We start from the raw sequence: 56,101 nt of genomic DNA, 5'->3' as shown, positions 1-56,101 counted from the left end.
ATCAATGGCTTTCGGCGCAAATACTGAGAATGCACGCCCTACAAACAAAGTTTTGACCGGTAGCAATGCGGATGGGTGTAACCAGCCCTGATGCACTACCCCTCCCTCGACCGGGCGCATGATTTGCGCTCGGTTCACCATGCGCTGGTTGACCTCTTCGAGGATAAACGGCAAGGGTTGGTGAACACGCCGTGACCATTGGTGTACCAATGCGGCGTTTGATCGGGGAATTTTCCAGAACTGCGAGGACATTGTGCGGCTAGCCATTTCAGCAAAAAGTTGGTGTTTTCTATTCTATAGAAGTTGCTTGAGTATGGGCGGCGCGATGGTGCCCGGGCGCTGCGTGGCCTGCCAAAGCCCATTGCAAGATCAAACCCATGCACTGGGTCGCTTTGTGTGTGGTGGCTGCCAACCCATGATTGACCACCAGGAACCGCTGCGATGCAAACGCTGTGCGCTGGCGCTTGGCCCCCGGCCGCAAGCATTTGGCTGGACACATTGCAGACATTGCAAGCCGCTGATTGAATGCAAGGCCGAGGCACCCCTGGAATGCGTGGTGTGCAGCGATTACCTGGCACCATTTGATCAATGGATTGCGCGCCTGAAGTACGGTAACAACCATGGCATGGCGCGATTTCTGGGCCATTGGCTGGGAACCAGGGTGATGGAATTGGGCATGGAGTTGCCTGACTTACTGATTCCGGTGCCGGTGAGCCCGGACAAATTAAAGCAGCGCGGCTATAATCAAGCCGCTTTGATCGCTCGGCATTTGGGCAGGCATATTCATCGACCTGTCCACAACGGTTGGCTGATCAAAACCAAGGAACTTGGCGCACAAGCGGCCTTGAGCCGGGAAGACCGGCTTCAAAACCTGGAGGGCGCGTTCAGGGCAACGCGTTTGATTCCCAAAGGGATCCGGATTGGCTTGATCGATGATGTAATCACCACCGGCGCCACCCTTCAAAGCTGCGCGGCCGCCCTTCGCAAGGCTGGCGCTGAGTCAATTGTAACCATGGCAGTGTGCAGGACCCCAGAATGATTAATGTGGTATTGGTTGAACCTGAAATTCCGCCCAACACGGGCAATGTTATCCGCTTGTGTGCCAACACGGGCGTGCAACTGCATTTGGTTGAACCCTTGGGCTTTCCGCTTGAAGATGCGCGCATGCGCCGCGCCGGGCTGGATTACCATGAATATGCGAACATGTTGGTGCACCCAAGCTGGCAGGCCTTTTTAGACCGCTGCCAACCCGACCCGCAACGCAGCTTTGCGATGACCACCAAAGGAAAGAATTCGCCGTTTGATGTGCAATTTCAAGCTGGCGATTACCTGATGTTTGGCAGCGAGACCCGGGGGCTTTCAGAAGACGTGCGAAACTGGTTTTCTCGGGAAAACTGGCTTCGATTGCCAATGCGCCCGGAGAGCCGCTCGCTGAACCTGTCCAATTCGGTGGCGGTGATGGTGTATGAGGCTTGGCGACAGTTGGGGCTTGAAGGCGGAAGCTGAGCGTTTATTGCGTGCTCACAGGCTGGTTTGTTTGGCCCGATCGGCTTGGGTTCCGCGTTCTCGACCGCTCGTTAACTGCCCAATCGGCTTGGGTTCCGCGTTCTCGACCGCTCGTTAACTGCCCAATCGGCTTGGGTTCCGATCTCTCGCCTGAAAACCTGTATTTCCCTTGCTGAGCCTTTCGATGCCTGAGAACGACCCTCCTAAAAAGCGGGTCGGGCTCGTTCTCTGTCGCCCCATTCTGGGCGACACCGGCCCTGCTCGGCACGCAAGGGCAGGTTTTCTTGAAGGCGAGGCGATCGAAACACCGCCGCCGATTGGGCTGTTAAGCCAGTGGCGAGATGCGCTGTAGTAGAGATTCGCAAGCGCCGGTTCAAGCCAACTCGGCAGTGCGGCACGAGTAACCCATGCCGAGTTGAGCAAATGACCACAGCCCAATCACGCCGCATCTTCAGACCTCGCCTCGCGTGAGAGCAATCGCATCACGCCCTCCACTGGACTCAACCCGTCGAACAACACGGAATTCACCGCCGCAGTAATTGGCATGTCGACACCCAACTGCGCAGCAAGCTGCTTGACCACCGGCGCACATTTAACGCCCTCGGCAACCTGACCGAGTTCTTTGAGAATGGTGTCCAAGGACTTGCCTTGAGCCAATAGAAGACCAACCCGCCGATTGCGCGACAAATCGCCAGTGCAGGTCAAAATCAAGTCACCAAAACCCGACAAACCGTTCAAGGTTTCAGCTTGTGCGCCCAAGGCCACAGCCAAGCGCTTAATTTCAGCCATGCCCCGGGTAATCAAGGCTGCGCGGGCGTTCAACCCCAGTTGCATGCCATCGCAAATACCAGTGGCAACGGCCATGATGTTTTTGACCGCGCCGCCCACTTCAGCACCCACAAGATCGTCGAGCTCGTAGACCCGCAAGGCCGCATGGTGTGCGGCACGAACCATCGCTTGCCGCGTGGCCTCGTCGGCGCTGGCCGCAGTCAGTGCACACGGCAAGCCGCGCGCCACTTCGGCTGCAAAAGACGGACCAGTAAGCGCGCCGCCATAGGGTTTGCCCAACACTTCTTCGACCACTTGGTGTGGCATTAAACCGCTGCCCACTTCAAAGCCTTTGCACAACCACACCAGCGGGGGCCACTGTTCAATGGGGGCAATTTCCAACAACTGCATCAGAGTTTCACGCAAAGCGCCCATGGGCGTACCCAGCACCCAAAGTGCATCGGTTTGCCCAAGCACATGCCGGGCGGCGGCCGAAAAATCAGCCTGAACCTTGAGGGTTGGAGAAAGTTTGATGCCCGCAAGATAACGCGGGTTTTCTCGCTGGGTGGCGATGGATTGCAGCACATCGGTATCGCGCCCCCACAACACCACATTGTGCGCAAACGACATGTGGGCAGCCACTGCGGTGCCCCATGCCCCCGCACCGAACACGGTGATGTTCATGCGCGCCACCGATCAGGCTGTGGTGATAATGCCGGAACCGTTTTGCTTGGCAGCCTGCTCTTGAGCTGCGGCCAGGCGTTGCTGGTAAAACTGTTCGAAGTTGATGTCTGACAAATGCACGGGCGGGAAACCTGTGCGGGTAATTAAATCGGCCACGTTGGCACGCAGATAGGGATAGATCATGTTGGGGCACAGAATGCCCAACAGGGGGTCAAACTGATCTTCGGGTACATTTGAAATTTCAAAGATGCCAGCCTGTTTGCATTCAACCAAAAACGCCACTTTTTCGTCGATTTTGGCAGTCACTGTGACTGTTACTTCGGACTCAAAAATGTTTTCGGCCAGGCGCTGTGCGCCCACATCCACAGCCACTTCAATTTTGGGTGGATTCTTTTCCAGGAAAATTTGGGGGGCATTGGGCAATTCCAAAGAAGCGTCTTTGATGTACACGCGTTGCATTTGAAATACTGCTTCTGAATTCTGTTCGGCCATTTGCTGGCTCCTATGGATTGAATGGGTAAAGTAACGAGGCAAGTGCAGGCCGGTTAAACCGCCTGCCCCAACAAAGGCAACAGCTTGCCGACACGATCAAGGTCGAACAGGTCGTCGCAGCCACCCACATGTGTGCTGCCAATGTAAATTTGCGGCACAGTTCGGCGGCCTGTTTCAGCCATCATTTTTTCTTTTTGCGACGGATCCAGATCAACCCGGATTTTTTCAATATTCTGCACGCCACGCTCATTTAACAAACGTTCGGCACGCACGCAAAACGGACACACCGCGCTGGTGTACATACGGACTGAGGCTTGAATATTGCTCATGATTTGCTGACCTGCTTGGTTGCCTTGGGTGTTTTGGTTTTAGGCGCTGCCTCAGCAACGTCTTGCACCTTTTTAACCGGCAAGCCTGCTTCTTTCCAAGCGTTCAGGCCACCATCGAGCACAAAGACGTCGGTGTAACCGGCGGCCTTCAGTACTGTGGCGGCTGCACCAGAACGCGCACCGGTTTGGCACAACACGATCAACGGTGTTTCCTTGGTTTTGGCCAAAGTGCCCGCTTTTTCTTTCAGGTCTTTGATGGCGATTCGTTTTGAATTGGGCACAACACCCGAATTTTTAACGAAATCGTCGTCTCGAATGTCAACCAATACTGCTTTCTTTTGGTTGATCAACAGTGTGGCTTGGGGCACGGTAAGGCGAGTGCCGCCACCTTTGGTTAACAAAGGCCAAATCAACATGAGGCCAGAACCAAAGGCCAAGGCGATGAGCCAACTGTTTTGAATCAGAAATTCCTGCGACATAAATCCTGCAATGAGTGGGTCTTGATGAATTGGTCATTATATCCCCTTGAATCGAGGCTAAAATGGAGGTTTGCCTAATTAGACAGCAAACTTAAAGGCCACAAACATGTACATACTCGTATTGATGCGCCATGGCGAAAGCCAATGGAACCTGGAAAACCGTTTTACTGGCTGGGCCGATGTGGACCTGACCGAGAAAGGTCGCGAAGAAGCACGCAAGGCAGGCGACCTGCTGAAAGCCGAAGGCTACAGCTTTGACGTGGCCTATACCTCTGTGCTGAAACGCGCTATTCGCACCTTGTGGATTGCCCTGGATCAAATGGACCAAATGTGGTTGCCGGTGGTGCACGCATGGCGCCTGAACGAGCGCCATTATGGCGATTTGCAAGGCCTGAATAAATCAGAGACCGCCGCCAAGTTTGGCGAAGAACAGGTGTTGATTTGGCGCCGTGCTTATGCAATTGCACCCAACCCACTGAAAGTGGACGATCCCCGTTTTGCTGGCAAAGACCCACGTTACGCCAAGCTAAAGCCTGAGGAAATTCCATTGACCGAGTGCCTGAAAGACACGGTTGACCGTGTAATTCCCCTGTGGAAAGACGGCATTGCACCTGCCATCAAGGCTGGCCGGAAGGTATTGATTGCAGCCCACGGCAATTCATTGCGCGCGCTGATCAAGTACCTGGACAACCTGAGCGAAGAAGACATTTTGAAGGTAAATATTCCGACCGCTCGCCCCTTGGTGTATGAGCTGGATGAAAACCTGAAGCCGATTCGCAATTATTACTTGGGCGACCAAGCCGAAATTGAAGCAGCCATGGCTGCCGTAAAAAATCAGGGAAAGGCCAAGTAAGCACAGGTGCGAAACTATTCCAGGTTAATTTTTTGTACAGGCGGGGGAATTGGCGCTTTGGTGCTCATTCTCTCCCTGACGTCCGCCCAGCCCGCCTGGGCACAGAGCGGCCTTCGCGACCCGGCGGGCGCAAAGCAGGAACGCGACGAGGTACGGCGCAAACTGGATGCATTGAAAAAAGAGATCAATGAAACCAGCGGCGAAAAAAAGCAGGCTGCCAAGTCGCTTGACCTGCTTGAACAGCGACTTGAAAAAACCCAAACCCGTTTAAAAGCCCTTGACGAAGATCGGGATGCGCTGGAAACAGACATCAAGAAGCTTGGCCAGGAGGAATCGCAGCTTCAGAAAGACCTGGAAAGTACGCAAGCGCGCTTGGCCGAGGTGATGCGCAACCAGTACCGCAGGGTGGAAATTAACCCGACGCAAGCCTGGTTGGCTGGAAAGTCGGCCAGCGAGGCTGCACGGGAAAGTTATTGGTACGAACGCATTTCAGCCGCAGAGCGTGATTTGGCGACCCAACAGGCCGCCCAAGCCCGTGAACTGCAGGCGATTCGGCAGGGTCTTGAGAAAAAACAGGACCGGCTTGAAAACACGATTGCCGACCAAAACAAAAGCCAGCGGGAGCTGGTTGCACAGCGCGAGGAACGCAATCAGTTGATCGCGGACCTGAGCTCGAAGCTGAAAAACCAGGAGCTTGAACGCAAGCGCCTGCAACGGGACGAGGCTCGATTAAGCAACGTGATTACCGAGCTGGCCCGCGCCATTGAAGAGGCAAAACGCAAGCAAGCCTTGGCTGCGCAACAGCAAAAACAACAGGGGCAGTCAGGAAATACAGCCAAAACACCGAGTAAACCGGATTATTCTTCCCCGCCCCCCATGCCCAGTACGGGTGAGTTTGCAAAACTGAAAGGGCGACTGGTGTTACCTGTGCAAGGCACTGTGGCGGGGCAATTCGGCCAGACAAGGTCGAAAGACGGGCAAGGTCCGTCCTGGAAAGGAATTTTCATTGCCACCGAGGCCGGGCAAGCAGTTCGGGCGGTTTCGGCGGGCCGGGTCGTGTTCTCGGAATGGCTGCGCGGTTTTGGTGAAATTGTGATCATTGACCATGGCGACCAGTTTTTGAGCGTTTATGGCAACAATGGTAAATTAATGAAAAGATCAGGGGATTCCGTTAAAGCGGGTGACACCATTGCTGAAACTGGCAACAGCAGTGGTAATCTTGATACAGGTTTATATTTTGAACTAAGGCATCAGGGACAACCCTTCGATCCTGTTTCGTGGACCAAAGGTCGGTAGGCATTATGCGTCAAAAATTGCGTCAAATCAGTTTGGTATCAGTCGGTGTAGTGGCCGGCGTGTTGGTCAGCGTTGGAATCAGCGCAGTGGCCCAACGGCAGCAGCCCGAAGCGCTGCCCTTGAGTGAGCTACGCCAGTTCACCGAAGTTTTTGGCGCGATCAAAAGCTTTTACGTAGAGCCCGTGGGCGATGACAAGCTGTTCAACGGCGCGATCAGCGGCATGGTGGCCAACCTGGACCCGCATTCCAGCTACCTGGACGCTGAGGCTTTCAAGGAATTGCGTGTAGGCACGCAAGGTGAATTTGGCGGCTTGGGCATTGAAGTGGGCACCGAAGACGGCTTTGTGAAAGTGATTTCGCCAATTGAAGACACTCCCGCCGCAAAAGCGGGCGTGAAAGCCGGCGACTTGATCGTGAAGATTGACGACAAACCGACAAAAGGCATGAGCCTGTCCGACGCCGTTAACCTGATGCGCGGCAAACCCAAAACCGAAATTCGCCTGACCTTGCTGCGCAAAAATGCAGACAAACCGATCGAAGTGAAGATTATTCGCGACGTTATTCGGGTGCAAAGTGTGAAGTCGAAAATGCTGGACGATGGCATTGGGTACGTTCGCATTACCCAGTTTCAGGAACACACCGGCGAATACCTGGTGAAGGCAATTAACACCCTGCAAACCAAAACCCCCATGAAGGGCTTGGTACTCGATTTACGCAACGACCCGGGTGGCTTGCTTAACGCTGCAGTCGGCGTTAGTGCGGCCTTTCTTCCCCAAAATACCTTGGTTGTATCCACCGATGGCCGCACCGAAGATTCTCAGCGCAAGCTGGTGGCCGGGCCCGAGGACTACTTGCGTGGCCGGGAAAAAGATTATTTGAAAGAACTCAGCCCAATCGCCAAAACGGTGCCGATGATTGTGGTGGTGAATGGCGGCTCGGCCTCGGCTTCTGAAATTGTAGCGGGCGCCCTGCAAGACCACGGCCGTGCCAAAGTGCTGGGAACCCAGACTTTCGGCAAGGGCTCGGTACAAACCATTTTGCCGCTGAACAACAACACGGCCATCAAGTTGACCACTGCACGCTACTACACACCGAGCGGCCGCAGTATTCAAGCCAAGGGCATTGAACCCGATTACGTGGTCACTGAAACCCCCGAAGGCGACATTGTTGAACGCGTTCGCGAGGCCGACCTGACCCGCCACTTGAGCAACGAGAAGGGCGAGGAAACGCCAAGCTCGAAAGGCTCAGACACCAACAAAAACGCGGACATGAAGCCAATCGTTTTTGGCGACAAAGACGACTACCAGCTACAACAAGCCTTGAATTATCTAAAAGGCAAGCCTGTTGTGCAAAACCGCAAGGCTGCTCAAACCGCCAACGCAGGCAAGTAAGAAGCAGCCCGGCATGGAACTGCGCGACCTGAATGACGAGGAGTTACTTCGGTACTCCCGTCATATTCTTCTGGATGAAATCGGTATTGAAGGGCAATCACGCATTGCCGGTGCCAAGGTGCTGGTGGTGGGCGCAGGCGGACTGGGATGCCCCAGCGCCCTGTACCTGGCCAGTGCGGGCGTGGGTACCATTTACATTGCCGATGACGACGAGGTCGACCTGACCAACCTGCAACGGCAGGTGTTGCACACCACTGCCCGTGTTGGCATGGCCAAGGTTGAGTCCGCAAAAACCCACCTGAATGAACTCAACCCTTGCAGCACTATCGTGCCCATTGCCCACCGCCTTGAGGGCGAGGAGCTGGAGCAACTGGTTGCGAAGGTCGATGTGGTGCTGGACTGTTGCGACAACTTTAAAACCCGCCATGCAGTGAACCGCGCCTGCGTGAAGTTTGGCAAGCCCTTGGTATCGGGCGCTGCCATTCGGCTGGACGGTCAACTGGCCGTGTTCGAATTGAATAATCCTGAGGCGCCGTGCTACCACTGCCTGTTTCCGGAAGGTGACGATGTTTCTGAGGTTCGCTGCGCCACCATGGGTGTGTTTGCCCCCCTCACTGGCGTAATCGGCACCCTGCAAGCCAGCGAGGCACTGAAAATTCTGGCTGGTTTTGGTCAACCCATGTACAGCACCCTGCAAATTTACGATTCGCGCAGCTGCGAGTTCACCAAAATGAAAATTCGCAAAGACTCCAAGTGCGGGGTTTGCAGCCAGTAGAACGTTGGACCAGCTAAAATTTTGCGGTGCGAATTGCTTCAAACTGGCGTATCCGATGTTTGACTTTGCCAGTGAGCTGCCGGGGTTTGAAACCCAAGCCCGGAAAGGTGATCCAGCTGGTCTGAATACCGTGCCTTGCCGCTTGTTGCAGGTGTCCAAAGGTGTCATCGACCAGCATGGCCCGCTTGCCCTTTAATTTGCTTTTCAGGTTTGGCCAAAGTATGGCGGCGGGCTTGGGCCGCCAGGTTTGATGAACCACCATGTCTTCGATCGCGACAACGGCGTGTAGATGTTTGTACAAACCCATTTCCTTGCACAATGCAACGGCATAGGCGCGGGGTGCGTTGGTCAGCATGATGCGCAGGCCCGGCAGCTTGGCCAGGCGATGGGGAACGCTGCCGTGGCGAGAACTGAGTTTTTTCAAACCCTCGAAATGGTGTGTGCTGGCCAGAAAATGGTGGGGATTTGTCTTGTGATGGCGCATCATGCCCAACAGGGTTGCACCATAACGAAGCCAGTAACGGGTGCGTAACTCGCTGGCTTCTTGGTGGTCCAACTCCAGGTGCTCGGCCAGATAGCGTGTCATTTGCCGGTTGATCTCGGGCAGAATGTGGGTAGATGCATGATGAAGGGTGTTGTCCAGGTCGAGCAAATACACTTTGCCGGACAAACCTGCATGGGGACGACGAATATAACGAATGCGCAAAACGAATGAACCTGAAGTTAAGTTTTCATCCTGAATTTTGTCAGGACACCTTGTGCCATTCTGACACCGCCCTGCGGTGCGGTCTAGACAACAACTGCCCACCCGAGTTGCTGGTCAACCTGAGCCGGCTGTCTGCCTTGCTTGGGAGCATTCAGCGGTCCCTGAATATTGGTCATGGTGCGTTAAAGATCAACAGTGGTTTCAGGGCTGAAGCCCTGAACGAGAAGGTAGGTGGTGTGCCCAATTCGCAGCATTGCATGGGCCTGGCGGCCGATGTGATTTGCCCTGAATTTGGTAGCCCCTGCGATTTGGCCTTGGCAATTGCACAATTGCCATGTGAATTTGATCAACTGATTCTGGAATATGGCAAATGGGTGCATGTATCGGCTGCGCCTTTGGGCCAGGAACCCAGGCGGGAATGCTTGAGCATTTTCAGCAAAGACGAAGGTTATCTGGAAGGTATTGTGAAGCGATGAACAACTTAAGAAAAACAACATTCAAAATGACCTTGGCTGCATTGCTCAGCATGGGCTTTGCAAGCGGCACTTGGGCTGCCGATGCAAGTTGCAAAGGCATGGGAAAACAGGTGATTGACTCGGACCTGCGCTTTTCACTGACCCACAGCCAAATCCCCGGGGAACTGGCAATAAGCACCCACAAAATGCGTGTGGCTGGTACGCAATACAAACTGCAGTCGACTTCGCAGGCAAAAGGTTTTTTGGCCTTGCTTTATTCAGGTCAACTGACTCAAAAAAGTGAGGGGCTTGTTGATTCGCAATTGGGCTTGACCCCCTTTTACTATGCTGAACAACGCGGCAAAAAACCGGTTGCCGAAAGCATGCTGAACGCAGAAACCCAGCAGGTTGTGTTCAAGCGCAACGGGGAATCTGCACCCTACGAGAAAGGCCTTCAAGACCGAATCAGCATGATTTATCAAATTTCAGCGCGTTTGCGCTGCAATGCAGACCTGAATATCGGAGACACCCTGGAAATGCGTGTGATGAGCACGGGCCGGGTTGCCAAGGAAGTGTTTGTGCTGAAAAAACTGGAAGACCTGACATTGGACCTGGGCAAAGGTGAGCGCAGGGTCAGCACGCTGCAATTTGAGACCAAACCCGAAGAAGCAGGCGACGAAACTGTGCGCATTTGGTATGCCAAAGATTTGAAGTGGCAGCCCGCAAAAATCGAAATTCAGGACGCTGATGGCAAGGCTTTGACTCAAACCTTGATTTCAATAGGCTCTTAGCCGTTCGCAGGCACGCGTCGAAGCAAATTGGGGTCGGCGCCAAGAATCGGCAAGTTCACTTGATGGCGTTGACCACTGCGCCGCATGACTGCGAAGGTTGGCCCCACCTCTTCGAGAGTCCAGCCATTGGCAACTTCATCGCCCACACGCTTTGACTGTGCGGGCTGACCTTCAATTGACATGACAGCGGCACCTTTGCCTTCGCTGTTGGCAAAAATACCCAACAAATTCACAGAGGGTGGTGTCAAACCGCCCGCGGTCTCGACACCCATTAACCGTGCTTCCGGGGACTGGTCTATTTGATATTTCGCTGAGGCCTGTGCGGGCACAGCGGGTGCGACCACAGGCGCAGGCGCAAACAGTTTAATAAGCACCCACACCGCCAAGCCCACGGCACCTAGCCACAACACCATGCGCAAAGCCTGAACAAGCCTTGGCGATAAGCTGAATTGGGCAACCGGGGTTTTCAATGCAAGTTTCATGGGGCAAAGTGAAGTGACATGCTGAAAAGTATCATAACCTGCGAAAAGGCAGAAATTCAAAAAAAAACCGGACAACCCGCAAGGGTGCCCGGTTTTTAAGCCATGCTTCAAGGGTTGTCGGTGATATGAATCACCCACACCAGCAGTATGCTCATGCAAGAACACCTACGAAAGACCCTATTTACGTGACAAAGATAATGGTTTTACTGGTTACCCGAAAGCAAGGGGGTTGTTGTGCTGGTGGCAAGGGTGGGGCGGGCTGCTGTCAAATATTCATAAAATAGGTGTAACCTTCGACAAGGATAATTCTGGATCTTCTCTACGGTTGTATATGAAAAAACTAAATTCGCTTCAAGGCAAAAAATCAAACAAGGGTTTTACCCTGATTGAAATCATGGTTGTGGTCGTTATTCTGGGAATTCTGGCAACGCTGGTGGTTCCGAAGATCATGGGACGCCCTGACGAGGCCCGCGCTGTTGCGGCCAAGCAAGACATTGCGTCCGTTATGCAGGCGCTCAACCTGTACCGCCTGGATAACAGCCGATACCCCACCACGGAACAAGGCCTGCAAGCTTTGGTTACCGCCCCCACCACAGAACCAGTGCCACGCAACTACAAACAGGGCGGCTATTTGTCTCGTTTGCCGGTTGACCCATGGGGCAGCAGCTACCAGTTTTTGAGCCCGGGCATTAACGGTGAAGTGGATGTAATGAGCTTTGGCGCAGATGGCAAGGCCGGTGGCGAGGGCGTGAATGCCGACATTGGTTCCTGGAGCCTCTAAGCAGGGTTTTACCCTGCTTGAACTGCTGGTGGTGATCGTCGTTTTGTCGATCGCCGCTGGGCTTATTGTAGTGCGCGGTACCCCTGGCGACTCCAATTACCTGGAGTCAGACGCCAAGAAACTGGCACAGCTTCTTCGGATTGCGCAGCAAGAATCTCTTCTGAAATCCAAAGACATCCGTTTTGTTGCGGGCGATGAGGGCTATGCCTTCGAGGAATTCACGGGCAGCCGCTGGGTGCCTGTGACGACCGAACCCCTGTTGCGGCCGCGCCAGTGGGACAACGGCCCTTTTAAAGCAACCTTGATCAACGAGGGACTTGAAAACCGCTTTCTGACCCTGGAAAGCCAGACAGGCCTAAAACGCCAGGCCATTGTTCTTCAACGAAACGAGGTACAGGTGGTGCTAGAAAGCCAGGCCAGTGGCGTGTTCAAGGTGGGCAAACCCATCAGGGTGTTGAACCGGAACAACCAGAACCCATGAAGCAGCAACGCGGCTTTACCTTGATCGAAGCACTGGTGGCCATGACCATTATTGCCGTCGCCTTGATCGCATGCCTGAAAGCCGCTGGCAACTTGAACATTCAGCAAGATGAAATGATCAAGCGGCAGTATGCGCAATGGAGCGCGAAAAATGCGGCCAACTTCATTCGCGTGTCAGGCGTTTTTCCCAGCGCCCAAACCGCACAGCACACCTGCCCGCAGGGCAATTTCCGTTTTGTGTGTCGGGTCGACATTTCCAATACGCCCAATCCAAATTTTCGTCGGGTCGAAATTCAGGTTCTAGACGCATTTGAAGGCGACAAGGGCAACCAGTTGGCTCGTTTGGTGATTTTCTTGAGCAGTGCGCCATGAGCAAGCAAAAAGCCCAAGGCTTTACGCTACTCGAGGTACTGATTGCATTGGGAATCGTGTCGGTGATTTCGATTTTGTCCTGGCAGGGTTTGCAGGAAGTACTCCGCTCGGCCGGCCGGGTGACTGCTGTGGATGAACAGGTGCAAACCGTGACAGCCGTGTTTTCCCAATTGGAAAAAGACCTTGCTGCCCTTGAATTGACACTGGAGGGCCCCACGCCCGAGGGCGATTTGATTGAGGTGACAGGCAACGGCTTGCTCATTCAGTTTACCCAACGCAACACCAGCGAACCTGCCTATCGTGAACGTGTGGAATGGGTACTCGACGGCGCCACGCTGTTGAGAATTGCCCGCCGCCCGTCCAACCCAGACCAAGCATCAGTTAGCGAACCCATTGCCACCCGGGGCATGCAAGTGCGCTTGTTACGGGAACCGGGTGGCTGGAGCAGCCCAGTGGTGTTTGGCAACCATGTGGTGCAGGAACGCACCGACCTTGAATTGCAGGGCCCTGCATTGCAGTTGAACACCGGCACGCCAACAGCCCAACCCCCTGCAGGGGATGATGGTGAGAACCCCGGAACGCCTGGCACGACGACAGGACAGGCTTTACAAAGCTTGGTACGGGCCGTTGAAATCAGTTTGACACAGCCCAACAACCAGGTGGTTACGCGGGTATTTCTGACAGGTGGGGTGTATTGATGCAACACGCGCTACAAACCAGGCAACAGGGCGCCGCAGTGGTCATGGCACTGTTCATTGTGGTGCTGTGCACCCTGGCAGTGAGCCCGTTGATCTGGAATCTGTTTGCAACCGCCAAAACCATTTCAGTGGCTGCCGCCCGAGACCAGGCGGATGCTGTGAGCCGCAGTGGCGTGGACTGGGCCCGAGTTATTTTGCGTGAAGATGGCAGGGTGTCGACCACGGACACGCTGACCGAACCTTGGGCAGTTCCACTGGCTGAGAGCCGCATCAATGAAGGCTTGATGCGCAAAGAAGAAAATGCGACTGACGTGGATGACCGCGAGGTGGTGTTGACAGGCCGAATTGAAGACGCGCAGGGCCGATTCAACCTGCGCAATCTGGGCGCTGACAATTCCCGCCAAAAGACCTGGCTGGCGGGCTTTACCAAGCTAAGCGACCTGCTCAGTGTGCCCGCAGACCAGCGCAATTTGTTGGTACAAACCTTAAGCACCATGTTCATGCCCAAGCTGGCCAATCCTGAAGAACAGGGCATTGATCCAAACGCGCTGCCCATTGAACCTGCTTTGCGGTGGGAGGAGTTTCGGGGCAAGTACGGCATTTCAGAAGACACATGGAATCAGCTTCGCCCCTATGTGGTGATTTTGCCCCAGGCAAGCCAGGTGAATGCCAATACTGCATCTGCCGAGGTGCTTTACGCGGTAGTAGAAGAGATGAGTTTTAGCGATGCACAACGGTTGCTGGCTCAACGTGAAAGGGTCACTTTCCGCAATGTGGCGGATATTCGGGCTGCCTTGAATGCGAATGTGACCATAAACAATGATTTAATAACCGTGAGCAGCAATTTCTTCCTGGTGGAAGGTACTGCACAGGTGGAGGAGGCGTTGATTCGAACCCGGGCCCTGCTCGAGCGACGAGACCAGCGCGTGTATGTGATGTGGAGACAATAATTGAATAACAACCAACCCTTGTTGGTGATTTGGTGGCCCAAAGCCCTGGACCAAACCCGCGCGGAAGAAGAAGGCCGCATGATTCGGCTGCGCTATGAAGTACTGGCCAGAAATGGCGACAAACTGCACGGTGGCGAAGAAGCGCTGAACAAACTGCCGAAAGACCTGCCCTGCCTGGTGCTGGTCAACCCCACAGAAGTGGGCCTGTTTGCCGTGGTACCCCCAAAATTGAGCGGCAACAAGCTGAAAGAGGCATTGCCTTTTCTGGTCGAGCCCTACCTGTTGAACGAGCCAGAGGAAAACCATGTAAGCCTTTGGGCGAACCTGCCCAACCACACTGGCGGTGCGAAGTTGGCTGCCGTGTTGGGAAAAATCCGGGCACGCAGCATTGTGAGTGCCTGCGCACAACAAAAGTTGAAGTTGGCCGGGCTGAGTTGTGAGACTTTGCGGGAACGCACCGGCAGCGAGGGGGCCGCCTGGTTGAGTGGGCAGGATTTCATTTTGCTCGACGGCATCGACACGCCACTGTTGACTCCCGCTGCCCAACCGGCGGTATTGAAGGTAATGCTGCAACGCCGCCTGCAACTGCTGGGTTCCCCAGTGATTGAGTTGAACAACACCGACTATGCCTGGCTTGGCACGCAGGTCGACGGCGCCTTGGGCGAAAATAAAATTCGGGCTGCGGAACGCGCGCCCACAGAACCATTGCCCCGTTTGCTGAACAAAAGTTTGCTGAATGCAGATGAACTTCGCAAAATGGGCATGCGCCCCATGGCGAACCAGGCGGGTCTTCGTAAACTGCTTGCACCAGCCTTGGTGCTATTGCTTGTGGCAGTGCTGGGCTTGAATGCACTGGCCTTCAAGGTTGAAAGTGCCAATGCCGCAATTGAAGCCCAAATTGCCGAAAGCTATGCGCAAGCACTGCCCAACACACCCATGGTGGCTGACCCCTTGTTGTTGATTGAACGTGAGAAACGCAACCTGAACGCCGGGCTCGACACCAGTAACGCCCAAGGTGCAAGCGCCCTGCTACACGAGGTGGGCTTGGCCATGGAGCAGGCGCCGTTTAACAGCATGGTCGATTTTGCCTGGGCTGAGAACACACTGAATGTTCGGTTCAATGCCAATATTTCCGAGGACCAGCAAGGCGCGGCCCTGCAAAAACTGAAAGCGCGAAGACTGGACGCAAAGTGGTTGATCGGTGCTCAATCCAATTTGCCTGTGTTGCAGGTGAAGAAGGGGGTTGCGCGATGAAACCAAATGATTTGCTGAACAAGGCACAGGCCCAACTCGACCAGCTCAATGGCCGCGAACGAAAACTGGTGACTTACGGCGGTGCACTTGCTGCCGTGTTGATTGCCTGGTTTGTTTTGATTGAACCCGCCTTGCTGACGGTGCAACAAGGGCCCGCCAATCAAGCAGCACTGGTGGACAAAGCCGGCCAGGTAATGCGTGCCGCCCAAGACCTGGATGCGCTACGCGGTGCAAGATCGCGCGTGGTGGTGCCAGAAAGCGATTTGCAAGCCCGCCTGCAGCAACTGCTGGAGGAACAAGGAATTGCTGAGCAAACCACACTTGTTCGCACCGAAGAAGGTGACATTCGTGTGGAGTTCAACAATGTGTCGGCCAGCGGTTTTCTGGCCTGGCTGTCGCGGGCAGAATCTATTTCAAGCATCAACATGAACGTGGCTGAAGTGGAAAAGCCGGAAGCAGGTGTACTGAAAGGTTATGTCACCTTTCTGCCAGCCGCGCAGGGAAATACGGGCACGCCGCGATGAAGCTTTGGCGTAGCGGGTGGCCATTTGTATTGCTTGCCCTGGTGGTGCTGGTTTGGAATTACCCGGTGTATGCGATATCCGACAACATTGAGTCGGCCAGTGGCGGCAAGGTGCGTGTGTTGAGTAGCAGTGGCTCCGTGTGGGCCGGGAAAATGCAATTGGGTCTTTCTGATGGTTCCCGCTTGTACTCGATACCCGAGCCTGTGCAGTGGCAACTCAAGATTGGGCTTGACGGAAACTGGCTTGCAATCGCCATCGAGCATCCAAAATTCGTGCAACCTTTGCATCTGGGATTCAATGGCGCAGGTATTACTGTGAAAGGTGGCGAACTTCGCTTGCCCGCAGCCTGGCTGGGCGCAACCGGGGCGCCATTCAATACCATTCGACCCGAGGGCCTGTTGCAGTTAAGCTGGCTTGACTGGGAAAGTGGCAAGGCAGTAAATGCCACCTTGAAATGGCTGGACGCACAATCCGCGCTAGCCAGCATCAGGCCCTTGGGTGAATATGTCATCACCGTGACAGGAAACCCTGATACAAGAATAGACATGACACTGGCGACCGCCAAAGGCCCCTTGATGTTGGAGGGAACTGGCCAGTGGACAAACGGACAACGATTTGTATTCAATGGGTATGCCAGTGCACAAGAACGCAGCAAAGACGCGTTGACTGGATTGCTCAGCCAGATGGGAAGACTTGAAGGCGATCGCTATCGCTTGGGTGTATTTTGATGAAAGAAGCAAAAATAAAAGGAACAGTGAGCTTGAACACTGCACGCATGGGACAAATGAAACGCTCGCTTTTGAGTATTGCGCTGGCTTCTATGGGCCTTGGGTTGGGTGTTGCAGGCCATGCACAAAACCTGAGCCTGCAAAGCACGGCACGGGTGCAAAACAGCCAGGAAGACAAATTTGCATTGAACTTTGTGAACGCCGACATTGACGCCGTGGTGCGTGCAATCGGCTCGTTTACCAATCAAACCTTTGTGGTGGACCCGCGTGTACGTGGCACCATTTCCCTGGTTTCACCTGAACCCTTGAGTGCCGCAGATGCGAAAAATGCCCTGTTGGCAGCGCTTCGCCTGCAAGGTTTTACAATTGTAGAAAGCGGCGGTGTGGCACGCGTATTGCCCGAGAACGATGCAAAAGTACAGGCTGAAAGCGTGGACCCACGCAAGGCCATGAACCAAAGCGGCAATGCCATTGTGACCCAGGTTTTTCAGTTGAACTATGAATCGGCCACGGCACTGGTACCCGTGCTGCGCCCGCTGATTGCACCGAACAACACCATTGCGGCCTACCCCAATAACAACACCCTGGTGATCACCGATTACGCAGACAACCTGCAGCGAATCGCCCGCATTATTGCCAGTATCGATGGCCCCTATTCTGGCGACCTGGAGGTGGTGCCCCTTGAACACGCGCTGGCTGTGGACCTGGCAGCGATCCTGGCCCGCATGCTGGACGAAGGAAACCGGGGAACCGGTGCGGCAGTGGATGCTGGCCAACGTTTGTCAGTGATGGCAGACCCACGCACCAATTCACTGCTGTTGCGCACACCCAGTAAGGCACGCTTGAATTTGGCCAAAGCCCTGATTGCCAAACTGGATCAACCCACGAAGCAGCCCGGCAATGTGTGGGTGGTTTACCTGAAAAACGCGGAAGCCGCCAAGTTGGCCAAAACATTGCAGGCGGTACTAAGCAGCAGCCCGATTTCCGACAACAGCTCGTCTGGCCTGAGTTCGCAGTCCAGTGGCGGCCTGGCCGGTGGGCTGGGCGACTCATCAAACAACAGCACCCGCAACATCACCAACGGCAGCCCAGGCCTGGGGGGCGGAAGCAGTTTGGGTTCCTCACTGGGTGGCGGCACGTCCAGCGGACAACTTAGCGCGGCTTCAGGCAATGTGGACTTGAACAACGGTGGCATTGTGCAGGCAGATCCGTCGACCAACTCGCTGATCATTACCGCGCCTGAACCGATTTATCGCAACCTGCGTTCGATTATTGAGAAACTGGATGTTCGCCGCGCGCAGGTGTTTGTGGAGTCACTGATTGTTGAAGTGTCCACCGACAAAGCAGCCGAGTTCGGCATTCAGTTTCAAGGCCTGTCGGGTGTTGGAAGTGACGGAGTCAGTGTAATTGGTGGAACCAACTTTAACGCACCCGGCTCGGGCAGCAATATCTTGGGTGCAGCTGCCAATTTGGGATCAGTGGGCCGAGGCTTGAACATCGGGGTTATTGATGGGCAAGTGAATATTCCCGGCATTGGCACCATTTCCAATTTGGGCTTTTTGGCCCGCGCACTGGAAAGCAAAGCCAACGCCAACATTCTTTCAACGCCAAATATCCTGACGCTGGACAACGAAGAAGCCAAAATCGTGATCGGCCAAAACGTGCCTTTCATTACCGGGCAATTCACCAACAGCGGTGGCAACGGCGCCACGGTCAACCCGTTCCAGACCATTGAGCGACAAGACGTGGGCCTGACCTTGCGTGTAAAACCGCAGGTGTCGGAAGGCGGTATCGTGAAGCTGGGTATTTTTCAGGAAGTCAGTTCGGTGGTAGACAGCACCAATGTGTCGGGCATTATCACCAACAAACGGTCCATTGAAAGCAATGTGCTGGTTGAGAGCGGCAACATCATTGTGCTGGGTGGCCTGGTTGAAGACCGGGTAACCGGCAACGAGGAAAAAGTGCCAGGCCTGGGCGATGTGCCTGTACTGGGGCAGTTTTTCCGCTACGACAACCGGCGCCGCCAGAAAACCAACCTGATGGTATTTTTGCGCCCCGTGGTGGTTCGCAATGAAGACCAGGCCCAAAGCATTGTGACCAACCGATACGATTACATGCGCCAGTTGCAACAAGAGAACCAGCCCGAGCGCCGGTTTGGCTTACCGAATATGGAAGCGCCTGTGTTGCCAAGCCGCCGCCCGGCCGATGTGGCACGCCCCAACTCAGTGGCCCCGGCGCAGAACAATGGTGATTCCATCAACCTGACGCCCAGCAACCGGATTCTGGTGATTCCGCGCGCGGCTGAAAGCAGCAGCAACCCCGATGTGGGTTCAAATGGTGGGCGAATCGTTCGTGGTGGCACCAATGGCAACAACACGGGCTCTAGCCCGGGCACCGCGCCCAGCGGGGGTAACAAGCCTTGAGTGAGTTGCGCTTCAACCCACAAACTGTTGGCCGCCTGCACTATGGTTTTGCGCGTCAAAACCAGGTGTTGTGCCTTGATGCACATGCCGAGCAATGGCGCCTGGCGTTTAGCCCGCGCACGCCCAGCCATGCACTGATTGAAGCGCAACGCGTGGCGCCCTGCCCTATTGACTGGGTGTTTTGCGAAGACGCAGTGGTGCTGGAAAAAACAATCAATCAGGCCTATTCCAGCCAGGAAACAAGTGCGGCAGCCGTGGCCGATGAAGTGGCTGGCGACCTGGACCTTGACCAGTTGATGCAAGACATTCCCGCGGTTGAAGACCTGCTGGAAACCGAGGACGACGCACCGATTATCCGGATGATCAATGCGCTGCTGACACAAGCCAGCCGGGATGGCGCATCCGACATTCACATTGAAGCGTTTGAGACGCATTCGGCTGTGCGATTCCGCGTGGATGGTACGTTGCGCGATGTGCTGCAACCTCGCCGTGAATTGCACTCGGCGCTGATTTCCCGCATCAAGATTATGGCCAGCCTGGATATCGCCGAAAAACGCCTGCCCCAAGACGGCCGCATCACCCTGCGCATTGGCGGCAAACCCATGGACGTGCGGGTTTCTACGCTGCCCACAGGCCATGGCGAACGCGCAGTGCTGCGCTTGCTTGACAAAGAAGCGGGTCGGCTTGAACTGAGCCGCCTTGGCATGCCCGAGCACACCTTGAAAGAAATGGACCGCCTGTGCAATATGCCGCACGGCATCATTTTGGTAACTGGCCCAACGGGTTCCGGTAAAACCACCACACTGTATGCGGCACTGTCGCGGATCGATTCTTCCACCACCAATGTGATGACCGTAGAAGACCCGGTGGAATACGATTTGCCCGGCATTAGCCAAACCCCGGTGAATGCCAAAATCGACATGACCTTTGCCAAGGCCTTACGCGCGATTTTGCGCCAAGACCCGGATGTGATCATGATTGGTGAAATCCGCGACCTGGAGACCGCACAAATTGCGGTACAAGCCTCGCTGACCGGCCACTTGGTTTTGGCCACCTTGCACACCAACGATTCGGTCAGTGCGGTAACCCGCCTGGTCGACATGGGTGTAGAACCCTTCTTGCTGTCTTCAAGCCTGTTGGGCGTGTTGGCCCAGCGCCTGGTGCGCAGGCTTTGCCCGAATTGCAAAACAAGCACGGTAGATGAACAGGGCCACACCCACTGGCATGCCAACGGTTGCGACCAATGCGGGCACACCGGTTACATTGGCCGCACCGGCGTTTACGAACTCTTCACCATCGACGATGAATTGCGCACCATGGTGCACAATGAAATTTCAGAAGCAGAAATGCGCCAGCGTGCGCAGGCCAAAGGCATGAAGAACATGCGTGAAGACGGCCAACGCTGGGTTGAAGGCGGCACCACCACGCTTGAAGAATTGCTTCGAGTGACGCGAGACTAAAAACCCATGGCAGTTTTTCGATACGAGGCGTTAAACGCCCAAGGTAAAACAGTCAAAGGCTCGATGGAAGCCGATTCCCCTCGGGCTGCGCGCAACCAAATGCGCATGCAAGGCATGACACCCATTGAAGTCGTTGAGGTGGGCAGCGCCAAAATGACCGGCAAAAAAGCGGGCCGCTTTGATCGGGAATTGAGCAACCGTGAAGTGGTGCTGATGACCCGCCAACTGGCCAGCCTGTTGCAAGCCCGCCTGGCGCTGGCGCAAGCCTTGGCCGCACTGGTGGAGCAGGCTGAAAAACCCCTGATTCGTGAACGCATTAACAGCATTCGTTCCGAGGTTGTTTCCGGCACACCACTAAGCCAAGCCTTGGCGCAGTACCCGAAAGCCTTTCCCGAAATGTACGTGGCCACTGTGGCCGCTGGCGAAAATACCGGCGACCTGGGCGGCGTACTGTCCAAACTGGCCGACGCACTGGAGGCTCGCCAGGCTTTGCAGCAAAAAGTAAGCGCTGCATTTATTTACCCGGCAATTGTTACCTTGGTCGCCTTGATGGTGGTGATCGGCCTGCTGACCTATGTGGTGCCGCAAGTGGTGTCGGTGTTTGAAAACAGCAATCAGGAATTGCCGACAATCACCGTGGTGATGATTGCGCTGTCGGATCTGCTGCGCGATTGGGGCTGGTTGATGGCTTTGATCATTGCGATCGCTGTTTACCTGTTTCGCAACGCACTGAAAAACAAAGCCTTCAAACTAAGATTTGATGAAACGGTGCTGACTATTCCTGTGGTGGGGCCCTTTATTCGTGCAGTGAATACAGCGCGCCTGGCCTCAACCCTGTCCATTTTGGTGGGCAGCGGCGTTCCCATTTTGAAGGCACTGGCTGCCGCCAACCGCACATTGGGTAACAGCGCCTTGCAACTGGCCATGGTCGATGTACAAGAGCGCGTGAAAGAAGGCAGCGGCCTGAGCAAAGCCATGGGCAAAAGCGGTTTGTTTCCGCCCGTGCTGACCCATCTGGTCGCCAGCGGCGAGGCCACCGGGCAACTGGCTGCCATGCTGGAACGTGCCTCGGAAAGCCAGCGCACCGAGGTAGAACGCAAGGCCATGTGGCTGACCAGCCTGATGGAGCCCATACTTATTTTGGTGATGGGCCTGATTGTGTTATTGATTGTGCTGGCGGTGATGATGCCGATTATTGAAGTCAACCAACTGATCCAATGAACATACAAAGCCGAACAGAGATTGGACAAGAGATCATTCGCGTCATGCTGGTCGACGACGATGACCGAATTCAGCAAGCACTGCGACTGGCCATTGAAACCCACCCTGAGTTGCACCTGGTCGGTCAGGCCTATACGCTAAGGGAAGCCATGGCCGTGGTCAACGAATTGCAACCCGAGGTGGTGCTGGTTGACCTGGGCTTGCCCGATGGCAGTGGCCTGGAATTGATTGCCCACATTCACCAACACATGCCCGGCTGCGAAAGCATGGTGCTGACCGTGTTTGGTGATGAATCACATGTTATTTCCAGTATCGAAGCCGGGGCCACAGGTTACCTGACCAAAGACACACGCACTGCCGACATTCTTGATCGATTGAAACAACTGCGCGCGGGTGGATCACCGATTAGCCCGGTGATTGCACGGCGACTGCTGAACCGTTTTCGCGGCGTGTCCACCCCAGACCAACTGCCTACCAGCAAAGCCACGGTGAATCACGCATTCACACCCTTGTCAGAGCGGGAACAGCAAGTGCTGGAAATGGTGGCCAAGGGTTTCATGCAAGCGGAAATCGCCGACCTTCTGGGCGTATCCATCAACACCATCAGCACCTACGTCAAACGTATTTACAAAAAGCTGGCAGTGAATTCCCGCACTAGTGCGGTTCATCGCGCCAACGCTTTGGGTTTGATCAATCTGAAAGACTGCTGAAACAATGGCGAGCGCACCACTGACGCCCACATACAACTGGGCAAAACGACTTGCTTTGTTTTATGCATTGGCCATGCTGATTGCACTGTGTGGCGCGGCCGTGCTGTATTACCAAATCGCCAAAGCCACGCCAACCGATCCCAGTGCCATTGAATTAACCATGGCACGCTTCGCCGCACACACCGACTACCAAACCGCGCCACCTGCGCACTTGGCCACCGCACCCGTGGTACAGCTGCCCCACAGAATTGACAACATGCTGCGGGGCCCTGGCGGATTTTACTGGTATGAGCTGGATTTCGATGTGTTACCCGAGAGTCGTATTGAGGCGCTGTACATGCCGCGCTTTGCCATGAATGCCGAGGTGTACCTGAATGGTGAGCGCATTGGGTTTTACGGCCCGATGACCGGTGAGTTTGCCGAGCGAAACTGGAATCGCCCGCAAATAGTGAACCTTGGGGCCAATGTACTAAAGCTGGGGCAAAACACCCTGGCCATTCAAGTGCGCGCCTTTCCCGACTACCTGGCTGGCTTGTCCACCATTTGGCTCGGCTCCGATGAAAACCTTCGCGAAGCCTACCGTTCGCGTTACGAGGTGCAGGTGACTTCGGTCTACCTGAGCACCGCCTTTGTGTTGGGTGCCGGCATTGTGCTGACCATACTGATCGGTATGGGCAAAACCCGCAGCGGACTGCTCATGCTGCTTGCCGCCACCTGTTTTCTGTGGGGCATTCGGAACCTTGCATTTCTGACCACCGTGCCGCCATTTGAACACGGTTTGTGGATCCAGATTACCCAAGGCGGATTGTTGGTATTTGCCAGCACAATTGTATTGCTGATACTGCTTTACTGCCGGGTGCCCAAACAAAGGCTGGAATGGAAAATATGGTGGGCTTACTCCCTGAGTTTTCCGGTGTTGCTCATCATCAATGAAAACTGGGCGCTGCGCCTGGTGGGTTACTACGGCATTCTCGGTTTGTGCATGTACAGCTGGAACGTGATACTGCTGGTGCGGTACGGAAACAGCAAACAATCCCTGGCGCCGCACGCTTTCGGATTCGGTTTGCTCTGCTACATGGCCCTGAGCACCTCTGACCTCCTGTTTCTCGCGGGAATTCTTCCATTCGACGGTTATTTTCTGAACCAATACATGGGCATTGCCATGTTTTTGGCCATGAGCTACTTCTTGATTGATCGCTACAGCGGTTTACTGGCTGAATCCGACAGCTTCAATGAAACGCTGCAAAACAGGCTAATGGAACGCGAAGTCGAATTGGCAACGCAGTACCTACGCATGCAGAAAATTGATGAAGAGAAAGTAAAAATGGCCGAGCGCCAACGCTTGATGGCCGACATGCACGATGGCCTGGGGGCCCACCTGGTGGCTGCAATTCACCATTTGCAGTCCTCCAACTTCAATCGGAAAAACACCTTGAACCTGCTTGAATCCGGATTGCGGGATTTGCAGCTAACAATCGACTCGCTGGAACCGATTGAACAGGACCTCACCACCCTGCTGGGCGCTTTTCGCTACCGGATCGCCGACAATATGCGCAGTGCAGGCATACGGCTGCATTGGGTGATTGATGAAGACATACCGCCCATTCCTTACCTGGATGCCCGCAACTGCCTGCATGTTTTACGCATTGTTCAAGAGATTTTTACCAATATTTTGAAGCATGCCAATGCCAGCGAAGTCAGCCTGCATGTTTCCAGGGGACCAAAATATGTGGGTGTTCAGATTCAAGACAACGGCGTAGGATTTGTGCTGGAAAGAAGCCAGCATGGCAGGGGCCTTAAAAACCTGAAACAACGTGCGGCTGCTTTGGGTGGCAGTATCGAAATGACCACCGAAGCTGGGCAAGGTACCCGCTTTCTGCTCAGATTACCTTTGGACACTTAAACCGGCAAATCATGAACGCGCGAGACCTTGATCACTTTGAAGCCAAGCCAATCGGCGTGATCTTGGTCGAGGACGAACCGGCCACGCAAGACCACTTGGTCCGTGTGATCGACTCCTCGCCACAAATGAAATTGCTGGGTGTGGCCAGCTCAGTTCAGGACGCGTACTCCCTGTTGTTCATGACCAACCCAAAGGTAGCCCTGATTGACCTGGGCTTACCGGACTCATCGGGCATTGAAGTCATTGAATGGCTAAGCAAACACAAACCCGAAACAGAATGCCTGGTGATTACCGCTTTTGGTGATGAAGACCATGTGGTGAGAAGTCTTGAGGCGGGTGCAAGCGGCTACCTGCTGAAAGATTATTCAAACGACGAGTTGATTGAGCACATTCTTGAAGTGGCCAACGGTGGCTCGCCCATCAGCCCCTTGATTGCTCGGCAGTTGCTGTCAAAAATGCAAACGGCACGGCCTGCAGAAAACAACTTTGCACAAGCAAAAACCGGGCAGGATGAATCACAAAAAGCCTGCAGTATTACAGACCGGGAATTGAAAGTAATTCAACAAGTAGCCCGCGGTTTCACTGCGCAGGAAATTGCAGCGCAAATGGGAATTTCTACCCACACAGTGGCCACCCACGTGAAGCGTATCTACAAGAAGCTGCACGTGCACAGCCGGTCTGAGGCGGTGTATGAAGCCACCCTGTTGGGGCTTCTTGACCTTTGAGTCCGAATCCGGAAATCACTGATCGCCTGTTTTCCTGGCGTTTCTCCCTTCTTTTTCTGCTCACCCTGGCAGTGGCCTTGTGGGGAACATTCAAAGCCCCGTTACCCGCCTTGGGCAACGCCAACACCGAACAACAAGCCCATTTGTTTGAACAGGCCAAAGTGCTGTTCTCAAGCGACGCCACGCTTAGCGCTGCAGACGTCATGTCGCTGAATACGAAAAAAACCGTGGTGCTACCCGACTCTTGGGATGTCACCCAACCCGGGTTTGAAGGGCAAGGCTGGTATCAAATTGATTTTCAGCTTGATCCGGATAAACCAGCCCCCGATTCTGTATTCATGCCCAAGGCCATCATGAATGCCCACGCCTACCTGAATGGCCACTGGATCGGCGGACTGGGCACCCTGGAAGGTGAGATTACCCGGCACTGGAATTACCCTTATCTGTTTCAGTTTTCACCCGACCTGCTCACCCCCGGCAACAACACCCTGTTGATTCAGGTAGCGGGCTACAAGAACTACCGCAGTGGTTTGGGCCGGGTTTGGATGGGGCCTCGGCAATTGCTCGAACCCATGTATGAATCGTCATACCGGTGGCAGGTCACTGGATCCATGCTGGCCACCCTTGTGGCTTTTGCCAGTGGTCTGTTGCTGCTGGTGTTCGCGAGAATTTTTCGGGAACAGGAAGGTTTCTTGTTCTTGAGTCTTGCCGTGATTGTATTTGCCGTTCGCAACACGGGCTATTTCATGGACTGGATTCCCCTACCCCATGCACAGTGGGGCCAGTTGGTGCACAGCCTGCATGCCTGGTTTGCCTGTTTGTACGGGCTATTCCTGATTCGCTACATGCACCTGGGCTGGATCTGGATTCCCAAGGGTCTGCTGGCTTACGCAGTGGCGGTGTCGCTGATTACCTTTGCTGCGGGTAGCGATCAAATCCTGAACTTCACCTTTTGGCTGTTGCTGCCGGTCATTCCTGTGGTGTTTATATTGAATGTGCTGTTGTTGAGCCATTCCTGGCGTACACGCAATTTTGAAGGGGCCATTCTGGGTTGCAGCTCCCTGTTGTTTGTACTGCTCAGCATTCGTGATTTGGCCACCATGCTGAACTTGCTGCCGATTGAGTCAATCCTGTTGTCGCAGTACACCGGCATTTTGCTCTTTGTATCAGCCTGCTGGATTATTTTCAGGCGCTATCGCGCTTTGTTGCAAGAACTGAAAACCTCCAACGACTCGCTGAATTCCGAGTTGGCCATTCGCGAACAGCAGCTATTTCGCCAATTCAATTTACTGCGAAAAATTGAGCAGCAACGCGCACAAGACGACGAACGCCGACGAATCATGCAAGACATTCACGACGGCGTGGGTTCCAGTTTGGTGTCAGCCCTGAACCTGAGTGAGACCAAGCCATTGGGTCAGGATGAAATGCGCGATGTGCTGCAGGAATGCCTGGACGATTTGCGTATGGCGATTGATTCGCTTGATCCCCAAAGCGATGATTTGCTTGCCCTGCTGGGCAACTTCCGGTGGCGCTACGAGCGCCGCCTGAAAGCCAGCGGCGTGAACTTGCTGTGGAGTGTCGCGGACATTCCAAAACTGGAAGGTTACAGTTCTCGCGACCTGTTCGATTTGCTGCGAATAGTGCAGGAAGTTTTCGCAAACAGCCTGAAACACGCCAAAGCCAACAAAATTGAATTAAGTGTTCGGTGGGCTGAAACCGAGGACAAGGTGTTATTGAACATTAGCGACAATGGCGTGGGCATGCCCCACAACACGCTGGGCCGTGGGCGCGGCCTTGCTCACATGAAAATTCGGGCCAAAGCCATTCGCATTGAACTTTACACCGGGCGAAACAGCCAGGGGCAAGGCGTGGCAGTGTTCATGGCCATTCCTAGATTGCGCAAAAAATAGGTCGGTCTGGCGACGCGCTTTACGTTTGCGCTTCTGGATTCAGCTTGCTCCACACCGCACGGCCAGCACGGCTTATGTAGGGCTTGCCGATACTGCCGGAAATCCATGCGCCGGTTTGCACCAGCTTGTTCAGGTTCAGACCGGTTTCAATCCCCATTCCCTGCAACAGGTACACCACGTCTTCAGTGGCTACGTTGCCGGTTGCCCCCTTGGCATACGGGCAGCCACCCAGCCCGGCAATTGAGCTGTGGAATGTTGAAACACCCAACTGCAAGGCTGCCAAAATATTGGCCAAAGCCTGCCCGTAGGTGTCGTGAAAATGACCTGCCACATGTTGCAGCCCCACGCTGTAGCCAACGGCTTCAAACACCTGGCTAACACGCAAGGCCGTGCCCACACCAATGGTGTCGGCCACATCAAATTCTTGCACACCAATATCGCGAAGCCGCAAGGCCACATCGGCGGCGCTTTGAACGGGTACTTCGCCTTGGTAGGGGCAACCCAGTGCGCAGGAAATGGAACCGCGCAAATGAATATTGTGTGCGCGCGCCAGTTCAGCCACGGGTTTGAATCGCTCAATGCTTTCTGCAATGGTGCAGTTGATGTTTTTTTGAGTGAATGCCTCAGACGCAGCGGTGAACACCACCGCCTCTTGCACACCCGCCTCGATGGCAGCTTCCATGCCCTTCAGGTTCGGCACCAAGGCAGAATAAGACACGGTACGTCCCTGCAACTCGGTCATGGCTTGCAGCCCTGCCAACACATCGGCACCATCGGCCATTTGTGGCACCCATTTTGGCGACACAAAAGCCGCAGCTTCCAGCCGGCGAATACCCGCCTCAATCAACTGTTTGCACAGCTCCACCTTGATTGCGGTGGAAATGGGCGTTTTTTCATTTTGAAGGCCATCGCGGGGGCCCACTTCAACCAAGGTCACTTGGGCTGGAAGTTTGATCATGCTCATTTTGAATTCGTGTCTTCAGAAAAATGAATCAGCTCGGTGCCCTCGGTCACCTGATCACCCACGGGGTGTGGAATGGCTTGCACCACACCATCGCACGGGGAGTTCAGCGTGTGTTCCATTTTCATGGCCTCCAGACCAATCAAGGGCTGCCCTTTTTTAACAGCATCGCCCACTTTCACAAACACTGCAAACACCTTGCCCGGCATGGGTGCTGCCACACCGTGTGCGTCGTGCCCCTGATCGGCGCGAATGTGCGCTGGGTTTTGCCAGTGCAGGTTGGTTTGTTCCGCACCCACATGAATGCTGAGGTTGTCGCCATGCCAAATCAAATCAAAGGGGCTGCCTGCGTGTGGGCCTGTGTTGACAAGGCCTTTGGTTCGAGCCAAACCACTTCCATGGCCATGATTTGTCAGCGTTGCAAACAGAGCGGAACCTGCGCATTGAATCGTCGCCTGCTGCCCTTGAACCGACACATGCGTGTGGGTGGCCAAGGCAATATCGCGGTTTAACCAACGGTCTTCACGCAAAGGGGGGGCACTGGAATAAAACCCGTCGAGCATGGCCAAGGGGTCGCTGCTGTTCTTGTTGTTCGCATGTTGGTGCAAAGCCCAGCGTGCAAGGCCAGCCAACGCTTGCAATGTGACTGACTCAATTTGCTGCCCGTGCTCTGTGTTTGTTCGCTCAGTCATTCTGTCGATCAGCCCTGTGTCATAGCCACCGGCTGCGAATTCGGGGTGCAAGCACAAACTACGCAACCAAGCCAGGTTGTTTTTTACACCCACACAACGCAATTGCGCCAATGCATCGGCAAGTTTTTTCAACGCCGCTTCACGGGTGGGCGCCCAGGTAATCAGCTTGCCCACCATGGGGTCGTAGTAAGGCGACACCGCTAAGCCCGAACGCATGGAAGAATCGAGGCGAATGCCCGCGGTTCTGCCTGCATGGGTGCCCGTGCGAAACTCGATCGCATCGGGTGCCTCCCACAACTCAACGGTGCCAATGGCTGGCAAAAAACCTTGATCGGGGTTTTCAGCATACAAGCGTGCTTCAAACGCATGGCCATCGATGTGAATGGTTTCTTGCGTGGCGGGCAAAGGCAATCCCGCTGCAATTTCGATTTGCCACTGCACCAAATCAAAGCCGGTGATCATCTCGGTGACAGGGTGTTCCACTTGCAAGCGCGTGTTCATTTCCATGAAATAAAACTCGCCGCGTGCATCGAGCAAAAACTCCACGGTGCCCGCACCCACATAATTCACGGCCTTGGCCACTTGTACCGCTGTGCGCCCAAAGGCTTCGCGTTGCGCTTCCGTGAGACCAAACGCAGGGGCTTCTTCAATTACTTTTTGATGGCGGCGCTGCGCTGAGCAATCGCGCTCGAACAAATGCACCACATTGCCATGGGTATCGGCAAACACCTGCACTTCCACATGGCGGGGTTTGATGATTTGTTTTTCGAGCATCACGGTGGCATCGCCAAATGCGTTTTTGGCTTCGCGTTGGCAGCTTTCAAGTGCCGCCTGCAAATCGCCTGCATTGTTCACAATGCGAATGCCCTTGCCACCACCGCCAGCCACCGCCTTGATCATCAGCGGAAAGCCAATTCGCTCGGCCTCGGTTTGCAAGGTGCCCAGCGATTGGTCGGCACCGAAATAACCGGGAATCAGCGGCACGCCCGCGGGCTGCACACAGGCCTTGGCTTCGCTTTTGCTGCCCATGATTCGAATGGCTTCCACACCCGGACCGATGAATGTGATGTGCGCATTGGCACAAGCCTGCGCAAACGCGGCATTCTCGGACAAAAAACCATAACCGGGGTGAATGGCCTGCGCACCGGTTTGCTTTGCAGCGGCAATCACTTTCTCGATGTTCAGGTAGCTTTGCGCAGCCTCGGGTTCGCCAAGGCACACCGCTTCGTTGCACTCCTGTACATGCAGTGCTTGTGCATCGGCAGTGGAATAAACAGCCACAGTGTGTATGCCCATGGCCTGCGCTGTGCGGTTAATTCGGCGGGCAATTTCGCCTCGGTTGGCAATCAGTATTTTGGTGAACATTTTTTGAATAACCCTGTTAGCCGACCCACTTCGGTTTGCGTTTTTCCATGAAAGCCATCATGCCTTCGGCGGCCTCGGCGCTGCCGCGCACGGCGGCAAGACGTGCGGCCACTTCGGCATGTGTTTCATCGGCGGTGATGTCCATGCGGCTTACGTCTCGCACCAGCTTTTTGCAGGCGGCCATGGCATCGGGCGCACAACTGTCCAGCTCGGCCAGAATGGATTCCAGTTTGGCATCCAGCGTGTCGGGCGTGGTCAGTTCATGCACCATGCCCAAGGCGTAGGCCTTCTCAGCCGTGAATGTTTCGCCGGTGATGAAGTAGCGGCGCGCCGCTTGTATGCCCATGGCTTGCACCACGTAGGGGCTGATGGTGGCTGGAATTAAACCGCGCTTGACTTCCGGCAGGCTGAATTTCACATTGTTGCTGGCCACAATAATGTCGCTTGCGCTGACCAAACCTGTGGCGCCCGCAAGGCACAGGCCATGCACCCGGGCCACCACGGGCTTGGGGCATTCGGCAATGCCACGAAACAGGCTGGTCAGGGTAATGCCGCTTTGCTGGTTGCTGGCGGCTTGCTGGGCCATTTGCATCATGTACCCAAGGTCGGCGCCTGAGCAAAATGCATCGCCGTTCGCTGCCAACACAATGGCGCGGGTATCCGGGTCGTTGCCCAAACGCTGAAATGCTTCCACCAGCATGGCGATCATTTCGCCATTCATCGCGTTTTTAATTTGCGGGCGGTTCAGTGTCAGCCACACGGATTTTCCCTTGCGGGTTTCAATCACGGGTTTTTCATTGGACTGCTCAGTCATTGCGGTGTCTCCGTTTTTATTGTTGTGCGCATTTACATTCTGTACACGCCAAATTTTGTTTCGGGAATGTCGGCATTCAGGCTGGCTGAAATGGCCATGCCCAAAATACGGCGCGTGTCTGCGGGGTCGATCAAGCCGTCGTCCCACAACCTGGCTGTGGCGTAGTAAGGCTGGCTTTGCTCGTCAAACTGCTTCAGTGTGGGGGCCTTGAATTCGGCTTCTTCTTCCTTGCTCCAAGTGCCGCCTTTGGCTTCGATCTGGTTGCGCTTTACTGTGGCCAATACACCTGCAGCCTGTTCACCACCCATCACGCTGATGCGGGCATTGGGCCACATCCACATAAAGCGCGGGCTGTATGCACGGCCACACATGCCGTAGTTGCCGGCACCAAAGGAGCCACCAATGACCACGGTGAATTTGGGCACTTTGGCGCAGGCCACCGCCATCACCATTTTTGCGCCATGGCGTGCAATGCCTTCGTTTTCCACTTTCTTGCCCACCATAAAACCAGTGATGTTTTGCAAAAACACCAGTGGAATTTTGCGCTGGCAACACAACTCAATGAAGTGCGCGCCTTTCTGGGCGGATTCAGAAAACAAAATGCCGTTGTTGGCAACAATGCCCACGGGCATGCCATACAAACGCGCAAAACCGCACACCAGCGTGCTGCCAAAACGGGCTTTGAATTCATCAAACTCGCTGCCGTCCACCACACGGGCAATGATGTCGCGCACATCGAACGGCTTCTTCGCATCGGTCGGCACAATGCCGTAAATTTCTTCAGCGCTGTACAAGGGCTCTTTCGACTCGCTCAATGCCCAGGGGTAACGTTTTTCGGGTCGACCCAAATTGGCCACAATGCGGCGTGCAATTTCCAAAGCGTGCTGATCGTTTTCAGCCAGGTGGTCGGCTACGCCGGAAAGGCGGGTGTGTACATCGGCACCACCCAGTTCTTCCGCAGTGACAATTTCACCCGTAGCGGCTTGCACCAAGGGCGGGCCACCCAGGAAAATGGTGGCCTGGTTTTTCACAATAATGGCTTCGTCGCTCATGGCGGGCACGTAGGCACCACCGGCCGTGCAACTACCCATCACCACCGCAATTTGCGCAATGCCTTGCGCGCTCATATTGGCCTGGTTGAAGAAAATTCGACCAAAGTGGTCGCGATCAGGAAACACTTCGTCTTGGTTGGGCAAGTTGGCCCCGCCCGAATCCACCAGGTAAATACAGGGCAGGTTGTTCTCGGCCGCCACTTCCTGCGCACGCAGGTGCTTTTTCACGGAAAGCGGGTAGTAAGTGCCGCCTTTCACGGTGGCGTCGTTGCACACAATCATGCAGTCCACACCGCTAACCCGGCCAATGCCGGCAATGGCCCCCGCACCGGGCGCGGCGCCACCATACATGCCCCATGCTGCCAAGGGAGCCAGTTCAAGGAAAGGCGAGCCGGGATCCAGCAAACCAGCCACACGCTCGCGGGGCAACAGCTTGCCGCGTGCGGTGTGCCGGTCGTTGGCCACTTTGCCGCCGCCCTGTGCCACCACCGCCAAATTGGCTTTCAGTTCGTCAACCAGCTTTTTAAGCGCGGCTTGATTGGCTACAAAATCAGGGCGGTTTTTAACGTTGTTGGAATCGAGCACGCCCATGTTCAGAACGGCCCTTGTGCAACCCAGCGGCGCAATTGCTCCATGCGGTCCTGCCCCCAGAAGGCCTCACCATCCACCACAAAATACGGGGCACCGAACATGCCCGCGTCGATGGATTCCTGCACAGCATTTTTCAATTGCTCTTTCAGTGCATCGGTTTGGCTGCCTTCAACCAACGCCGCACCATCCAGACCAATCGAGCTGGCCACCTGGGCAACCACTGCGTCTTCAGTAATGTCCAAGCCCTCCACGAAGTACGCCTTGTACAAGGCGCGGGTCAGTTCACCTGCCTTGTCAGCCTGTGTATTGAGCACCTGCAAAATGGCACGTGAAGCCGTGGTGGCATTGATCGGAAACTTCTTGGGCCAGTTGATTTTCAAACCATGGAAGCGCGCGGTGCGGGCAAAGTCTTTCGCCGAGTATTTGCCCTTGGCCGGGTTCATCATGGGTGCCGTGTTGCCTGTGCTTTTGAACACAAAGCCCAGCAAGGTGGGCTTGTAATTTACGGTGCGATTGCCCGCGGCTGCAATTTCTTCGATTTGTTCAGCAGCCACATAGCTGTAAGGGCTGGTCAGGTCGAAAAAGAAATCAATCGTTTGTTTGGTAGTCATGGTGATTTTTGGCTCCATATTGAGGGCGTTCCTGTGATTCTATCGAACTTGGGGCGTAGTTCCGGCCCAAGCTTGCGCCTTGTCAGGAAAAAAGCCAACCCAGCCACTGGCTGGCCCATGGTTGCTTTGAAACCCACACAAACACGGCATAGCCACCCCACCACAGCAACACCACGAGCAATGCGGCCAGCACAGTGAAAACATAGCCCGCCAGCACCAACCGGCCATCCCGAACCCTTAAACCAAAGGTAATGCACACCATGGCCGCTGCGGGCAACACATTGTCGAATGAGGCAAAGGGCACAGGTGCGGCCATGGTGAGCCCGGCAAATGCCAGCACCATGCCGTTGATGGGCCGCATGCGTGGATGACTCATGAGAAAAAGCCTTGGCTTGCTGTGGGGTGCCACCCTGCGAATAAAGATTCCCAGAAACTTCTTGAGTACGCCAGCCGCTTTGGGTGGAAGTCGCTTTTCACCGATCTTCTTGGGAATTGGCACACCAAAGCCCAGCGCATAACCCACACCGAGCAAAAAGGTAAGGTAACCCAGGGTGGTGGCAATTCCGGGAATCCCAAAAGGTAACAACAGGGGCAAGGCAGCAAGACCAATCCAGGTGAGCTGCTGTTTCGGGCTACGCCCAATCGCATCGGCCACAGTGGCTTGCGCCATGTTGTCGGCGAACAAAACCACACGCCGCCACGCGTAGGGCAGTTCTTTCAGCGATTCATCTTGGTCGGCAGGCTTGTTCAATTGGATGGCTGTGAATAAAGGCACCCCATCTTAGGCGAATTTGAGTGCAGCCATGATGCGGCATACCACTTTCGAGCGAAGGGTAAGCCCGATGGACAAAATCACCACCAAAGCATCACTCTAGGTGATGACGCATTTGCCACATTCAGCCGCCACCAGGAGTCGCCATGCTCAAACAATTTGTTGCCCCGATTTTCATATCTGCCGCTGCCCTGTGTGCGCAGCCCGCTTTGGCTGAGCGCTTCCCCGACGTGCCGCGCCCGATCGACTACTTTGTAAACGGGGAAGAAATTCTGGCAGTGAGCACCCTGCGAGACGACATTCGCGCACAGGGTAACTTCCCGCTGGGCAAGGCACTGCTGACCATTGGCCGCGACGACCTGCTGGGCCTGAACCGCAGCCTGGACAGCTTTGACACCGGCACATTGGAAACACCCTTGGGCGGCGAGTTCGAGGTGGACAAGGAAGAGGTTGTGCAATTCCGGGGCGAACGCGCGGTTCGGGCTACGCAGGGGTTGAATCGCTTGAGTTATGGCAGTGGATTCAACTGAAAAAGGGCTGCGGCACCGCAGCCCTTTTTAATCGGAAAAGTGATTGCTTACGCAGCCTGCTTGGCCTGCGCTTTGCGGTTTGATGTTTTCTTGCCCGTTGCTGCCCCTGCTTTCGCAAATTCCAGCACGCCATCTTCAAGCTTGCCTTTCTTCAACACCGGGCGGTCGGCCAGGTAGTTGTTCACCACAGTCCAAGGTGCGGCAGGGCCTTGCTTGGGCAAACGGTCGGCGGCACGCTTCATGTAACCTGCATCCAGATCAAACATGGGGGTGTCATCCGTTTCTACGCCGTCTGCATTGGGCACCACGCGGGCAAAGTCGTGCTTGTCCATGTGATTCAACACACGGCACACAAACTCGGCAGCCAAATCGGCCTTCAACGTCCACGATGCATTGGTGTAACCAAACACCATGGCAAAGTTGGGGATGCTGCTCATCATCACGCCCTTGTAGCTCATGACTTCGCCCACATTCACAGGCTTGCCGTCCACATGCGCTGTGAGACCACCCAGAATTTGCAGATCAAGGCCGGTTGCAGTAATGATGATGTCCGCTTCCAGTACCTGCCCGCTTTTCAGCTTGATACCGTTTTCGACAAAGGTGTCGATGTGGTCAGTCACAATGTCGGCCTTTCCTTTTTTCAGTACCTTGAACAGGTCGCCATCGGGCACCACACACAGGCGCTGATCCCATGGGTTGTAGCTCGGCGTGAAATGCTTCATGTCGAAATTCTTGCCCATGCGCGCACGGGTTGCACCCAACAACAAGCGTTTAATGGCTTGGGGGCGTTGCTTGCTCAACTTGAAAATCAGGCGCTGCAAGCCAATGTTGCGTGCGCGACCAATGTTGTAGACCCAGGTGTCGGGCATGAATTTTTTCAGCACCACGGAAACCGGATCGACGGAAGGAATCGATGCAATGTACGTGGGTGAACGCTGCAACATGGTCACATGCGCAGCATCGTCGGCCATGGCCGGCACCAACGTAATGGCGGTTGCTCCACTGCCAATCACCACCACGCGCTTGCCGGAATAATCCAGTTTTTCTGGCCACTGCTGGGGGTGCACCACGGTGCCCTTGAAATTCTTGATGCCGGGAAATTCCGGGCTGTAACCCTTGTCGTAATTGTAGTAACCGGTACAACCCAGCAAGAAATTGCTGGTGAACACCTGCTTTTCACCAGTTTCTTCAATAATGCCTTCCACGGTCCACTGGTTCGCCTCGGAATCCCAGTTGGCCGAGGTCACCTTCAGGCCAAACTGAATGTCTTTGGTGACGTTGTTCTCTTTGGCGGCTTCAGTCACGTATTCGCGAATTTCCTGACCGTTGGCCAAAACCTTTTCACCTTTCCAGGGCTTGAAACTGTAACCCAGCGTGAACATGTCGGAATCAGAGCGAATACCGGGGTAGCGGAACAAGTCCCAAGTGCCGCCAATGGCTTTGCGACGTTCCAGAATTTTGATGGTCTTGCCTTTGCAGTTCTGCTTGATGTGGCATGCTGCACCAATGCCAGACAAACCAGCGCCAATAATCAGTACGTCTACGTGTGGATTGTTCATTTTTTTGTCCCCCTAATGTGACCGTCTATGTGACTTTTCATATTGTCAGTTGAGAGAATAGTGGCGAGCCGGGTCTGTTGGCTAGTAAGAAATACTCTAAACTGGGCTAACTATTACACAGAGCAAGGAAAAATGGAATTTCTTGAAACACTGAAACAGCGGCACAGCGTACGTGCATTTGACCCCAAACCCGTACCGGAAGAAGTGCTTCAACGCCTACTTTCACAGGCTGCACTGTCACCGAGTTGGTCCAATACACACCCCTACCGCATTGCCCTGGCCACTGGCGATGTACTGGAAAGCTTGCGCAGCGAACTGTATGGTCGATTTCAGGAAACCATCAAACTACAGCGCGGCGGCAAACTGGCCCAAATCAAGGGCTTGTTGACACGTAGCCAGGGTATTCCTGATGGCGATGTGAAACCCGTGATGAACTACCCCAAGGATTTGCAAGCGCGGCGCGTGGAATGTGGCAAAGGCTTGTACGGCGTTTTGGGCGTGGCCCGCAACGACCTGAAAGCACGCGACCAAGCGATGGCCGAGAACTTTCGCATGTTTGGGGCGCCCGCCGCTGCATTTGTGTTTGTGCACGAAGGCGTGGGCATTTACAGCGCGCTTGACGCCGGTATTTTTCTGCAAAGCCTGATGTTGGCGGCCACCAACGAAGGTCTGGGCACTTGCGCGCAAGGTGCGCTGGGCTTGTTCCGATCCCCCTTGGACAAGCACTTTGACATTCCCAAGCAATACAACTTGCTGTGCGGCGTGGCCATTGGCTATGAGCAGGATGTGCCGGTGAACAAGTTTCAGCCTGAGAAAATTACGGCGAGTGCGTTGATGCTGTCCAAGCGCGGGGCATAAACACGCGAGGGCGGGCTTATTTAGCCCGATCGGCTAGGGTTCCAATCTCTCGCCTGAAAACCTGTACTTCCCTTTTTGAGATTCACCCTGACTCACCTCGCTCGGCAAAAAAGCGGGCCGAGTCTCGGTGCCGGCCGATGGCCGACCGTGGCGGTTGAATTCAAACGGGCAGGTTTTCTTGAAGGCGAGGCGATCGAAACACCGCCGCCGATTGGGCGTTGAACCCAGCGGTGAGCTGCACGGGGTGATGGAGAATCGCAAGCGCCGGTTTAAGCCAACTCGGCAGTGGGATTGCTTGGGCCGCACTTCAAGAAAACCGCCCCGTTTGAGTTTATTAGAAGCGTTCGGCTTCAAGCCGACACCGAGACTCGGCCCGCCCTTTTGCCGAGCTCGGTGAGCAAGAATAAATTCAAAAAGGGATTCAGCGGTTTTCAGTGCGGAACGGGCAACCCACGCTGAGGTGGCAAGAAACCACCGCGGTAACCCTTCAAGTTCAGATCACGAATAACCCACGCCAGGTTGGCAAGAAACCACCCTGGCCGCTCACCGCTTCTTGATAAACCGGTTGGTAAATCGCACCGCTTCGGAATACGGGAAAATATCTTCGATATGGCCCTGGGTAATGCGATCTTTGCGCTCTTGCCAAAACTCATATTCCAGCAAATCGCGGTGTTTGCTTAAAAACGCCTTGCGCACCCTGCGGTCACCCAACAGGAAGTGCCCGAACTCCTCGGGGAATACATCTTTCGGGCCCACGGTGTACCAAGGCTCTGCAGACATTTCTGCTTCCGGATTGGGCGCTTCTGGAATGCGACGGAAATTGGAATCGGTCATGTACTCGATTTCATCGTAATCGTAAAACACCACTCGGCCCAAGCGGGTAACACCAAAGTTTTTGAACAACATATCGCCCGGGAAAATATTCGCCGCTGCAAGCTGTTTGATCGCATTGCCGTATTCGGCAATGCCATGCTCCACATCTGAGTCCGTGCCTTGTTGCAAGTAAATATTCAGCGGTGTCATTCGGCGCTCAATGTACACATGCTTGATCACCACCGTGTCGTCCTCAAAGGTCAGCGAACTTTCGCAAGTGTCCTTCAAGTGGTCAATCAATTCTTGTGAAAAACGGTTCAGCGGCAAACCCACATGGCTGTATTCCCAAGTGTCGGCCATGCGGCCCACGCGATCGTGTTCTTTCACCAACTGGTATTTGCGCATTACACCCGCGCGATCAATTTCCTTGCTGGGTGCTATTTTGTCTTTGATCAGTTTGAACACATAAGGGTAAGAAGGCAGCGTGAACACCGCCATCACCAAACCCTTGATACCGGGCGCAACGATAAACTCGTCGTGGCTGTGTTTCAGGTGGTGCAAAAAATCGCGATAAAACAAAGTTTTGCCCTGCTTGTGCAAACCCAGCATGGTGTACATCTCGGCCTTGGGCTTGTTGGGCAACAAGGTGCGCAAAAATTGCACATACGCGCCTGGGGTTTCCATGTCCACAAGGAAATACGCTCGCGTAAAGCTGAACAGCGTGGCAATTTGCTGAACATTGAACAGAACAGTGTCAATGTAAAGTTTGCCGGCCGAATCACGCAAAATGGGAATGGCAAAAGGTTGCGGCATGTTGGCATTGATAAACTTGCCAATAATGTACGCACCTTTGTTGCGGAAAAACAGGCTGGAGAGCACCTGAATTTGGCAATCCGGGTCTACCTTAATGGGGCGCGGCATTACCTGCCTTGCAGCGTGTACAACATAGCGCAGGTCGCGTTCCAAATCCACAAAATCGGCATTCAATGAAAAGTCGCGCACCAATCGCTTTAAAGTTTTACGCAAGCCACCGCTTTTCGGGTTGGCCGGGTAATAGCTGCGATACGAGGGGGGATCACTTTCCACATAATCAGTACTCACCGCTGGGCGCACGAATAAAAAACGGTTGTGGTAGTAATCCCGGTGCAAAATTTTTGTCACCGCAGAGTTGAAAAAGGTTTCCGCCAGCTCAGGCTGTTTGTGATCCACCAGGTAAGTCACGAACCGGGTTTTGATTTTTGCCCACACCGATTCGCTCATCAACAGCGAACCATAATTTCTGCGAAGCAAATCCACAGCCTCTTTCACACGTTCGTCATAAAAATCGATACGGTCGCGGGCCAGCTGTTGAATCAGGTGCCAATCGCCTTCTTCAAACAATTTTTTGGTTTGCTGTGCGCAATAGCGAAACAGGCGATAGTGCTTGTCAAAGCCCGCCAAAATGTCGCTGGCCACCTTTTTGGACAGCTCGCGCTCCTCATCCTCACTCAGGTGGCTGGTTTCACTCAGCTCACCAAAGTCTTCTTCCAGGGTTTTCAGGTCCAAGGGCAGGCTGCTCATAAGCTGCTTTCACTCCAATTGATGAACCACCGATTCTACGAGATACCTTCTGTATTTGCCCAAGAAAATCCAAAACCTGCGCCAACTTAGTATGATTGAGACGTTGAACAAGGAAGTTGACATGCGAAGTCGTTTGAAATTGATGTGCCTGGCGTTGCTGCCCCTGCTGGCATGGGCCTGCAATGGTGAAAACAGCGCTGGTAGCGCAACACGCAACACCGTTCAATCCTCGGAAGCTTTTGGTTGGCCCGCCTCGGTTCAAGGCGAAGATCCGCCAGTAAGCCCGCCTGAGAGCCCAGTGCCAAGCGACGACGTGCTGTTTCAACTGGGCATGGTCAGCGACATGCTACCGCGTCAGCAACTGGTCGGCGTTGTAGACCCGATTGCTTTGGGCTACACGCTGAGCGACATCACCGACCCCGCCTTGCTTGAGTTTCAAATTCGCGCCATGGCTGCGCAGCTCAGCGACGGTTCACGCATCGACCAGGTATTCCACTGGTACGGTCACCCCGAAAACAACAAGTCGGTGGCCTTGGTTCCCGTGGAATTTCAAAACCGCTATGGCACCCGCCTGCACGGCGAAATTGTGTTGCCCAAACGTGGGCAAACCCAGGCCACCGCCCAGAAATACCCGGTTATTCTGGCGCTGGAAGGCCTGAACACCAACACCGCCATGTACCGCTGGTGGCATCAGCTGTTTGCCGATGCGGGGTACCTGGTGTTTGCATTTGATTTTTCCGGGCAGGGCCGATCAGATGATGAGGTGCAAGGCGACCCCGGCAACAACATTGAAGAAGCACAAGACGCACTGAGCTACCTGCTTAACAATTCGCCGGTGCGCGAGTTTATCGACCCCGCCCGCATTGGTGTAATCGGCCACAGCATGGGCGCCATTGCCACCATGGGTTTACAGGCAGTGGAGCCGCGTTTGAAGGCTGCTGTGGCTGCCGCGCCAATCAGTGAAATTCAATCGGTGTTCAACAGCAACCCCATTCCGGTGATGATTCAAACCGGTGATCACGATGGGCCCATTGCCCCAATCGTGGCGGTAAACCCCGCCGTGGTGCGCCCGGTTTACGACAAGCTGACCAGCGACCGCGCCTTCATTGTGGCCGATGCTGCCAGCCACGCCCAACACACCAACTACCCACTGCTGCCCACCTCCACCTGGGGGCGAGAAATTGCAGCGCAGTACTCACTGGCCTGGATGAACTACCATTTGCTGGGAGATTCTGAGGCGCTGAAAGTGCTGCAAACCGCGCACCCCAGGCTGAGTTACTTGTGGGAAAGTGAAGTGGTGATTGGGCAGGACAAACGGGTATTCAAATCCGCCGGGCCTGCCCCGCTTCAATAAGCGTTTAGATGGTTTCAGCAAACAATTCGCGGCCAATCAACATGCGGCGAATTTCGCTGGTGCCTGCGCCAATTTCATACAGCTTGGCGTCGCGCCACAAACGCCCGCACGGGTACTCGTTGATGTAGCCGTTGCCGCCCAGAATCTGGATCGACTCACCCGCCATCCAGGTGGCTTTTTCCGCTGAGAACAAAATGGCACCTGCACAGTCTTTGCGCAGCCTGCGCACGGTTTCAGGCGTGGCCTTGTCACAGGCTTTGCCCACTTGGTACACGTAAGCACGCGTGGCCATCATGACTGAATACATGTCAGCGAGCTTGCCCTGAATCAGTTGAAACTCACCAATGCTTTGACCAAACTGCTTGCGGTCGTGCACATACGGCACCACCACATCCATGGCCGCCGCCATGATGCCCAACGGGCCTCCGCTGAGCACTGCACGCTCGAAATCAAGCCCGCTCATCAGCACATTCACACCACGACCCACTTTGCCCAGCACATGGGTTTCGGGTACTTCACAGTCCTCGAACACCAGCTCGCCGGTGTGGCTGCCGCGCATGCCCAGCTTGTCCAGTTTTTGCGCAATCGAAAAACCCTTGAATCCTTTTTCGATCAAAAAGGCTGTAATACCGTGTGGCCCGGCGGCCAGATCAGTTTTGGCATACACCACCAGCACATCGGCATCGGGGCCATTGGTGATCCACATTTTGTTGCCATTCAGCACATACTTGTCGCCCTTTTTGTCGGCACGCAACTGCATGCTCACCACATCCGACCCCGCACCCGGTTCGCTCATGGCCAACGCACCAATGTGTTCACCGGAAATCAGTTTGGGCAAAAAGGTTTTGCGCTGCCAGTCGCTGCCGTTGCGGCGAATCTGGTTCACACACAGGTTGGAGTGCGCGCCGTAGCTTAATGCCACCGAGGCACTGGCGCGCGAAATTTCTTCCATGGCCACCATGTGGGCCAAATAACCCAAGCCACTGCCGCCCAGCTCTTCCTCAACGGTCAAACCCAACAGTCCCATATCGCCCATTTTTCGCCACAAATGCATGGGAAATTGGTCGGTTTTGTCCATTTCTGCAGCCAATGGGGCAATTTCAGCTTGGGCAAAAGTTTGTACTGCATCGCGCAAGGCGTCGATGTCCTCTCCAAGATCAAACTGAAGTCCTGGCAAATTCAACATATCAAAGTCTCCGCAGAAGTTATGCTTTTCCGAAATGATGCCCTACAATCAGCCCCTTCACCCACACAAATGACTGAAAAGTCACCAGAAAACACATGGGAATTGAACGTTTGTTTGAACCGCCCGTTTTGGGCCAGCCAACCCCGGTAGCACCCGGCGTACTCTGGCTGCGTTTGCCATTGCCCTTTGCGCTCGACCACATCAATGTGTGGCTGATCGAGGAAGAAAACCAATACACACTGGTGGATTGCGGGGCAGGTTTGCCCGACGTTGCCGCCATGTGGGAAGAAATCGAACAAACCCAGTTTGTGCGCAAACCCTTGGGTCGAATCATTTGCACCCATGCCCACCCCGACCACATTGGCATGGCTGGCCCCCTGGCGCGCCGCCACGGGGTGCATGTGCACATGTCCACTGGCGAATACTTCATGGCGCGGGGCTTGTGTGCCAACCTGCCTGGCTTTGACGGCAACACCCTGGGTACCTTCATGGCCAGCCATGGTCTGGTGAACGAGAAAAAAGCCGACGAAACCCTGGAAGCACGCGGCGGCATGTTTTCAAGGCTGGTGCCTGAACCACCCCTGAATTACCAACGCATTCAACATGGCGACGAAATCACCATTGGCGGCCATGTGTGGCAATGCCACGCGGGTTTTGGTCACAGCCCTGAACACATTGCCCTGGTGTGCAAAAGCCTGGACTTGATGATCAGCGGCGACATGCTGCTGCCCACCATTTCAACCAATGTCAGCGTGTATGGCATTGAACCCGAAGGCAACCCACTGCTGCTGTTTTTAAAATCGGTGCAAAGCATGGCCCAATTGCCCAACAGCCTCACCGTACTGCCTTCGCATGGCGTGCCTTTTAAGGGTGTCCACGACCGTTGTGCGCAACTGCTGCGCCACCACGAGCACCGCTTAAGCGAACTGCTTGAGGCTTTGAAAGAAAAACCACTCACCGCCCGCCAAGCCATCAGCATATTGTTCAGGCGGGAGATGGATGGCCATCAAATGAGCTTTGCCATGGGCGAGGCCATCGCCCACCTGCATTACCTGTGGTACAAAGGTTTGGTGAAGCGCTCGGCGGTTGAGGGCGTGTGGACGTTTCAGGCGGTTTAATCGACAGCCAGCCCTTTAAATTTGCACAAGCAACCCCATTTCCATTGTTGACCCAATTTTTGCAGCACACAGCACCATGAACAAAGCAGCCCACAACATGATCCCAGTCACCATTCTTACCGGCTTTCTGGGCAGTGGAAAAACCACCCTTCTAAACCGCATTCTGAAAGAAAACCACGGCATGAAAATCGCCGTGATTGAAAACGAATTCGGCGAAGAAGGCGTCGACAATGACCTGTTGATGCAAGACGAGCAGGAAAACATTGTTGAAATGAACAACGGTTGCTTGTGCTGCACGGTGCGCGGCGACCTGGTGCGTATTCTGGGTGAAATGGCAGCCAAACGCCTTGCCGGCGAGCTGAAATTCGACCGCGTGGTCATTGAAACCACGGGCATGGCCGACCCCGGCCCCGTGGCACAAACCTTCTTTGTCGATGACCTGGTGGCTGAAAGTTTTATTCTGGACGCAGTCATTACCGTGGTGGATGCCAAACACGGCATGCAACAACTGGATGAACACCGCGAGATTCAGCAACAAGTGGGTTTTGCAGATCGAATCCTTTTGTCCAAAACCGACTTGTGCGAGGAAGACGAAGTCACCGCTTTGAAACGTCGCCTGGTTAAAATGAACGCGCGTGCCGAAATGATGATTTCCGAGTTTGGCGTGGCCCCCATCGACAAACTACTGGATGTGCGGGGCTTCAACCTGAACTCCATTCTGGACATTGCACCCGACTTTCTCGACGAAGACAAACACACCCACAACGATGAAATTCAAAGCTTTGTGTTCAAAAGTACCAAGCCCTTTGATGGTCAGAAATTCGAAGAATTCATGGGCTCGGTTACTCAGGTTTACGGGCCTGACATGCTGCGTTACAAAGGCATTTTGAACATCAAGGCCAGCGACCGCAGAGCCTTGTTTCAGGGCGTTCACATGCTCATGGGACTGGACTGGGGCAGAAAATGGGACAACGCTGAGAAAAAAGAAAGCAAAATTGTATTTATTGGGCGTAAACTCCCCAAGGAATTTATCACCCAAGGGTTAGAGCTTTGTCTAGCCCGATAGCGGATATACTGGTATATAGTCAATAAAAAACCAAAGGACTAGAGGCTGTGCTATGACCACTGAAAAGACGCCCGTCATCAACGAGAAACAATTGCTCGCGATGAAAGAAAACGATTACATGAACGAGGTGCAGCTTGCCTTTTTCCGCCAGCGTTTGCAGGAAATGGAAAAAGAATTGCTGGCCAATGCAGGTGAAACCACCGAGCATTTGCGCGAGACCGTGGTGGTGCCCGACCCTGCTGACCGTGCAACGATCGAAGAAGAGCATGCGCTTGAACTTCGAACACGTGATCGCGAACGCAAACTGCTGAAGAAAATTCAGCAATCGATTCAAAAGATTGACGCTGGCGAATATGGCTGGTGTGAAGAAACAGGCGACCCCATTGGCGTGGCCCGTTTGCTGGCACGCCCAACAGCCACGCTGTCGCTTGAAGCACAGCAACGCCGGGAATTGAAGCAGCGTATGTACGGGGATTAAATCCCTCGAATTGCGCTGTTGATGCAAAGAAGCACGTTGAACTTGAGTTCGCGTGCTTTTTTTACGTCTCCAACAGCTGGATTGTCTTGCCCAGTCAGCTTGGGTTCCGATCTCTCGCCTGAAAACCTGTACTCCCCTTGCTGAGCCTCACGATGCCTGAGAACGCCCCTCCTAAAATGCGAGTCGGGCTCGTTCTCTGTCGCCCATACTGGGCGACACCGGCCCTGCTCGGCACGCAAAGGCAGGTTTTCTTGAAGGCGAGGCGATCGAAACACCGCCGCCGATTGGGCGTTGAACCCAGCGGTGAGCTGCACGGGGTGATGGAGAATCGCAAGCGCCGGTTTAAGCCAACTCGGCAGTGGGATTGCTTGGGCCGCACTTCAAGAAAACCGCCCCGTTTGAGTTTATTAGAAGCGTTCGGCTTCAAGCCGACACCGAGACTCGGCCCGCCCTTTTGCCGAGCTCGGTGAGCAAGAATAAATTCAAAAAGGGATCAAGCGGTTTTCAGTGCGGCACAAGTAACTCACGCCGAGTTGGCAAATAACCGCAACAGTGACCCTTCAAGTTCAAATCAAAAGTCACCATTCAGGTGACATAAATCCCCCGCCATCACAGTTTTGTCATCAATTTTCTGCCATAAATATTTCACTGTTTACTTTTTCATTAAAAATCATCAACTTACCCAACAAAACCTCGTAACTAGTGAGTCTTTTACTCATCTTTTGTAAGTAATGTGCGAATTGCGATGATTAATCAATCTCTGTTGTTATTACGCAGGCAACGCAGATTGCCTACAAAAACTAATAACAATTTTTAATCATTTCAAATGACGGAGAAAGCATGGCCCTAGACGAATTGAAGAGCGGCGTAAGCGCCGTACCGGTAGCTGGCGAAATCCTTGCCGGCGCATTGGACACCTTTGCTGGCGCATTGCCAGCCGCCCCCGAACTACCTGGCATGGACGCCATTCCTGGTTTGGACGCATTGCCCATTCCAACAGACGGCCTGCCTGGCCTGGACTCACTGACAGGCTTGCTTGACGGTGGTCTGCCCACACCCCCAGCCGGCATCCCCGGCTTGGACTCAATTCCTGGCCTGGATTCAATTCCCGGTTTGGACGCCATTCCCGGCCTGGATATGCTGCCAGCCAGCCCAGACGCAATCACAGACCTGCTGGCCGGCGGCCTGCCAGAAGCACCAGCAATTCCCGGCCTGGATGCCATTCCTGGTTTGGACGCGCTACCAGTACCAACCGATGGAGCCCCCAGCCTGGACACGTTGACTGATTTGCTGGCTGGCGGTTTGCCAGACGCACCTTCCCTACCCGGTGCACCAGCATTGCCTGGCCTTGACGCAATTCCTGGTCTGGACGCATTGCCCATTCCAACCGACGGCCTGCCTGGCCTGGACTCCTTGACCGACCTGCTCGGTGGTGGCTTGCCCAGCTTGCCAGGTGGTGACACCGGTGGTGGCCTACCTTCCAGCCCGATCAGTTTTGAAGATGGCACACTGACGTTGGCCCTGCCAGAAGGCCTGCCAATTTCGGCATCCGCCAGCATCAGCGGCTTGGAAGTTCCCGAAGCAGGTTTGCCCCTGCCCGCCTGATTCAGTGGTTTTGGCCAGCCTTCGGGCTGGCTTTTTATTGCCGTCCTTCTTTTAATTCCAGCGCCCTGTTGTACACAGTATTCTTGGCGAATCCCGTGGCCTTCACCACCACCGCCACCGCAGTTTTCAAAGGCAATTCGGCCATCAACAGTTTCAGCCAAGTGTCCAAATCTGCACTGGCCTGAGCAATTTCAGCCGCCTGACCAGAAACCGGGTTTGCCGCGATTACCCACGCCCACTCACCACGCTCGGCATTCGAGTCTTGCCGCACCTGTTCAAACACCGACTCACCGCTGCCGCGGTAAAAGGTTTCAAATTGCTTGGTCAACTCACGGCCAGCGCACATGTCGCGCCCCCCCATGTCCAAGCCTTCAAGATCATCCACCAATTGGAGCACGCGATGGGGTGCTTCAAAAATAATCTGTGGTTCGGGGCAAGCCAGCCATTGTTTCAAATCATCCAGTCGGTTCTTGCCTTTTGCGGGCAAGAAGCCACGAAAGGTAAAGTGGCCATCCACAAGCCCGCTGGCAGCAATCACTGCCAACACGCTGCTGGCGCCTGGCACCGGCACCACCGTAAAACCGGCCTCGGCCACACAGCGAACCACCACCGCACCGGGATCCGACACAGCCGGGGTGCCTGCATCGCTCACCAAAGCCACCGATTCGCCCCGCTGCAAACAGGCCAAAACGCCCTGTGCGCTCTCGCGTTCATTGTGGGCGTGGTGAGCCATCAGCGGCTTCCGGATCCCCAGGGAATCCAGCATGCGGGCCGTGTTGCGGGTGTCTTCAGCTGCAATGCGATCCACCTGCTCCAATACGGCGCGGGCCCGAAGGCTTAAATCACCCATATTGCCGATGGGGGTTGCCACCACATAGAGGGAAGGTTCACGCCCCGTTCCTGAACTCGCGTCAGAATTCACAGCATCCTTCACCCCATTTTCTTCACCGGCATTCTGCATGGCGTTCAAATCCAAATCCAAAGTTCCTGAATTGTCCGGCATTCCATGGGCTGGGCGCAAATGCCGATCACCAAAAGCCAAAATTCCATGGCTTGCAGCCAAAGAAAAACCTGAGGCGATCAAAACCACACCGCCCACGCGCAAACTTGCCTTGCTCGAGGCAGGGCAACTGGCGGAAACCCAGGCACTCCGCATGCTGGAACAGAACGGATTAACGCTGGTAAGCAGAAACCACCGTTGCCGATGCGGCGAAATCGATTTGATCATGGCGCAAGACCACACCGCTGTCATTGTCGAGGTTCGCCTTCGCAGCAACAACAGCCATGGCAGCGCTCTAGAGAGTATTTCCACCCACAAACAGGCGCGAATTTCCCGATGCGCAAAGTTGTGGTGGGTTCAGCAGGGTCAACGCAAGTTCACGCACCTGCGTTTTGATGTGGTCGCACTGGAAAACGGCGACGAACCCAAATGGGTTCAAAATGCGTGGCAAATCAGCAACTAAACCCGAAGCAAACCGGTATGCCATGCAAATCGCCTGCAACGGGGTCACCTATAATAGAAGGCTCGAGATAACTGCCAGAAGGCCTGCCGCCATGGACTTGATCACACGCATTACCCAACAATTTGACGAAAGCATTGCCGCAAAACAAGCCGCCACCGAAGAACTGGTCGGGCCAATTTCCGAGGCAGTCGAGCTGATGGTGAATGCACTCACCAACGGCGGCAAGGTACTGGCCTGTGGCAATGGTGGTTCCGCGGGCGACTGTCAGCACTTCGCGGCCGAACTGGTGGGCCGTTTTGAGCGTGAACGCCCAGGTTTGGCAGCGATTGCCCTGACCACCGACTCCTCGGCACTGACTGCAATCGGCAACGATTACAGTTTCAATGAAATTTTCTCGAAACAGGTTGCTGCCATTGGCCAGCCTGGTGATGTGTTGCTGGCCATTTCGACCAGCGGCAATTCGAAAAACGTTCAGTTGGCCATTGAGGCCGCCCACGCCCGCGACATGACCATTGTTGCACTCACCGGCAAAGGCGGCGGTCAAATGGTGCAGCAGTTGAAGCAAGGCGATGTGCATGTGTGCGTGCCACACAACCGCACCGCCCGAATTCAGGAAATACATTTGTTGGCGATCCATTGCATTTGCGATGGCATCGACCTGAGTCTACTTGGAGAAGAAGAAAATGAGTCGTAACACCCGGTTTTTTATCCGCACACGTTCTTCCGCCATTAGCGCCATCTTGGTGACATCACTGGCAGCACCCCTGTTGGGCGGTTGCTTCGCGGGCGCCGTCGCAGGTATTACCGCTGGCTCGCTGGCTGCAGCAGACCGCCGCACCGTGGGCACACAGGTCGAGGATCGCACCCTTCAGGTAAAAGCTGAAAGCGCCATCCGAGAAAGTTTTGGTGAAAATGTGCATGTGAATGCGACAGTGTACAACCGCCAAATTCTGCTGACTGGTGAAGCCCCCGATGAAACCACAGTGCGCAACATAGAAGCCCGCGTTACCACCTTGCCCAACATTCGCTTGGTCGTGAACGACATCCGGGTTGGCTTCAAAAGCTCATTGTCCGCGCGCTCCAACGATGTGTTCATTACTGGCAAGGTCAAGGCGTCTTTGCTCGACGCCCAAGACATCTTCGCCAACTCCTTCAAAGTAAGCACTGAAGCAGGCGTGGTGTACCTGATGGGTCTGGTCACCGAGCGTGAGGCCAATCGCGCCGCATCCATCGCCGCAGGTGTTCCAGGCGTGGTGAAAGTGGTCAAAGTGCTCGAATTGATTTCCGAGGCTGAACTTTCTCGCTTGTCTGCCACTCCAAATAACGGAAATGCACCCGTGGAAAACGGTCCGCGTTAATCAGCAACCCTGAAAAAACGAGCAATGTTCAAGAAAATTCTTTCTCTGCTATCAACCCTTGCAGTGGTCAGCGTGCTGGCCGCCTGCGGGGGCGACAACGCGCCGCAGGTCAGTTACGTGACCATCGAAGGCAAAACCATTGCCCCTGCTGATTACCAAGGCCAGGTCATGCTGGTGAATTTTTGGGCGACCAGCTGCACCACTTGTGTGAAAGAAATGCCGGACATTGTTGACACCTACAACAAGTACAAAGACCAAGGCTTCAAAACAATTGCCGTGGCGATGAGCTATGACCGCCCCGACTATGTGGTGAATTTCGCAGAAACGCGCAAGTTGCCATTTGATGTTGCACTCGACGTGAACGGCAAGATTGCCAAGGCTTTTCACGACGTAAAAATTACGCCCACCACCTACGTGATCAACCGCAAGGGCCAAATTATCAAGACCTATGTGGGCGAACCTGATTTCGCGGCCTTGCATGCATTAATTGAAAAATCACTGGCCGAAAAAGTTTAACCGGCCCACCTATTCCTCACCCCATTTAAAGTCATCCATCACGCGGCGGTCTCTTTTCGTGGGTCGCGCCTTGATTTCCAGTGCAGGGTCTTTTATCAACTTGCGGTTTGCCGCGCGCTCAGCGCGCTTTTTGGCACTGTCCATGGTTTCCTCGTAAAGGCCTTGAGCAATGGTGGCACTGCCCCGCTTGTCGCCCAAGCCTTTCACCACCAGCACCATGTCGTCCCAACCCACTGGCACGGTGAGCACGTCACCCACCTGCACGCCATAAGCTGGCTTTACACGCTCATCGTTGCATTTCACCTTGCCACCCTCCACCACCTCGGTGGCCAGCGAACGGGTTTTGAAAAAACGGGCAGCCCACAACCATTTGTCAATTCGCACCTTGGCTCCCGGCGCTGAAAAGTCGGTTTTGCCATTGGGCGTTTTTGCGGGTTCAGGGCTTCTGTTTTTACTGCGACTCAAAGTAACTCCATCGAAATTATGCCCGGCGACGGCATTGGTCAGGAAATTATGCCCTTAATTCGCCCCGTTCTTGGCCAAATACCAGCCAGTGTGAGTGGGGCGAAGTGCCATTTCGATAACAAAGCTGGGCTGCAAGGTACCCGCCACTGCCGTGCCGGTACTCAAGGTGAACACAGTTGGGTCAAACGACTCCACCTTCAGGTTCTTGAAGTGGTTCAACATGTGGGCGTCTTTCAGGCTGGCCTCGAACCGGGCAGACACGGCATCTTCCTGCCCAAACGGTTTGTTCTGAATGTAATCCACTGTTTTTTCAACCCAGAGCCGGCCAAAGCACAAGGCCTCGTTGTCACCTTGCGGCCCTTGCCTGAAGTGCACGCCTTCCAGCTTCTTCAGGCCACTTGAGGGCATGATCACCCAGCGGCCATCGCGGGTTTGAAAAATATCCAGCAAACCCGACAAATCCCAAGCCTTCACCTCACGGGCCACCGCACTGTTGGCTGGCACCTGGTCGCGTGCATACTGCTCAATCGCTTCCGGACTGGGCAAACGGGCGCACAAGGCACCATGGCTCAATATAAAGGTTTCAGCCCTTGCACCCTTGAGCAAATTGTCTTCATTCAAATTGGTACGCGGGTTACAAGCCACCAACAAACCCGCCAGCAAGGCCAGGGTAATCCAGTTAAAAACAGGGCGGATCATTTTAAGGTTCCTTTTTCACTTGCTACCATTGTGAACTTTTGTGCCGCAGGTGAAACCTCAAAAAAAGCGGGAAAGGCCCACCTATTTGCGCGCATGCCCCAAAGCACGGGGCGGGGAATAACCCAGTTGCTGCGCCCGCGCCTCGGCCTGAGCAGCCAACAGGGGCTGCGCCACTTCACGGTAGTACAGGGCCAACTCGTAGCTGGCAATGCCATTGCCCAACCCACCGGCGTACTGTAACCAACCCAGGTAACGCAATTGCGCCTGCCCGCCACCCAACCCGCGGTACAAGCGGGCAATTCGGGCAGCCGCGTCTTTGTCGCCACGCGCAGCCCGGTTCAAATCTGCATTGCCGTCCGCTTGTTGCGAGGTGGGCAAAGGCTCAGGCAACACAAAACTGGTTTTGAACAGTTTCACCTCTTTGTGGCGCAACACGGTGAGCGCCTGCAACGCACCCACCTGATAAACCAGGACAGATCGGGCCTGAATGCTGTCCGGGTAAGTTTCCAGAAAAGACTTGCACAGCCGAAGCAGATCGACAGGCCACTGTGTGGCTTGAATGGCCTGCCAAGCGGCCTCCTCTTCGGGCAACATGCGCGGTGCCACTGGCCCACCGGACACTGCAGAAGCCACCATTAATGGAACTTGCACGCGGACATTGTCGGCAATAAACGGTTTTTGAGCCAAACGCCGAATTGCGGCAAGCGGATGCGTCAGCATGGTGGTTTCTACTTCCTCTTTCACCATTCGAAACAAGTCATTGAATGTAATATGCCCTGCCGATTCGCGAAGCAACTTCACCAAAGCTGCCGTGTAAAACGTGTTCTGGTCCGCACTGGCCGGCGACACCGCAGGCTTGCCTGCGCCTGTTGAAAAACACACCAGGCTGCCCACAGAGGCCTCAACCTGATTCAAACCCTCGCCATCGCCCAGTGCGTTGCGCAGATCAGTTCTGCAAGCATCGATCACAGTGATGTTCAATGCCTCGGGCTTGGGTGGCAAAGCGGCCAGCAATTTTTGTTGCAACACCAGTGAGCGCGCCAGCAAATCACGGCGCGGTGCAGTGGGGTTGGCCCCTGAACCCAGCAGCAAATTGTTGGAATCCACCTGCAAACCGTGGCCTGCGTAATAAAACAAAGTAACCGCGTCCGCAGGCGCTTGCGCCACCCGTTTCACAAACTCGTTCACTGTAATTTGCAGGCTGTTTTCATCCAGGTTCATGGCCTGAGTGACATCAAACCCCCGATAAGCCAAAGCCTCGCCAAGGTCCATCACATTTTTGTGAATGGGTGGCAAATCATGCGGAACCGGGTAGTCACCATTGCCGATCAACAAAGCAAGCCGGTGTGTGTAAGGCGCAGCGGGGGTTGCAGCCTGTGCTGATTGCCACCGAACAACAAATGGCGCAGCCGACAACACACCCGCCAAACCCAACAAGGTTTGCAGTGCGCTTCGCCGCCCCGGTGAATGTTTCAAATTATTCGTAGTGATAAATGAATTCCTGGCCATCTGTACTGATACTCAATGTGGTCACCGGTTTGCCCTGCAAAGTGGCCTGCAACAACTGGCGGCTCACCGTGGGCAGCAAGGTGTTGCTTAAAATAGTGCCCACCATGCGCCCGCCCGAATCAGCCTCGTTACAGCGCATCACAATGCGATCGATGACCGAGTCATCAATATGAACAGCCATTCGGTGCGTACTGGCAATGCGTTGCTGGATTCGGTTCAACTGCAAGCGAACAATGTCGGCGAGTATCGCGCTGGAAAGCGGGTAATACGGCACCACGTCGAGTCGCCCTAGCAAAGCCGGTGGAAACACTTGCAACATGGGTGCCCGCAAAGCTTGAACGAGTTCCTCGGGTGCGGGCATTTTTTCGGTGCTCAAACCCGCTTTGCAAAGTGCCATTAATTCCCGGGTTCCCACATTGGTGGTCAGCAAGATCAGCGTATTGCGAAAATCAATTCGGCGCCCTTCTCCGTCTTCCATCCAGCCTTTGTCAAACACCTGAAAAAACAGTTCATGGACATCGGGGTGGGCTTTCTCGACTTCATCCAGCAACACCACGCTATAAGGTTTACGGCGTACAGCCTCGGTCAACACGCCGCCTTCCCCATACCCCACATAACCGGGTGGTGCACCTTTCAGTGAAGACACTGTGTGTGCTTCCTGATATTCGCTCATGTTGATGGTGATTACGTTGTGCTCCCCACCATACAAATTCTCGGCCAGTGCCAATGCGGTTTCAGTTTTTCCCACACCCGATGTGCCCGCCAACATGAACACGCCCACTGGTTTGTTGGGATCATCGAGGCCAGCGCGATTCGTTTGAATACGGCGTGCAATGGTGTCCAGCGCATGGGGCTGACCCACAATTCGTGCTCCCAAACCGTGGGCCAGGTTCAATACATTTTCAATTTCGTTGCGCACCATGCGCCCCACGGGAATGCCAGTCCAGTCTGCCACCACACCGGCCACACACTGCGCATCCACCTGCGGGTGAATCATCGGCTTCTCGCCCTGCAAGGTTTTGATTTCGCATTCGAGCAATTTCAACTTCGCAAGCGTGGCCTGCGTGGGCTCGGCGTTTAAGTCACTGGCCTTTTCCATTTCAAGGCGCAAGTTTTGGAGCGCAGTCAAAATCTGTTTTTCATTGGCCCATTGCGCCTTCAACTGCTCAAGTTCAACAGCCAGCGTTGTCTGGTTCGCCTCAATTTCAGCCAGACGAATGGAATGCTCTTGTCCAAAAACCGATTCCTTGTTGATGGCTGCGCATTCAATCTGCAAGGCCTGTAATTTATTCTGAATCAACTCAATGGGTGCAGGTATGGCATGCTGCGAAACAGCCACCCGTGCGCAGGCGGTGTCAAGAAGACTGATCGCCTTGTCCGGCAATTGCCTTGCAGGAATGTAGCGATGCGACAACCTGACGGCGGCCTGCACTGCTTCATCCAGCAGAAAAACGCCGTGGTGAGCCTGCATGGCTTGAGCCAGCCCGCGCAGCATGTCAATGCCCTTGGCCTCGGAGGGTTCTTCGACTTGCACCACCTGAAAACGACGAGTGAGCGCCGGGTCTTTCTCGATGTACTTTTTGTACTCCGCCCAGGTGGTCGCACCAATGGTTCTTAATGTGCCGCGCGCCAACGCGGGTTTGAGCAAATTGGCAGCGTCGCCCGTTCCCTGATTACCGCCCGCCCCCACCAGTGTGTGCACTTCATCAATAAACAAAATGGTGCTTTGCTCGCTGGCCTGTATTTCGTCAATCACTTGGCGGAGTCGCTGCTCAAACTCGCCTTTCATGGATGCGCCAGCCTGCAACAAACCCAAGTCGAGGGTCAACACGCGCACCCCTTGCAAGGCAGGTGGAACCTCACCGGCCACCACTTGCAGGGCAAACCCTTCCACCACCGCTGTTTTACCCACCCCTGCTTCCCCGGTAATCAGCGGATTGTTTTGCCGTCGGCGAAGAAGAATGTCAATGATTTGCCGCACTTCGAGTTCGCGCCCACACACCGGGTCAATTTCACCATTGCGCGCCTTCCCGGTGAGATCAACGGTGTAACGGGCCAAGGCCTCTTCGCCGCCAAGCTGGGCGGCATGCATGGCCCCGCTGGCTTCGCCGGGTACTGCACCCTGCGGCAAGTCGACATTCAACAGTGCCTGCTCGGCAGAATGCTCAACAAGGTGTGCAAAGTTTTCGCTGAGTACAGCCTCTGGAATTTCTTTGAAGCGGGGTGAAATTCTCAGCAATTCTGGCAACAAAAAATCGGTTTTCAACAAAGCAAGCAGCACATGGCCTGTGCGCACCTTCTGTGCCCCATACAGAAGCGATGCGTACACCCAGGCCCGTTCCACTGCATTGGTAATTGATTCCGAGAGATCGGAAATACCTTGTGCACCGCCGGGCTGGCGCTCGAGGGCACGCTGAACATCGGCCAGTACCATGCCCACGTCCAACTCAAAATGACGAAGAATGTGGTGCCAGTCGCTGTCATCCTGATGAAGAATTTGAGCCACCCAATGCGTCAGTTGAACGTACGGATTGCCGCGAAGTTTGCAAAGCACTGTTGCACCTTCAACCGATTTGAAGGCGATGGGATTTAGTTTGGCAAACAGCGACACACGGCTGATGTTGCTCATGTAGAACTCCGGAACAAAGAAGAATGAGAGGGAACTGCAGGGCACTTCACGCGAACGGTTGCCGGTTGCTGTTTGCGCAGGTGGATCTGCATTTGACCAAGCCATGCGGTGCGGCCTAGTTGTGCCCCGCCGTTCAGGCGAGCGCGTGGAATTTGGTCTGGATTCACTTGAAGCTCGAACTCACAATCGAACTCCAGCCCCAGGTAAGCATGGCTTGCCTGTATCAGGCGCATGCGGCCTTCGGTGGCTGGCAGCCATTGCGTGTAAGCGCTATACGCCATAGGGCCTATATCAATTTTGATCTTGCTTTGGGCACACCTTACCTTGCTGCCCAACATGGCGCCGTGCCCAAGCGCCAGGGCACCCGCCTGCACAGGCAATTGCAGCCACTGCGCTTGAAACGGAACAATGCGCACAGGCAAACCAGTCAAGGCATACAAGCTGCGGGCCAAACCTTCCTGGGTTTTGGTGCGCCGGGTAAAATGCCCCGCCAACCCTGCACGGAAATGGGTGGGCAAAGCCTCCCGGCCCCAGCTGCTTGACACGCCATGCCCAAGTAAACAGTTGAGGTGCTGCGCAAAAGGATTGAAAGTACTTCGGTGATACGCAATGTGCGGCTGCGACTCAGCCCACGCCCTGTAAAAAAGCAGATAGGCCCGGTGGTGAAAAATATCCAGAAACTCGGAGAACGTGGGGTCATTGCACTGATGAATACGTGTGTACGCATGCTCTGTGAAATGCAGGGGCAAAGCGCCGTTGGGGCCCAGTAAACCAAAGTTTTGAACAAACAGCTTCCGCACTGCCCCCAGGCGCCCGGCCTGAATGGTTTCCTCTCGCTTGAAGTCTTGCGTGGCAAAATCAAGGAAAGGGCGCTGGCCCAGACGCACGGGGTCGTCGCGCAGGCGCAATGATTTTCCCAGCAGCGGTTTGCCACAATTGGCATGCTCAATTTGCCGCAACAAGGCAAAGAAATTGGGCGCGGGAGGAATGGGCGTGTTCATGCGCTGAAGCCAGACTACAGCAAGGGCCGGTTGCCCGACCTGGCCGGAAAATCAAACATTGCCCCTGTGCTTTGCAAACGCACCCGGGTTTGTACAAATGAGTTCACCGACACATGGGCTGCAAGGTAGAAGGCCAGCACGCTGCCCAATACCAAGACCCCACTGCCCTGTAGGGCGAGTTCATCGAGTGTCAACGTGACTTGCAGGCCACGCACCACTGCCGGCCTTCCCTGACGGACAACACGCGATACCGTTGGCTGCGATTCAACCGCCACAATGGCGCGGGCGATGTGCTGGTGAGCTTGCTGCGCCGGGTCTGCATGCAAGGCC

57 protein-coding genes (2 of these 57 only partly in view) are annotated in these 56,101 nt (G+C 54.7%); 34 read left to right on the top strand and 23 right to left on the bottom strand.

The features are described 5' to 3' along the window. Positions 1-267, bottom strand: partial view of a methyltransferase domain-containing protein gene (locus tag FRIGORI9N_RS00795; protein WP_159568018.1) — the 5' end (the start) only. The gene continues 660 nt to the left of window position 1, outside the view; only the first 267 of its 927 coding nucleotides appear in the window; it begins with the start codon at positions 265-267; its stop codon lies off the left edge, out of view. 46 nt (positions 268-313) lie between these two features. Between FRIGORI9N_RS00795 and FRIGORI9N_RS00790 the strand changes: the two genes are divergently transcribed. Continuing rightward, positions 314-1,039, top strand: coding sequence for a ComF family protein (locus FRIGORI9N_RS00790; RefSeq protein ID WP_159568017.1), 726 nt, complete (start codon positions 314-316; stop codon positions 1,037-1,039). Further along, positions 1,036-1,506 (top strand): tRNA (uridine(34)/cytosine(34)/5-carboxymethylaminomethyluridine(34)-2'-O)-methyltransferase TrmL, encoded by a 471-nt coding sequence (trmL, locus tag FRIGORI9N_RS00785; protein WP_159568016.1) that lies wholly within the window; start codon positions 1,036-1,038, stop codon positions 1,504-1,506. Before FRIGORI9N_RS00790 ends, trmL begins: the two co-directional genes overlap by 4 nt. Positions 1,507-1,944: 438 nt before the next feature. Here the strand turns inward: trmL and FRIGORI9N_RS00780 are convergent, their stop codons facing one another. The 4 genes from FRIGORI9N_RS00780 to FRIGORI9N_RS00765 are packed head-to-tail and all read right to left on the bottom strand — an operon-like array spanning position 1,945 to position 4,258. After that, complete coding sequence (locus FRIGORI9N_RS00780) at positions 1,945-2,958, bottom strand: NAD(P)H-dependent glycerol-3-phosphate dehydrogenase (RefSeq protein ID WP_159568015.1); 1,014 nt, start codon at positions 2,956-2,958, stop codon at positions 1,945-1,947. Positions 2,959-2,970: 12 nt separating this feature from the next. Then, on the bottom strand, positions 2,971-3,450 hold the full coding sequence (gene secB / locus FRIGORI9N_RS00775; RefSeq protein ID WP_159568014.1) for a protein-export chaperone SecB: 480 nt from the start codon (positions 3,448-3,450) through the stop codon (positions 2,971-2,973). Positions 3,451-3,503: 53 nt separating this feature from the next. Beyond that, the gene (gene grxC / locus FRIGORI9N_RS00770; RefSeq protein WP_159568013.1) at positions 3,504-3,779 is read right to left on the bottom strand and encodes a glutaredoxin 3; all 276 of its coding nucleotides are present in this window, start codon (positions 3,777-3,779) and stop codon (positions 3,504-3,506) included. Further along, complete coding sequence (locus tag FRIGORI9N_RS00765; RefSeq protein ID WP_159568012.1) at positions 3,776-4,258, bottom strand: rhodanese-like domain-containing protein; 483 nt, start codon at positions 4,256-4,258, stop codon at positions 3,776-3,778. Before FRIGORI9N_RS00765 ends, grxC begins: the two co-directional genes overlap by 4 nt. A 106-nt stretch (positions 4,259-4,364) precedes the next feature. Here FRIGORI9N_RS00765 and gpmA point away from each other — a divergent pair, with 106 nt between their 5' ends. From gpmA to FRIGORI9N_RS00745, 4 genes are read left to right on the top strand one after another with little or no spacing between them, the layout of a single operon-like run. Continuing rightward, complete coding sequence (gene gpmA / locus FRIGORI9N_RS00760) at positions 4,365-5,111, top strand: 2,3-diphosphoglycerate-dependent phosphoglycerate mutase (protein ID WP_159568011.1); 747 nt, start codon at positions 4,365-4,367, stop codon at positions 5,109-5,111. 60 nt (positions 5,112-5,171) lie between these two features. After that, positions 5,172-6,407 carry a murein hydrolase activator EnvC gene (locus tag FRIGORI9N_RS00755; RefSeq protein WP_236550768.1) on the top strand — a complete coding sequence of 412 codons (1,236 nt, stop codon included), beginning with the start codon at positions 5,172-5,174 and terminating at the stop codon, positions 6,405-6,407. Positions 6,408-6,409: 2 nt separating this feature from the next. Then, complete coding sequence (locus FRIGORI9N_RS00750; protein WP_371717155.1) at positions 6,410-7,798, top strand: S41 family peptidase; 1,389 nt, start codon at positions 6,410-6,412, stop codon at positions 7,796-7,798. Positions 7,799-7,826: 28 nt separating this feature from the next. After that, a complete protein-coding gene (locus FRIGORI9N_RS00745; protein WP_159569523.1) occupies positions 7,827-8,573 on the top strand; it encodes a molybdopterin-synthase adenylyltransferase MoeB in 747 nt (248 codons plus the stop codon). 13 nt (positions 8,574-8,586) lie between these two features. On the opposite strand, the gene FRIGORI9N_RS00740 is transcribed toward FRIGORI9N_RS00745, so the two are convergent. Then, entirely contained in the window at positions 8,587-9,279 is a 693-nt protein-coding gene (locus FRIGORI9N_RS00740) for an HAD family hydrolase (RefSeq protein WP_159568009.1), read from the bottom strand. A 5-nt stretch (positions 9,280-9,284) separates the two neighbouring features. On the opposite strand from FRIGORI9N_RS00740, the gene FRIGORI9N_RS00735 reads away from it, so the two are divergent. Then, positions 9,285-9,755 (top strand): D-Ala-D-Ala carboxypeptidase family metallohydrolase, encoded by a 471-nt coding sequence (locus tag FRIGORI9N_RS00735; RefSeq protein WP_159568008.1) that lies wholly within the window; start codon positions 9,285-9,287, stop codon positions 9,753-9,755. Further along, on the top strand, positions 9,752-10,525 hold the full coding sequence (locus tag FRIGORI9N_RS00730) for a DUF3108 domain-containing protein (protein ID WP_159568007.1): 774 nt from the start codon (positions 9,752-9,754) through the stop codon (positions 10,523-10,525). Before FRIGORI9N_RS00735 ends, FRIGORI9N_RS00730 begins: the two co-directional genes overlap by 4 nt. On the opposite strand, the gene FRIGORI9N_RS00725 is transcribed toward FRIGORI9N_RS00730, so the two are convergent. Beyond that, on the bottom strand, positions 10,522-11,007 hold the full coding sequence (locus FRIGORI9N_RS00725; protein ID WP_159568006.1) for a type II secretion system protein N: 486 nt from the start codon (positions 11,005-11,007) through the stop codon (positions 10,522-10,524). The two genes, FRIGORI9N_RS00730 and FRIGORI9N_RS00725, sit on opposite strands and share 4 nt — an antisense overlap. A gap of 331 nt (positions 11,008-11,338) precedes the next feature. On the opposite strand from FRIGORI9N_RS00725, the gene gspG reads away from it, so the two are divergent. The 15 genes from gspG to FRIGORI9N_RS00650 are packed head-to-tail and all read left to right on the top strand — an operon-like array spanning position 11,339 to position 27,146. Continuing rightward, positions 11,339-11,788: a type II secretion system major pseudopilin GspG gene (gene gspG / locus FRIGORI9N_RS00720; RefSeq protein ID WP_159568005.1), complete on the top strand. Its 450-nt coding sequence runs from the start codon at positions 11,339-11,341 to the stop codon at positions 11,786-11,788. Continuing rightward, a complete protein-coding gene (locus FRIGORI9N_RS00715) occupies positions 11,760-12,269 on the top strand; it encodes a prepilin-type N-terminal cleavage/methylation domain-containing protein (protein ID WP_159568004.1) in 510 nt (169 codons plus the stop codon). Before gspG ends, FRIGORI9N_RS00715 begins: the two co-directional genes overlap by 29 nt. Then, positions 12,266-12,640 (top strand): type II secretion system minor pseudopilin GspI, encoded by a 375-nt coding sequence (gene gspI, locus FRIGORI9N_RS00710; protein WP_159568003.1) that lies wholly within the window; start codon positions 12,266-12,268, stop codon positions 12,638-12,640. Before FRIGORI9N_RS00715 ends, gspI begins: the two co-directional genes overlap by 4 nt. After that, positions 12,637-13,338: a type II secretion system protein J gene (locus tag FRIGORI9N_RS00705; RefSeq protein WP_159568002.1), complete on the top strand. Its 702-nt coding sequence runs from the start codon at positions 12,637-12,639 to the stop codon at positions 13,336-13,338. The genes gspI and FRIGORI9N_RS00705 overlap by 4 nt, the downstream gene beginning before the upstream one ends. Beyond that, complete coding sequence (gene gspK, locus FRIGORI9N_RS00700) at positions 13,338-14,288, top strand: type II secretion system minor pseudopilin GspK (RefSeq protein WP_159568001.1); 951 nt, start codon at positions 13,338-13,340, stop codon at positions 14,286-14,288. Before FRIGORI9N_RS00705 ends, gspK begins: the two co-directional genes overlap by 1 nt. Continuing rightward, a complete protein-coding gene (gspL, locus tag FRIGORI9N_RS00695; RefSeq protein WP_159568000.1) occupies positions 14,289-15,542 on the top strand; it encodes a type II secretion system protein GspL in 1,254 nt (417 codons plus the stop codon). Further along, the gene (gene gspM / locus FRIGORI9N_RS00690; protein ID WP_159567999.1) at positions 15,539-16,066 is read left to right on the top strand and encodes a type II secretion system protein GspM; all 528 of its coding nucleotides are present in this window, start codon (positions 15,539-15,541) and stop codon (positions 16,064-16,066) included. Before gspL ends, gspM begins: the two co-directional genes overlap by 4 nt. Beyond that, complete coding sequence (gspN, locus tag FRIGORI9N_RS00685; RefSeq protein WP_159567998.1) at positions 16,063-16,794, top strand: type II secretion system protein N; 732 nt, start codon at positions 16,063-16,065, stop codon at positions 16,792-16,794. The genes gspM and gspN overlap by 4 nt, the downstream gene beginning before the upstream one ends. A gap of 26 nt (positions 16,795-16,820) precedes the next feature. After that, on the top strand, positions 16,821-19,217 hold the full coding sequence (gspD, locus tag FRIGORI9N_RS00680; RefSeq protein ID WP_236550831.1) for a type II secretion system secretin GspD: 2,397 nt from the start codon (positions 16,821-16,823) through the stop codon (positions 19,215-19,217). Beyond that, positions 19,214-20,677: a type II secretion system ATPase GspE gene (gene gspE / locus FRIGORI9N_RS00675; protein WP_159567996.1), complete on the top strand. Its 1,464-nt coding sequence runs from the start codon at positions 19,214-19,216 to the stop codon at positions 20,675-20,677. The genes gspD and gspE overlap by 4 nt, the downstream gene beginning before the upstream one ends. A gap of 6 nt (positions 20,678-20,683) precedes the next feature. Further along, complete coding sequence (gene gspF, locus FRIGORI9N_RS00670; RefSeq protein ID WP_159567995.1) at positions 20,684-21,898, top strand: type II secretion system inner membrane protein GspF; 1,215 nt, start codon at positions 20,684-20,686, stop codon at positions 21,896-21,898. Beyond that, on the top strand, positions 21,895-22,608 hold the full coding sequence (locus FRIGORI9N_RS00665; RefSeq protein ID WP_159567994.1) for a response regulator transcription factor: 714 nt from the start codon (positions 21,895-21,897) through the stop codon (positions 22,606-22,608). The genes gspF and FRIGORI9N_RS00665 overlap by 4 nt, the downstream gene beginning before the upstream one ends. 4 nt (positions 22,609-22,612) lie before the next feature. Beyond that, positions 22,613-24,511 (top strand): ATP-binding protein, encoded by a 1,899-nt coding sequence (locus FRIGORI9N_RS00660; protein ID WP_159567993.1) that lies wholly within the window; start codon positions 22,613-22,615, stop codon positions 24,509-24,511. An 11-nt stretch (positions 24,512-24,522) separates the two neighbouring features. Beyond that, positions 24,523-25,236: a response regulator transcription factor gene (locus FRIGORI9N_RS00655; RefSeq protein ID WP_159567992.1), complete on the top strand. Its 714-nt coding sequence runs from the start codon at positions 24,523-24,525 to the stop codon at positions 25,234-25,236. Next, the gene (locus FRIGORI9N_RS00650) at positions 25,233-27,146 is read left to right on the top strand and encodes an ATP-binding protein (protein ID WP_159567991.1); all 1,914 of its coding nucleotides are present in this window, start codon (positions 25,233-25,235) and stop codon (positions 27,144-27,146) included. The genes FRIGORI9N_RS00655 and FRIGORI9N_RS00650 overlap by 4 nt, the downstream gene beginning before the upstream one ends. A gap of 19 nt (positions 27,147-27,165) precedes the next feature. On the opposite strand, the gene FRIGORI9N_RS00645 is transcribed toward FRIGORI9N_RS00650, so the two are convergent. The 6 genes from FRIGORI9N_RS00645 to FRIGORI9N_RS00620 all read right to left on the bottom strand — a co-directional run bounded on the left by FRIGORI9N_RS00645 (position 27,166) and on the right by FRIGORI9N_RS00620 (position 33,983). After that, on the bottom strand, positions 27,166-28,101 hold the full coding sequence (locus tag FRIGORI9N_RS00645; protein WP_201301434.1) for a hydroxymethylglutaryl-CoA lyase: 936 nt from the start codon (positions 28,099-28,101) through the stop codon (positions 27,166-27,168). Between the two features lie 5 nt (positions 28,102-28,106). After that, positions 28,107-30,164 carry a biotin carboxylase N-terminal domain-containing protein gene (locus FRIGORI9N_RS00640; RefSeq protein ID WP_159567989.1) on the bottom strand — a complete coding sequence of 686 codons (2,058 nt, stop codon included), beginning with the start codon at positions 30,162-30,164 and terminating at the stop codon, positions 28,107-28,109. Positions 30,165-30,180: 16 nt separating this feature from the next. Then, positions 30,181-30,978 carry an enoyl-CoA hydratase-related protein gene (locus FRIGORI9N_RS00635; protein ID WP_159567988.1) on the bottom strand — a complete coding sequence of 266 codons (798 nt, stop codon included), beginning with the start codon at positions 30,976-30,978 and terminating at the stop codon, positions 30,181-30,183. 32 nt (positions 30,979-31,010) lie between these two features. After that, positions 31,011-32,621 (bottom strand): carboxyl transferase domain-containing protein, encoded by a 1,611-nt coding sequence (locus FRIGORI9N_RS00630; RefSeq protein WP_159567987.1) that lies wholly within the window; start codon positions 32,619-32,621, stop codon positions 31,011-31,013. Between the two features lie 2 nt (positions 32,622-32,623). Further along, positions 32,624-33,232 (bottom strand): 2-hydroxychromene-2-carboxylate isomerase, encoded by a 609-nt coding sequence (locus FRIGORI9N_RS00625; RefSeq protein WP_159567986.1) that lies wholly within the window; start codon positions 33,230-33,232, stop codon positions 32,624-32,626. Between the two features lie 82 nt (positions 33,233-33,314). Then, positions 33,315-33,983, bottom strand: a complete 669-nt coding sequence (locus FRIGORI9N_RS00620) for an exopolysaccharide biosynthesis protein (RefSeq protein ID WP_159567985.1) — start codon at positions 33,981-33,983, stop codon at positions 33,315-33,317. Between the two features lie 167 nt (positions 33,984-34,150). Here FRIGORI9N_RS00620 and FRIGORI9N_RS00615 point away from each other — a divergent pair, with 167 nt between their 5' ends. Next, a complete protein-coding gene (locus tag FRIGORI9N_RS00615) occupies positions 34,151-34,534 on the top strand; it encodes a hypothetical protein (protein ID WP_159567984.1) in 384 nt (127 codons plus the stop codon). Between the two features lie 47 nt (positions 34,535-34,581). On the opposite strand, the gene FRIGORI9N_RS00610 is transcribed toward FRIGORI9N_RS00615, so the two are convergent. Further along, positions 34,582-36,093 (bottom strand): NAD(P)/FAD-dependent oxidoreductase, encoded by a 1,512-nt coding sequence (locus FRIGORI9N_RS00610; RefSeq protein WP_159567983.1) that lies wholly within the window; start codon positions 36,091-36,093, stop codon positions 34,582-34,584. A 132-nt stretch (positions 36,094-36,225) separates the two neighbouring features. On the opposite strand from FRIGORI9N_RS00610, the gene FRIGORI9N_RS00605 reads away from it, so the two are divergent. Continuing rightward, positions 36,226-36,951: a nitroreductase gene (locus FRIGORI9N_RS00605; RefSeq protein ID WP_159567982.1), complete on the top strand. Its 726-nt coding sequence runs from the start codon at positions 36,226-36,228 to the stop codon at positions 36,949-36,951. A 543-nt stretch (positions 36,952-37,494) separates the two neighbouring features. On the opposite strand, the gene aceK is transcribed toward FRIGORI9N_RS00605, so the two are convergent. After that, positions 37,495-39,324, bottom strand: a complete 1,830-nt coding sequence (aceK, locus tag FRIGORI9N_RS00600) for a bifunctional isocitrate dehydrogenase kinase/phosphatase (RefSeq protein ID WP_201301381.1) — start codon at positions 39,322-39,324, stop codon at positions 37,495-37,497. 121 nt (positions 39,325-39,445) lie between these two features. Between aceK and FRIGORI9N_RS00595 the strand changes: the two genes are divergently transcribed. Next, positions 39,446-40,678 (top strand): S9 family peptidase, encoded by a 1,233-nt coding sequence (locus FRIGORI9N_RS00595; RefSeq protein WP_236550767.1) that lies wholly within the window; start codon positions 39,446-39,448, stop codon positions 40,676-40,678. A gap of 4 nt (positions 40,679-40,682) precedes the next feature. Here FRIGORI9N_RS00595 and FRIGORI9N_RS00590 read toward each other — a convergent pair whose 3' ends face one another. Next, positions 40,683-41,864, bottom strand: coding sequence for an isovaleryl-CoA dehydrogenase (locus tag FRIGORI9N_RS00590; protein WP_159567981.1), 1,182 nt, complete (start codon positions 41,862-41,864; stop codon positions 40,683-40,685). A 95-nt stretch (positions 41,865-41,959) separates the two neighbouring features. On the opposite strand from FRIGORI9N_RS00590, the gene FRIGORI9N_RS00585 reads away from it, so the two are divergent. The 4 genes from FRIGORI9N_RS00585 to FRIGORI9N_RS00570 all read left to right on the top strand — a co-directional run bounded on the left by FRIGORI9N_RS00585 (position 41,960) and on the right by FRIGORI9N_RS00570 (position 46,131). Beyond that, positions 41,960-42,982, top strand: coding sequence for an MBL fold metallo-hydrolase (locus tag FRIGORI9N_RS00585; RefSeq protein WP_159567980.1), 1,023 nt, complete (start codon positions 41,960-41,962; stop codon positions 42,980-42,982). 76 nt (positions 42,983-43,058) lie between these two features. After that, a complete protein-coding gene (locus tag FRIGORI9N_RS00580) occupies positions 43,059-44,048 on the top strand; it encodes a GTP-binding protein (RefSeq protein WP_236550766.1) in 990 nt (329 codons plus the stop codon). 52 nt (positions 44,049-44,100) lie between these two features. Further along, entirely contained in the window at positions 44,101-44,526 is a 426-nt protein-coding gene (gene dksA, locus FRIGORI9N_RS00575) for an RNA polymerase-binding protein DksA (protein ID WP_159567979.1), read from the top strand. An 840-nt stretch (positions 44,527-45,366) separates the two neighbouring features. Continuing rightward, positions 45,367-46,131 (top strand): hypothetical protein, encoded by a 765-nt coding sequence (locus FRIGORI9N_RS00570; RefSeq protein ID WP_159567978.1) that lies wholly within the window; start codon positions 45,367-45,369, stop codon positions 46,129-46,131. A gap of 34 nt (positions 46,132-46,165) precedes the next feature. Here the strand turns inward: FRIGORI9N_RS00570 and rsmI are convergent, their stop codons facing one another. Beyond that, a complete protein-coding gene (gene rsmI, locus FRIGORI9N_RS00565; RefSeq protein ID WP_159567977.1) occupies positions 46,166-47,107 on the bottom strand; it encodes a 16S rRNA (cytidine(1402)-2'-O)-methyltransferase in 942 nt (313 codons plus the stop codon). On the opposite strand from rsmI, the gene FRIGORI9N_RS00560 reads away from it, so the two are divergent. From FRIGORI9N_RS00560 to FRIGORI9N_RS00545, 4 genes are all read left to right on the top strand, one after another. After that, complete coding sequence (locus FRIGORI9N_RS00560) at positions 47,091-47,594, top strand: YraN family protein (protein ID WP_159567976.1); 504 nt, start codon at positions 47,091-47,093, stop codon at positions 47,592-47,594. The genes rsmI and FRIGORI9N_RS00560 overlap by 17 nt on opposite strands. Positions 47,595-47,685: 91 nt before the next feature. Beyond that, positions 47,686-48,288: a phosphoheptose isomerase gene (locus FRIGORI9N_RS00555; protein WP_159567975.1), complete on the top strand. Its 603-nt coding sequence runs from the start codon at positions 47,686-47,688 to the stop codon at positions 48,286-48,288. Next, positions 48,278-48,952 (top strand): BON domain-containing protein, encoded by a 675-nt coding sequence (locus tag FRIGORI9N_RS00550; RefSeq protein ID WP_159567974.1) that lies wholly within the window; start codon positions 48,278-48,280, stop codon positions 48,950-48,952. Before FRIGORI9N_RS00555 ends, FRIGORI9N_RS00550 begins: the two co-directional genes overlap by 11 nt. A gap of 24 nt (positions 48,953-48,976) precedes the next feature. Further along, positions 48,977-49,468, top strand: coding sequence for a peroxiredoxin (locus FRIGORI9N_RS00545; protein WP_159567973.1), 492 nt, complete (start codon positions 48,977-48,979; stop codon positions 49,466-49,468). A 9-nt stretch (positions 49,469-49,477) separates the two neighbouring features. On the opposite strand, the gene FRIGORI9N_RS00540 is transcribed toward FRIGORI9N_RS00545, so the two are convergent. The 6 genes from FRIGORI9N_RS00540 to tssF form a co-directional block, all read right to left on the bottom strand. Continuing rightward, positions 49,478-49,933, bottom strand: coding sequence for an RNA-binding S4 domain-containing protein (locus tag FRIGORI9N_RS00540; protein ID WP_159567972.1), 456 nt, complete (start codon positions 49,931-49,933; stop codon positions 49,478-49,480). Positions 49,934-49,987: 54 nt separating this feature from the next. Then, on the bottom strand, positions 49,988-50,632 hold the full coding sequence (locus FRIGORI9N_RS00535; protein ID WP_159567971.1) for a hypothetical protein: 645 nt from the start codon (positions 50,630-50,632) through the stop codon (positions 49,988-49,990). 81 nt (positions 50,633-50,713) lie between these two features. After that, on the bottom strand, positions 50,714-52,108 hold the full coding sequence (locus tag FRIGORI9N_RS00530) for a caspase family protein (protein WP_159567970.1): 1,395 nt from the start codon (positions 52,106-52,108) through the stop codon (positions 50,714-50,716). Position 52,109: 1 nt separating this feature from the next. After that, positions 52,110-54,770 carry a type VI secretion system ATPase TssH gene (tssH, locus tag FRIGORI9N_RS00525; RefSeq protein WP_159567969.1) on the bottom strand — a complete coding sequence of 887 codons (2,661 nt, stop codon included), beginning with the start codon at positions 54,768-54,770 and terminating at the stop codon, positions 52,110-52,112. Further along, positions 54,767-55,771, bottom strand: coding sequence for a type VI secretion system baseplate subunit TssG (tssG, locus tag FRIGORI9N_RS00520; protein ID WP_159567968.1), 1,005 nt, complete (start codon positions 55,769-55,771; stop codon positions 54,767-54,769). The genes tssH and tssG overlap by 4 nt, the downstream gene beginning before the upstream one ends. Before the next feature lie 14 nt (positions 55,772-55,785). After that, on the bottom strand, positions 55,786-56,101 hold the final stretch of the coding sequence (gene tssF, locus FRIGORI9N_RS00515; protein ID WP_159567967.1) for a type VI secretion system baseplate subunit TssF. It continues 1,538 nt past the right edge of the window; 316 of the gene's 1,854 nt are visible here — the last part of the coding sequence; the start codon falls outside the window, past its right edge; the stop codon is at positions 55,786-55,788.

The organism is Limnobacter sp. 130, assembly GCF_902506325.1.
GTDB lineage: Bacteria > Pseudomonadota > Gammaproteobacteria > Burkholderiales > Burkholderiaceae_B > Limnobacter.
Note: the sequence above shows the minus strand (reverse complement) of the source record. Positions and strands in the feature narration are given on the sequence as shown.

Excerpts from the sequence above, each read along its gene's own strand:
- FRIGORI9N_RS00630 (WP_159567987.1), bottom strand. The coding sequence starts at position 32,621 with ATGGGCGTGCTCGATTCCAACAACGTTAAAAACCGCCCTGATTTTGTA.
- FRIGORI9N_RS00560 (WP_159567976.1), top strand. The coding sequence starts at position 47,091 with ATGGCGTTCAAATCCAAATCCAAAGTTCCTGAATTGTCCGGCATTCCA.
- secB (WP_159568014.1), bottom strand. The coding sequence starts at position 3,450 with ATGGCCGAACAGAATTCAGAAGCAGTATTTCAAATGCAACGCGTGTAC.
- FRIGORI9N_RS00790 (WP_159568017.1), top strand. The coding sequence starts at position 314 with ATGGGCGGCGCGATGGTGCCCGGGCGCTGCGTGGCCTGCCAAAGCCCA.
- FRIGORI9N_RS00780 (WP_159568015.1), bottom strand. The coding sequence starts at position 2,958 with ATGAACATCACCGTGTTCGGTGCGGGGGCATGGGGCACCGCAGTGGCT.
- FRIGORI9N_RS00580 (WP_236550766.1), top strand. The coding sequence starts at position 43,059 with ATGAACAAAGCAGCCCACAACATGATCCCAGTCACCATTCTTACCGGC.
- FRIGORI9N_RS00735 (WP_159568008.1), top strand. The coding sequence starts at position 9,285 with ATGAACCTGAAGTTAAGTTTTCATCCTGAATTTTGTCAGGACACCTTG.
- FRIGORI9N_RS00590 (WP_159567981.1), bottom strand. The coding sequence starts at position 41,864 with ATGTTGAATTTGCCAGGACTTCAGTTTGATCTTGGAGAGGACATCGAC.
- FRIGORI9N_RS00545 (WP_159567973.1), top strand. The coding sequence starts at position 48,977 with ATGTTCAAGAAAATTCTTTCTCTGCTATCAACCCTTGCAGTGGTCAGC.
- FRIGORI9N_RS00635 (WP_159567988.1), bottom strand. The coding sequence starts at position 30,978 with ATGACTGAGCAGTCCAATGAAAAACCCGTGATTGAAACCCGCAAGGGA.
- FRIGORI9N_RS00615 (WP_159567984.1), top strand. The coding sequence starts at position 34,151 with ATGCTCAAACAATTTGTTGCCCCGATTTTCATATCTGCCGCTGCCCTG.
- FRIGORI9N_RS00570 (WP_159567978.1), top strand. The coding sequence starts at position 45,367 with ATGGCCCTAGACGAATTGAAGAGCGGCGTAAGCGCCGTACCGGTAGCT.
- FRIGORI9N_RS00665 (WP_159567994.1), top strand. The coding sequence starts at position 21,895 with ATGAACATACAAAGCCGAACAGAGATTGGACAAGAGATCATTCGCGTC.
- grxC (WP_159568013.1), bottom strand. The coding sequence starts at position 3,779 with ATGAGCAATATTCAAGCCTCAGTCCGTATGTACACCAGCGCGGTGTGT.
- dksA (WP_159567979.1), top strand. The coding sequence starts at position 44,101 with ATGACCACTGAAAAGACGCCCGTCATCAACGAGAAACAATTGCTCGCG.
- gspN (WP_159567998.1), top strand. The coding sequence starts at position 16,063 with ATGAAGCTTTGGCGTAGCGGGTGGCCATTTGTATTGCTTGCCCTGGTG.
- FRIGORI9N_RS00595 (WP_236550767.1), top strand. The coding sequence starts at position 39,446 with ATGCGAAGTCGTTTGAAATTGATGTGCCTGGCGTTGCTGCCCCTGCTG.
- gspF (WP_159567995.1), top strand. The coding sequence starts at position 20,684 with ATGGCAGTTTTTCGATACGAGGCGTTAAACGCCCAAGGTAAAACAGTC.
- FRIGORI9N_RS00730 (WP_159568007.1), top strand. The coding sequence starts at position 9,752 with ATGAACAACTTAAGAAAAACAACATTCAAAATGACCTTGGCTGCATTG.
- FRIGORI9N_RS00705 (WP_159568002.1), top strand. The coding sequence starts at position 12,637 with ATGAGCAAGCAAAAAGCCCAAGGCTTTACGCTACTCGAGGTACTGATT.
- FRIGORI9N_RS00610 (WP_159567983.1), bottom strand. The coding sequence starts at position 36,093 with ATGAACAATCCACACGTAGACGTACTGATTATTGGCGCTGGTTTGTCT.
- gspG (WP_159568005.1), top strand. The coding sequence starts at position 11,339 with ATGAAAAAACTAAATTCGCTTCAAGGCAAAAAATCAAACAAGGGTTTT.
- tssG (WP_159567968.1), bottom strand. The coding sequence starts at position 55,771 with ATGAACACGCCCATTCCTCCCGCGCCCAATTTCTTTGCCTTGTTGCGG.
- gspK (WP_159568001.1), top strand. The coding sequence starts at position 13,338 with ATGCAACACGCGCTACAAACCAGGCAACAGGGCGCCGCAGTGGTCATG.
- FRIGORI9N_RS00640 (WP_159567989.1), bottom strand. The coding sequence starts at position 30,164 with ATGTTCACCAAAATACTGATTGCCAACCGAGGCGAAATTGCCCGCCGA.
- FRIGORI9N_RS00765 (WP_159568012.1), bottom strand. The coding sequence starts at position 4,258 with ATGTCGCAGGAATTTCTGATTCAAAACAGTTGGCTCATCGCCTTGGCC.
- FRIGORI9N_RS00605 (WP_159567982.1), top strand. The coding sequence starts at position 36,226 with ATGGAATTTCTTGAAACACTGAAACAGCGGCACAGCGTACGTGCATTT.
- FRIGORI9N_RS00715 (WP_159568004.1), top strand. The coding sequence starts at position 11,760 with ATGCCGACATTGGTTCCTGGAGCCTCTAAGCAGGGTTTTACCCTGCTT.
- FRIGORI9N_RS00535 (WP_159567971.1), bottom strand. The coding sequence starts at position 50,632 with ATGATCCGCCCTGTTTTTAACTGGATTACCCTGGCCTTGCTGGCGGGT.
- tssH (WP_159567969.1), bottom strand. The coding sequence starts at position 54,770 with ATGAGCAACATCAGCCGTGTGTCGCTGTTTGCCAAACTAAATCCCATC.
- FRIGORI9N_RS00550 (WP_159567974.1), top strand. The coding sequence starts at position 48,278 with ATGAGTCGTAACACCCGGTTTTTTATCCGCACACGTTCTTCCGCCATT.
- FRIGORI9N_RS00655 (WP_159567992.1), top strand. The coding sequence starts at position 24,523 with ATGAACGCGCGAGACCTTGATCACTTTGAAGCCAAGCCAATCGGCGTG.
- FRIGORI9N_RS00660 (WP_159567993.1), top strand. The coding sequence starts at position 22,613 with ATGGCGAGCGCACCACTGACGCCCACATACAACTGGGCAAAACGACTT.
- FRIGORI9N_RS00625 (WP_159567986.1), bottom strand. The coding sequence starts at position 33,232 with ATGACTACCAAACAAACGATTGATTTCTTTTTCGACCTGACCAGCCCT.
- FRIGORI9N_RS00585 (WP_159567980.1), top strand. The coding sequence starts at position 41,960 with ATGGGAATTGAACGTTTGTTTGAACCGCCCGTTTTGGGCCAGCCAACC.
- gpmA (WP_159568011.1), top strand. The coding sequence starts at position 4,365 with ATGTACATACTCGTATTGATGCGCCATGGCGAAAGCCAATGGAACCTG.
- gspI (WP_159568003.1), top strand. The coding sequence starts at position 12,266 with ATGAAGCAGCAACGCGGCTTTACCTTGATCGAAGCACTGGTGGCCATG.
- FRIGORI9N_RS00725 (WP_159568006.1), bottom strand. The coding sequence starts at position 11,007 with ATGAAACTTGCATTGAAAACCCCGGTTGCCCAATTCAGCTTATCGCCA.
- aceK (WP_201301381.1), bottom strand. The coding sequence starts at position 39,324 with ATGAGCAGCCTGCCCTTGGACCTGAAAACCCTGGAAGAAGACTTTGGT.
- gspM (WP_159567999.1), top strand. The coding sequence starts at position 15,539 with ATGAAACCAAATGATTTGCTGAACAAGGCACAGGCCCAACTCGACCAG.
- FRIGORI9N_RS00555 (WP_159567975.1), top strand. The coding sequence starts at position 47,686 with ATGGACTTGATCACACGCATTACCCAACAATTTGACGAAAGCATTGCC.
- trmL (WP_159568016.1), top strand. The coding sequence starts at position 1,036 with ATGATTAATGTGGTATTGGTTGAACCTGAAATTCCGCCCAACACGGGC.